We start from the raw sequence: 57,075 nt of genomic DNA, 5'->3' as shown, positions 1-57,075 counted from the left end.
CACAACGTATCTCCGCCATGTAAATCAAGCCCTCTTCATCGTCCATCACAAAATAATACCAATCTCCTGACGCCCTGTCGCTCGCATATATTGCCCAAAAGTAAAATGTCGTGCCTGATACGGTTGGATCGAGCATCGTCTCAAAATTGACGCTTTCAATCGCGAGGTCTTTCGCATTTTTAGGGAAACCCGGGAACGCCCCCTTATCACCCAGGTTATCGATCGCCCGGCGCGCCGCTTTTTTGGCTTCTTCCTGGTTCATTTTACTGTCCGCAGGTGCATAGCCCGGATTCTCCACCTTTACATTTTGATATCCGTAATCGCCATAGCCTGCGCTTTCAGCGCTCTCCTTGCCATACAACGTATCTATTTGCGGTTGAAAAACCCCGGCCTGAAGCATCGCTGTATACAGCACCCGCACCTTCTGGTATTTGGTCGCCTTGTATTCATAGGTCTCCGCCGTATGCGTATCCTTTTTCACGATACCCAAAAAGGATTTATCGCTGTTTTTTGCCAGCACCGGCGGGACGACCGCGCTTGCAACCACGACGCTAACAGCAATGATCACTGTCAGGATATACTTAACGATGGTTTTCATACCCGTTTTTGCCTCCTCGCCCTTCTGACGCGTACGCACACGATCGTTCCTGTTCCAACAATGCTGCGAAATTCCAGGCGCGAGCCGTGCATCCTTGCAATCTTATCTCCAAGCGCAAGCCCCAGCCCCGCGCCGTTCTGGGCGCGCGCGCGGCTTTTATCCACCATATAAAACGCTTCCGTAATCTTCCTGATTTCTTCCGGCGGAATTCCCCTGCCGTGATCCTTGACGCAAAAAACGTAATCCCTTCCGTCTATCTTTCCCAGAAGTTCGATTACTCCCCCCTCCTGCGAAGCCTTGCGGGCGTTGTCGATCAGGTTTACAAGCAGCGTTTTAAAAAGATCCGGCTCAATCAGCACGATGCTGTTTTGCGCCGCCGCCCGCAGCGTCATTTGGTTTTTCTCCATAACAGGCTGCATCAGCCCTGCAATTTCCTCGATCAGCAGCCGCGGGTTTACCCTGCGGCGCTCAAAATCCTGCCGGTTTAAAACCATAAGCTCCAACAGTTTTAAGGATAACGCCTCCAGGCGTTTTCCTTCGTTAAAAATGTAATTGGCAGAAACAAACATTTCCTCAGGTTCCATTTGCTTTGAACGCAGCATATCCGCGTATCCGATAATCGACGTAAGCGGCGTTTTCAGTTCGTGTGCAAAACTGGCGACAAAATCCTCACGCTGCCGCGCCGTATTTTCCAGCGCATAAATTTTGTCCTCAAGCGCGTCTGTCATCAAGTTGAAATCCCGCGTAAATTCACCGATTTCATCGTTGCCTGTAACCTTCATGCGCTCGTTATAATTTCCCTCCGCAATCCTGCGCGTCGTGGCTGAAAGCCTGCGCAGCGGGCGTGTGAGCAGCATGGAAACCACGAGCATCACAAGCGAGCTCACTACAAGGATGATGATATTAAGTCTCGTATAGATTTCAAATTGTTTTTCGCGTTCGGTAAAAATTTTTGAAATGTTTCTTGTCGTTTCGATGTATACGGTACGCCCCCCCGCGTCTGTGCGGCAGCTGACCGTGATGCGGTAATTTCCGCCTGATTCGCTGATGCGGTAGGCTCGCGCCCCGTCCGTATCTGTAATGAGCTCCTGATCCGGCTTCCGCCCCGCATTGCTAAAGATAATGTTCCCTTCTTCGCTTACAAGCGCAAGGCCCCGCCGGTCTCCGTCGCCAAGCTGCGCGGCAATATTGGTTACCGCCTCGTCCGTAAGCCGCGAGCCGCCGCTCACATAACTCGTGCTCGCGCTTTCGTAAGCGAGCTTCATCAGCAGGTTCTCCTCAAGCGCGCGGTCTGTTTCACGTTCCAGTGATGTTTCAAATGAAGACGTAATCAAAATATAACCGCCAACCGCAAATGCGACAGCAATCATAATGATCGTCGACAAAAACACCTTCCACGCAAATTTCATCCTATAGTTCCAACCTGTATCCTACCTTATAGACTGCAACGATGGTCTTTTCCCAGCCAAGCTTTTTACGCAGCCGCTGGACATGTAAATCCACCGTGCGCGTATCGCCAAGGTATTCGCTCTGCCATACCCGCTCAAAAATCGTCTCGCGGAAAAGCGCAATGTTCTTATTCCGCACAAACAAAAGAAGCAGCTCGTATTCCTTCATCGTCAAATCGACCTGCCTGCCGTTTTTCATCACACAGCGCGAACGCGTATCGATCTTCACGTCGCCTGCTTCAATATTGTTATCGCTTTTATGATACCGCCGTAGTACCGCCTCTACCCTCGCCAGAAGCTCCACGATTTCAAAGGGCTTTACAATGTAATCATCCGCGCCAAGATGCAGACCTTTTACCCTATCCGCAACGTCGTTTTTGGCTGTAATAAAAATAACCGGCGTTCCCGTCGGACGCACGTATTCCATCAGCTCATATCCGCTTACCTTTGGGAGCATGATATCGAGCAGTATCAGGTCGTAACGGTTTTGTTCGATCATATCCGCCGCTGTCATCCCGTCATTTGCGACATGGCAATGATAGCCGCTTTCCGTCAGATTTACAGAAATCAAATTAGAAATCGGAAGTTCATCTTCCACAATCAATATATTAATCATACGATACCCACCTTGTCATGCGCTTTCATATATTGCAAAAGAAAGCCTTTTCTCCGAATTTACAGCGTATTAATTTATGGCGTCGCATGGCTGCGCCGCCGTATGTTCACTGCATAGCAGTTTCTAACAAATGCTTGCTGCGCAACCATTTAGCAACCTGCAATATATTTTTACATTACATCTTTATTGTATCATATTTGCATCATTGTTGCCGTCATGGTTCATAATAAAGTTTGTATCTATCCAAAAAATGCGGACGGCAAATCCCTGAAAAGCATATCGGAGGGCTTTGGCCTGCATTCCTGATAATCCGTACAAAAAAGAAGACCTTACAGGTCTTCTTCCAAATAAGATTGATTCAATTCATTCAGCTCATTTTTGATCTCTTCCATCCTGCGGTGAATCTCGATACGCGTCAAGGGAGATGGGTTTTTTGTTTCCAAATCGTTTGTCATTCGCAGGTGAATCCATCCAAGCTTACGCCATGCGCTGCGCAGACCGGCCTTCACCTTCAGGAAATCTTCCGGCGTCAAATATTCCCCGGGCGCGGCCTTCCTTGTATTGGACCACCTGTCCTTATGAGGCTCTTCCATCTGCTTTCCTCACTGCTTCTCGCCGCAGTTTGAGCAATAATTATCGCCAACGTGGTTTTTCTGGCCGCAGCCTTTGCACTCTTTTGTAGACTGGGCGCAGTTGATTGCCACCTCAATCTGCTGGAGTTCGGTATAAATCTGCTTGATTTCCTTGCCGACCTCAGCCATGTCTCCCCTGAGCCGGCCTTTTGTATAGGCCATCTCCCCGAGCTTTTTATATGCGTCCTCCAGCTCTTTTTGTTTTGCCGTCTTTTGGTTGTTGAGCTTTGCAACCTCCATAAATTCCCTGGATTTGCTTGCAACCGTGCTGCCAAACGCCATCAGGCCTTCCTTTGCCTTTGACGCAGCTTTTACAGCCGCTTCGCCCACTGCCTGCCCTGCGTCCTTGGTCGCCTTTGCGGCCTTCTCGCTTGCAGCTTTTGCAGTTTTAGCCGCTTTCTCGCCTGCTTCCTTTACGGTTTTTGCAGCCGTTGTATCTTTTACCGTTTTCGTAGCCATTTTTACATCCCTCTCTTTTCATTTTGATCTGCCCCGCCGCACATGGAACGCTTTAAATCCGTGGAAACGATCAACAATGCCGCTTCAGATGCTTCGTTTGCTAATTGCGCAACTTCCCTCGCAACCTTTGCCGCCCCCCGCGCCGCCAAAACGACAGCGTTTCTGTTTTCTTCATTTTTATCCGCCTCGTATTCCATGAGCCTCTTTGCAATTTCATTCACAGCCTGCTGTGCCTGCTGTGCGCTTGATTGTGCGGAAAGCGCGGCGGCCTGCGCCCTTTTCAAGTAAAATTCCTTACTTTTTTCACGGGCCTGCTCCAAAAAATCATCCATACCCATTCTCTCGCTTATCTATGAGATCATCATGCTTTTAATATACACCGGAAACAAAAAAATAAACCGTATTCAGCGCGATCACGCTACCATTTCCAGCGCAGGTCTGCAAAGCAAAAACGCTTGTTGACTCATGTGATTCACGCGATTTGCAGTAGGCCTATGCCGCAATCAAAAAACGCAGCGCTTACGGCTGCGTTTTTTGATTGCATATTCTGTAAAACTATTTCATTTCTACTTCTGCGCCAGCTTCTTTGAGGGAAGCAACAAGCTTCTCTGCATCATCTTTGCCCATAGCTTCCTTGATTGTGGAAGGAGCGCCGTCAACCAGCTCTTTTGCTTCCTTGAGGCCAAGGCCCGTAGCTTCTCTTACAGCTTTGATTACTTTGATCTTCTCTGCGCCTGCAGCCTTCAGAACTACGTCGAATTCTGTTTTCTCTTCTGCAGCGGCAGCTTCGCCAGCCGGAGCGGCAGCAGCAACTGCAACCGGAGCGGCAGCGCTTACGCCAAATGTTTCTTCGATTTCCTTAACGAGCTCAGAAAGCTCAAGAACGTTCATTTCTTTGATTGCATCAAGAATCTGTTTGTTATCCATTATTATAATCCTCCGAATTTTTACTCATTATTCTGCGGCTCTATGCCGCGCTATTCATTATTCCTGCCTCAGGCTGTTTCAGCCCTGTTTTTGATCTACAACCGCTTTGAGCGCACATGCAAGCCCTCTCGGGATTGCCGAAAGCGCCATAGCAAAGTTTGTGATCGGCGCATTCAGGCTGCCCAGCATCTTTGCAATAAGCTCGTCCTTGGAAGGGAGCTTTGAAAGGTTCTGAATCTCGTCAGCGCCCATTGCCTTGCCATCCAGGATTCCGCCTTTGATCTCCGTCTTTTTAGCGTCCTTTACAAACTTGCAAAGGATCTTTGCCGGAGCAACCGGATCTTCGTAGCCAAACGCCACTGCCGTCGGCCCTTTGAAGTAATCGTCCACGCCTTCGATGTTCAGCTCTTCCGCAGCGCGCTTGAGCATATTGTTTTTGATGACCTTATACTCTACGCCCACTTCGCGGAATTTGCTCCGCAGATCGGAAACCTCAGCAACCGTAAGTCCTCTGTAATCCAGTACAACGACGCTCTGCGCACGCTTCATTTTATCCACAACGTCTGCAACCGCCGCCTGTTTTAACTGTAGCTTTGCTTCTTTCAAATCATTTCACCTCCGTCGCTGCGTCCTGATTGAAATAAAAAATGCCCTTATCCAAGCCATGAAGACCTAATAAGAGCAACAAAGTTCCTAAAAAATCAACCTCGTCAGGATTTCATACGATTAAGCGAAACGCTCCTGAGTCTATGGCTTTTGTGCATCATTCATTTTTACGCAAGAATTACTATACCATGTATCCTGTCCTCTGTCAACAGTTTGTTGCCCTAATTAAGCTCGTCGAGCGACAATGAATAGCCCGGTAAAAAGTGCTCCATAAAATATTCCACCTCAGGAAGCTCCATTCGAACCACAGCTTCCTCTGTGCGCGCACACGCCTTTTCAAACTCTTTGTTTCCGCTTTTCAGCTCTTCCATACACTTAATATATGCACTCAGCCTGTCGGCAGCCTTCACAAGCTGCCTTACCTCTTCATCTTCCTCCTGTAATACATAAGGAGCGATAGAAGGGCGCATTTCCTCTGGCAGCATGGAAACAAGCGTTTCTTCCGCATGGCGCTCGATTTTCTTGTAGGACTGCATGATGTTTTCATCAAAATATTTGATGGGAGTGGGCAGGTCGCCTGTAATTACCTCTCCGGCCTCATGATAAACCGCAGCGGCAAGCACATCCTTCTCGCTCACGTTTCCGTTGAAATACGCATTCCTGATCACGCACAGCGCGTGTGCAATCAGCGCCACCGTAAAGGTATGCTCCGCAACGTTTTCCTCCATATTATTACGCATGAGCCCCCACCGTTTGATGTGCTTCAGGCGCGACATATAAGCATAAAAACTCTTTTTCATACAAACACCTTGACTTTTCTTTTCGCTTAGTGCTACTATCATACCATAAAAGTACATACACTGCTAGGGGAGCTACGGCTGAGAAATTGAAACCCTCTGAACCGGTCACGGTAATTCGTGCGCAGGAAAGCGGAAATTGAACCAATTCGAATTTTAACTCCCGCAGCTGTGCGGGAGTTTTTCTTTTATGCGGTGTTTGCACTGACTTTACAATATGCGCGCATCCCTGAGCCGCAGGTTGTCCCCGGCCGCCCGGCGAACGCTATAGATTGATGCGGTGATGCGGTGCAAAAGAAACGATAATGTATGAGTCTGCCTCAAACGATATCATATATTTATCTGCTGTAAAACGAACGCTTCAAAGGAGAAAATTATGTTTGACGATTTTTCAGGCCTTACACTGCCGGCAATCATCATTGTATGTGTGATTATCGCCGCAGGCCTCATCGGGTATTTCCTGTACCGCAAGAAAACTGCGGGCGGCAAAGAGATTACAAAAAAATCGCAGTGGACCACAAAAGAGCTTACGACTGCGGCGCTGTGCATTGGCGCTTCTTTCCTGTTAAGCTTTATCAAGATTTTTTCCATGCCGAACGGCGGATCGATCACCCCTGCAAGTATGCTGCCAATGCTGGCGTTTTCGTATATTTACGGATTCAAAAAGGGATTTCTGGCAGGCCTGTGCTACGGCCTCCTGCAATTTGTTCAGGAACCTTTTTTCCTAGCATTTCCACAGTTTGCACTCGATTATCTGCTGTCCTTTTCGCTGCTCGCGCTCGCAGGGCTTGCGAAAAAAAGCATCATCCCGGGCATCCTTTACGGCTGCGGTGCGCGGTTTATCTGCCAGTTCCTTTCAGGCTGGATATTTTTTGGAATGTACGCGCCTGAGGGTATGCCTGCGTGGCTGTATTCGCTCGGCTACAACGGCGCTGTCGTAGGCGTGGAATGCGCTATCTGTATCGCGATTTCTGCAATCCCCGCGCTTTACAAGCTGTTCAACCGGCTGAAGGCCCAGACGATTTCACAGCGGAAAGCGTTTGCGCAGGCATAAAGCTNCGCAAAAAAAGCCTGTACTTTCTTATAATTCTCGAGAAGCTGGTCGTAGGATGCGTAATCGCTTGGATATACTTCGAGCATCATCAGACCGTCATAGTGCAGCCTGTCGAGACATTCTTTCATCCTCTGCCAATCCATTTCCCCATCGAAAGGAAGGCAGGGGATGGTTCCTTTTTCCGGATCTTTTTTATAATCGCAAACATGGATATGCGCGAGCTTTCCATCCATATCCTCAATGTAATCGAAAACATCATAGCCAGACTGGGCGGCCTGCTTGATATCCAGTGTAAAGAACAGATTATCGCTGTCCGTATGCGCTGCAAGCTCACGGGCAAAGCCCGGTTTTCCATACCAGCACCAGTGCACATTTTCGTAAGCAAGCTTTACGTTCTTCTTTTTTGCTTCTTCCGCAAGCACCGAAACCTTTTCTCCAGCCCACTCATAATCCACACGGAACGTCCTGGCACGCTTGATGTTCATCGCGCCGTGGAACACATAAACGCCCGCCGAGAGCTCTGCGGCAGCGTCCACCACCTGATGGAATACATTCATTGCTTCGTCGTACTGCCTCGGATGCTCTGAAAAAAGCTGCGGTTCAAATTGCGTGCACAGCGAATGCACGGAGCGCACCCGCATCCCCTCCCCGTCGCATATCCTTCTCAACTCATCTGTAAACGGCTTTTGGTACTCCATATTCGCCGAGAAAAAAATTTCAATATCCTTGACGCCCAAAGCGGCCATCTCCCGCACGGCGTCCTCATTATACAGCCTGCAAAAGAAACAAGCCGTAGACATTCCTGTTTTCATAAGTAAATCACTTCCCAATCCAGCTGTTTTTCAATTCTGTCCTACTTCATTTTATTTCTTTCCCCCTCTTTTGTCCAACTTATTTTTGTTATATAATAAGATGGTATCTGAATTTTTACAGAAGAAAGGTGATAGCTATGGAATTTACAATCGCAAAAATTTCCGGCGACGGAATCGGCCCGGAGATTTCCGTGGAAGCGGTACGTGTTCTGAACCGCATCGGAGAGCTCTATGGTCATACATTTCACTTCCGCGACGTGGACGCGGGAGGAATCGCAATCGATAAGCACGGAAATCCCCTTCCGGATTCGCAGCTTGAAATCTGCAGGCAGTGCGACGCAGTGCTCCTTGCCGCGGTGGGCGGAGAGAAATGGGATAACCTTCCCGTGGATAAACGCCCTGAAAAAGGCCTCCTGCGTTTGCGCGGGGAGCTTGGCCTGTTCGCAAACCTGCGGCCTGCCATCATTTATAACGAGCTCAAGGCCGCATGCCCTTTAAAGGATGAGATCGTTGGCGATAACCTCGACATTCTTATCCTGCGCGAGCTGACCGGCGACGTTTACTTTGGCGAGAAGAGCGGCGACGACATCACATATTCCCAGGACATCATGAATTACCACGATTATGAGGTGGAGCGCATCGCACGCCTTGCCTTCGAATCCGCACGCAAGCGGGATAAGCGCCTTACAAGCGTTGATAAGGCAAATGTCCTTTCCACCTCGCGGCTGTGGCGCAATACCGTTACGCGTGTCGCAAAGGATTATCCCGACGTGGAGCTTACCCACATGTATGTGGACAACGCCGCAATGCAGCTGGTACGCAATCCGCGTCAGTTTGACGTAGTGGTTACGGGCAACCTGTTTGGCGATATCCTGACGGACGAGGCCAGCATGATTACAGGCTCGATTGGAATGCTGCCCTCGGCAAGCCTTGGCTCCACCAAGCTTGGTATGTACGAGCCGATACACGGCAGCGCGCCGGATATTGCCGGTCAGGGAAAAGCCAACCCAATCGCAATGATACTTTCCTGTGCGTTGATGCTTCGCTATTCCTTCGATCTCGAAAAGGAAGCGCAGACAATCGAAGCCTCAGTAAAAAAAGTACTTGCGGCAGGCGCGCGCACAGCGGATATTGCCGCCGGCGGGGAGTACGTTTCAACCACGGAAATGAGCGACCTGATCCTCGCGCAGCTTGGCTGACCAAAAACTCTGGCACGAAATAAAGCAGCGTCCATAAATGGTGGGCGCTGCTTTTGCAACGTATTAACTTATGATGAGGCATGGATCGCCGCCGGAAAGGTTTGCCCACAGCAGTTTCTAACAAATGCCTGCTGCGCAGCCATTTGGCAAACTGCAATATGTTATCTCCATTCCGTTCCGCAGCGTGTGCAAACTGGATTGTGCACACACAGCAACGCCCCGCAACTTTTACAGTTCCATTTCTTTTCTTCGCTTTCAAGAAAAGACTTCATTCCATTTTTTTTGATATTGTCGAGATTTTCAAGCATACTCATGCCGTAATTTGCGCGGTATCTTTTGTCCAGATCCCTGAGCCGGCGGCACTTTTTGCCACACTCGTCGCAAAGCCCGGAGGCGCTCAGCCGAAGCGTCCCGCAGTTTTTGATGCTGCATTTTCTGCAATGCTGCGGCTTTGTGCCATCGTCTCCGTTACAGCCGCCGCATTTCTTTTTATTCCTTTGGCGCGCCATACACAGCGTGCAGTTCATACCGCAGGGCGCTATCATCTCCCTGTCCATAAAATTTTCCTTTCCGCCACCCTTTGACAATAATTGTAAAAAACGGCTTCGCTGCAAACGAAACCGTCTTATTTGTTTTATTGATCGATCCTACATCTTATGTCCGCGCCCTTTGGAGCCGCCTGGTTTTCCACCGGTACGCGCCCGCGCCGCGCCCTGCCTTTTTTGCGGCGGTGTGGCGCTTCTTGACATTCCGCCATTCGGGGGCTGCTTACGCTGTGGCTGCCGTACGGGAGTATCGTAATTCCTGCCCCGCCCCGTAGCATAACGCTTTTTCCTGCGTGATTTATTCACCGCGCGTATGATCAAGAGCGTCAGAATAAACGCAACCGGTATGATGATCCAAAGATACCATGTCTGAAATTCAAAATACGGAACGCCGTATTCTTCGCTTGCTAGGCTTTCCTCGCCCTTTTCAAAAACTTCCCTGCCCGCCACAAGGGGCGCGCTGTAAAGCTCCTTCCCGTTGAGAGAATAGGAAACCGTACCTACCTCATCGCCTTTCTTGATCGGCGCTTTCAACGGTTCGCTGATGTTTGTTGTTTCCTCCAGTTTTACGCTGCCGTCTTCAAGCCCCTTTGCCGTCGCCGCATCAATAAGCTGCGTATCGGAAGCAATCTTGCTCAGGTCCGCCGATACTTCCAGCGTCCCTTCCTGCGGATCGTTTCCGGAGGCGTTTTCAATCTGCTCAGTGAGCGCTACCGGCGAAGCATATTTCGCAAGGTCCACCTTAGCGAAATTCTCGAATCCATAGTCAAAAAGATATTTTGCAATATCCCAACGCGCATGGGAATCCGGCTGTGTGCTCGTATCCTCGCTCTTGGTGGTATCGCCGAAAATCACGGCAATCAGGTTTAATCCGTCAGAAGAGGCGGACGCTACGAGACAACCGTAAGACTTGATCGGTCTTTCCGCACCCGGCGGGATAATATTGTTGACCGTTCCCGTTTTCATACCGGTCGCTTTGTCGTACAAATACTGGGCATACTCCGGTTTTTCAACGGGCGTATGCAGCAGGTAGTTGGAATTCTGTACTCCGCCAACCGTCTCGTTATTGAGCTGCGGTACTGTTTCATACGTATAGGTTGGCGATTTTACAATCTCCATCAGCTCCGGATATTTGCTCGCAGCTACGGCAAGCTTTGCCATATCTGACGCTGTAGAATAATGGTCGTGGCCAATATTTGCAATATAAACGCCGTTGGTATTAATGAAATTTGTTCCTGTCATGCCAAGCTCCTGCGCTTTGGCATTCATCATCGCTACAAAGGCTTCCTCGCTTCCGGCAATGTGCAGGCCAAGCGCAAGCGCAGCGTCGTTTCCTGAGCACATCATCATTCCATAAAATAAATCCTTAACGGATATTTCCGTGCCCGGTTTTGTGCTTGTATAAAGCCCCATCAGGCTGCCCTTTTCGCCAAGCTTTCCGATCTCTGTGAGCATATCCGCAGTAAGCGTCACCGTATCCGTAAGCTCGCAGTTTTCCTCTGTAAGGATCGCCGTCATCAGCTTAGTCGTGCTCGCAGGAAAAATGCGCCAATCCGCATTCTTGGAAAACAAAACCTCTCCTGTATCCGCATCCACCAGCATCGCGGATTCCGCTTCAATTCGAGACAAATCAACTTCAGGCGCACCGGCGTAGCCCTGCATCGTTTGCTCGGGCGTTGGAGTAGGCTCCGGGGTTGGAACAGGCGTGGGCGTTGCCTCTGCCTCCGGCTGCGCCGCATCTGCCGGGGCATCCTCAACCGGCGCTGCCGTTTCTTCTGGTATTGTCGTAGCTGCCGCGTCATTATCATTTTCCGCGAACGCAACCACAGGTATTGTCAGGATTATTACAAGCGCAATAATCAACACAAATATCTTTTTCAAATTACTATCCTCACTGAAATCATATCTATAACGTTTCCCATTATATACCAAATAGACGATTTTGTATAGTTTTTGTATCACTTCTGTAGCCATTCTTAAACATTGTTCATACTTTTTTCATATCTTGTGACCGTAGATGTACATCCCCTGTTTTACAATAGGTTCATAGAAAGAAACGCATTGCCAAAATGCAGGCAATGCAACGAAACGCTTACCACAGGAGGTATTTTATTATGTTTGATATCATTTTGACAAAAGAATTTTTAAGCGCCCTGCTTCTCGCCGTATCTGTCATCGGGGCCATCTGCGCCTCTGCAATCCTGATGGAACGCAAGCCTGCCCGCAGAGATCGCCGTCCGGGTGGATATCACGAAAAATAAATGTTGTTTTTTAGCTTCATAAGTGTCCAGTCTCAACTTTCATCTTGAAAATGGCATCCGTATATCGGATAATATTAACGGTATATTTGATTTTTAAGAAATGGACGGTGTAGGTATATTATGAAGCATCAGATTATCACGGCAAAGGAAGCCGCAAACCTCATTCCGGACGGTGCGGCAATCGCAGCCAACGGATTTGTTATGGCAGCGGTAGCGGACGAGCTTTACTACGCATTAGAGCAACGTTTTCTGGAAACAGGCGCGCCCAAAGACCTTTCCCTTTTGAGCGTAACCTCTGTGGGTGACGGCGCGGACAGGGGGCTTAACCGCCTTGCGCATAAAGGACTTGTGAAACGGCTTGTGGCAGGGCACATCAACCTGATGCCAAAATTACAGCAGATGATTTTTTCCGAGGACATCGAGGCGTATAACCTTCCCCAGGGCGTGATCGCACAGCTTTTGAGGGATACGGCGGCAAAACGTCCGGGGCTTGTTACGCATATCGGCCTTGATACCTTTGTGGATCCCCGCCTTTCCGGCGGACGGCTCAACAGCCGCTCCACAGACGAGCTCAATGAGATCGTCAATATTGACGGAAAGGACTATATCCGCTATAAGCCGATCGAAAAAATGGATTTCGCATTCCTGCGTGGCACACGGGCAGACCGCAACGGAAACATCAGCATGGAAAAGGAAGCTGCTATCGTGGACGCGCTTGCAATGGCGCAGGCCTGTCACGCGCTTGGCGGAAAGGTTTTGGTTCAGGTGGAAGAGATTGTGGACGATATCCCGCCGCATGAGGTATTCGTGCCGGGAATACTCGTGGATTACGTGATCGTTACACAGGATATGCAGTATCACCCGCAGACAGCTGCCTGCGATTACAATCCCGCTTATTCAGGGCAGACGCGGGCGCCCGAAGGCGCAATGCCCATACTCCCGCCCGGGCCGCGCCGTATTATTGCACTGCGCTCCTTAAAGGAGCTGCAGGAAGGCGGCGTAATTAATCTTGGCATCGGTATGCCGGAAGGAATTGCGGCAGTAGCTGCGGAAAAAGGAATCAGCGATTTTACGCTTACAGTAGAAGCCGGCGGTATTGGCGGAACACCGCTTTCTGGTGTAGAATTTGGTTCTACGCTCAACCCGCATGCGATTATCTATCAGCACCAGCTGTTTGATTTTTATCATGGCGGCGGGCTTAACCAGGCGTTTCTTGGACTTGCGGAATCTGATCCGCAGGGTAACATTAACGTCAGCAAATTCGGCCCCCGTATCGCGGGCTGCGGAGGCTTTATCTGTATCACGCAGGCAACGCCCCTTCTCTATTTCATCGGTACCTTTACCGCTAAGGGCCTTGATGTGGAGGTGAAGGACGGCAAACTCCATATTATAAAGGAAGGCAGCATCAAAAAGTTCAAAAAGGACATCGAGCAGTTGACCTTCTCCGCCAAACGCGCACGCGAGCTTGGCCAGAAGGTCATGTTTATCACGGAGCGCTGCGTACTTGAAGTGACGGACGGCGGGCTTATGCTGACAGAGGTTGCTCCCGGAATTGATGTGGAAAAGGATATCATTGCCAATATGGAATTCCGCCCCCTTATTTCAGAAAATCTGAAGGAAATGGACGCGGATATTTTCGAATGACAATATATGAAAAAGACAGGCTGCGGCCTGTCTTTTTTTGATGCAATCTTTTATGCGGTTTGTGGCTTTGCCCTTAGGCCTAACCCTTCGTCACGAACGCCTCAGGTGCTTTTCCGCAAATTCGTCAATCGTATCCCAATAGGCTTTCGGATCCACCGTGACTGCTTCCCCATGCTGCGCGCCATGCACAACAAGTTTTTCCTTTTCGCATGCTGCCGGATTATACACCTCGTCCAGCATAAAAAACGGTACGAACGTATCCGCGTCCCCGTGGATAAAAAGCGTAGGGGTTTTCGATTTCTTCACCTGCTCCACAGACGGAGCTTCCTTGAAGGAATACCCCGCCCTGCGTTTTGCCATGCCGTTCGCAATGTGCATGATCGGAAACTGCGGAAGACCGTACACTTTTTTGAGCTGAATGGTGAATTCCTCCCATACCGACGTATATCCACAGTCCTCAACCGCCACACGCACATTTTGGGGAAGCGCTTCGCCGGTCGTCATCATCACGGTCGCCGCCCCCATGGAAACCCCATGCAGAATAATGTCTGCATCCGGCTGCTCTTCAAGGATTGTATCCTTGATCCAGGAAATGATATCAAACCGGTCGAGCCATCCCATCCCGTAATAATCCCCTTCGCTGTCCCCGCTGCCCCGCAAGTCCGGCAGAAACACATTATAGCCCTTTTCATGCCACCGTCTTGCGGCAATTCCAAGATTCAACCCGCAGCCGGAGAATCCGTGGATACAGACCACCCAAACATTGGAAGGATTTTTGGCGGGCAGTTCACGCGCCACAAGCCTGAGCCCGTCATACGATTCCTGCTCGTGCATGCGGAATTTCTGCGCCCTCAACCATTCATTATCGATTTCTTTTTTGGTTTTTTCAATCGATTTTTCCGATGTGTTCGCGTTGGTTTTTAAGACCTTTTCCTTTGTCTTTTTCGCGTTCACCGCAACGTCGAATATTTTATTTGCCGCCACAAGCACAACCACCGCAAAGATAATAATTACTGCAATAATAACGATCCACAACCACAGCATTTTGCCCTGTCCTCCGTTTCCAGCTCTTTGTCATCCAGCTTATAGCAATTTATCAAAAGGTTGATTACAAACTTTTGTATAAATTGCAGATGCAAGCGATTTACCGTAAGTTTTGCATAACCTGCATTCAGTTAATCGCTGTAACTATAACCATTCCGCCCCTCTGCTTATCATATTTCTCAAGTTTCTTCAATATGTTAGGATAGCATTTTCACAACGTTTGTTCAATGCTATAATAAGGATAAATACACAGGAAAAGAGATTATATTTTGCAGGAAAAAGCGTTCATCTCACAAGCATATTACCAGCACATCGGCGACATCAGTAAATTGTTTGCCACAAGCTGGCGCTTTGCCTATCAGGGAATTGTCGCGGAGGATTACCTGAGCCGCCTGCCGGACGACCATTGGGTTCCCTTTTTGCAAAACGGTTTTTTAACCGGCGAACTACTGTGTCTTATGGCACACCGGCCCGGGCTTGCGGGCGCTGCGATTGTACGTCCTTCACGTATCATCCAGTTCCCGGAAGACGGGGAGCTAACCGCCCTTTACCTCCTGCCCGGCGAAATAGGCATGGGCACCGGACGGCTTTTGCTGCGCGCCGCAGAAGAGGTATTCAGGCGCAAAGGGAAAACACACTGCGTACTGGATGTACTCGAAGGCAACGACCGCGCGATTGGTTTCTACCGCGCCCATGGCTTCGAGGATACTCCTTATGTTAACAAAACCATGCTCGATTCGCAGGAGGTCCTTTGCAGGATTATGCGAAAAAAGCTGTAGCCGGCGTTGTTCATACCGCATGGCGCCAAATCATAAAAATATAATGACTATCGTCCCTGAAATATGCTATAATAGCTTTCGTATAGCTTAGTATTTCATTATTAAGACAATCAATTTTTAAGGAGGTCAAAAATCCCATGCAATACTCAAAAGAAGTAGAAGAAATGGTATGCGTGAAAAAGGGCCCGCATCACGGTCCCGCTCCGATACCTGAAGAAGGCAAATGGGTAAAATCCAAACAAATCACCGACATCTCCGGCCTTACGCACGGCGTAGGCTGGTGCGCACCCCAGCAGGGCATGTGCAAGCTGACGCTGAACGTAAAAGACGGCATTATCGAAGAAGCCCTCATTGAAACGAGCGGCTGCTCGGGTATGACGCACTCCGCTGCAATGGCAGGCGAGGCAATCGTCGGCAAAACACTGCTTGAGGCGCTTAATACAGACCTTGTATGCGACGCTATCAACACCGCGATGCGCGAACTGTTTTTGCAGATCGCTTATGGCAGGACGCAGACGGCCTTCTCCGAAGGCGGCCTCCCCATTGGCGCAGGCCTTGAAGACCTTGGAAAAGGACTTCGTTCACAGGTTGGAACAATTTTTTCCACCAATGCAAAGGGCGTCCGTTATCTGGAGCTTGCGGAAGGATATATCCTCGAAATGGCGCTTGATAAAAACGATGAGGTGATCGGCTATAAGTTCGTACGCATGGGCAAGATGATGGAAGACATCAGGAACGGCGTAGATCCCAAGGAGGCGTATCAGAACAACATCGGCACTTATGGCAGATATGAAGACGCGGTCAAGTATATCGATCCGCGCAAAGAATAAAGGAGGGCGATAAACATGGTTACATTTGAAGGTTATGAAAGAAGAATTGCCCAAATTGAAAAGTGCATGAAAGAGTACGGCTTCTCTTCTCTCGAGGAAGTAAAACAATATACGGTCGATAAAGGCCTTGACGTGGATAGCATCGTTCGCGGTATTCAGCCGATTGCTTTTGAAAACGCAATCTGGGCTTACACGCTTGGCGCAGCTGTTGCGCTCAAAAAAGAATGCAAAAAGGCGTCCGAAGCCGCTGAGGCAATCGGCATCGGCCTGCAGGCATTCTGCATTCCGGGCTCCGTTGCAGAGCAGCGCCTTGTTGGCCTTGGCCATGGCAACCTCGCCGCTATGCTCCTCGAAGAGCAGACCAGATGCTTCTGTTTCCTCGCCGGCCACGAATCGTTTGCGGCTGCGGAGGGCGCAATCGGCATCGCAAAAACAGCGAACAAAGTCCGCAAGGAAAACCTGCAGGTTATCCTGAACGGCCTCGGCAAAGACGCCGCGCAGATTATCTCGCGTATCAACGGCTTTACCTATGTTGAGACGGATTATGACTATGCGACAGGGAAGCTCAACATCGTTTCCGAAACGAAATATTCGGACGGCGACCGTTCAAAAGTCCGCTGCTACGGCTGCGACGATGTAAACGAGGGCGTTGCCGTTATGCGTCATGAAAACGTTGACGTTTCCATCACCGGCAACTCCACAAACCCAACGCGTTTCCAGCATCCGGTTGCAGGCACGTACAAAAAATGGGCAATCGAAAACGGCAAAAAATACTTCTCAGTTGCTTCGGGCGGCGGCACGGGCAGAACGCTGCATCCTGACAACATGGCTGCCGGTCCGGCATCGTACGGTATGACCGATACAATGGGCCGTATGCACGGCGACGCACAGTTCGCGGGCAGCTCTTCCGTTCCGGCACACGTAGAAATGATGGGCCTCATCGGTATGGGCAACAACCCGATGGTCGGCGCTTCTGTTGCGGTGGCTGTTGCGGTGGAACAGGCGCAGGCATAGACACATATAAACAAAAATTTATCAAAATAAAGGCTCCTTGATACAAACGGTATCAGGAGCCTTCTTTTTTGGCAGACACACAGATCCTATCTGCCTGAATTATCTTACCTGTTGCCAGAATTACATTTTTTTACAAGCTTCTTCCTGATACACTTTCTATAAAACAGAATACAGAATTATAATCAAGGAACGTCCGTCTATCTATGAGCCTTAACGTATGCACTCGCGAACGCCCCGTCAATCTCTTGCATATCCGCATCGGACAGGTTAAATTCTAATCCCTTATCTGCGGCAAAACCTTTTAAAAAATCAGTACTGTATGTATCGACAACAGAAATATCAATATCTTTGAATCCGGCATCCAATAGGATTTGTTTATATTTGCCTATGGATAAGGCGCCGGAAATACAGCCCACCCATAATTGTGCGTTGCTCCTCAAATCTGCGCGTACAGGTTTTAGTTCGATCACATCAGCGATTGCCACACGGCCGCCATCCTTTAATATGCGGTATGCTTCTTTTAGCACTGCGCCCTTATTGTCACTCAGGTTTATCACGCAATTAGAGGTGACAACATCAACCGTGTTATCATCCAGAGGGATATCCTCTATATACCCCTTGATAAATTCAACATTCCCAAAGCCGCTTTTTTCCTTGTTGGCATTTGCCAGTTCCAGCATTTCATCCGTCATATCAAGGCCGTAAACTTTGCCTGTTTCTCCAGCATACTTTGCAGAAATGAAAACATCAATACCGCCGCCACTGCCCAGATCAAGTACAATTTCACCTTTTTGGATATTCGCAAGAAAAACAGGATTGGCACATCCCAGCGATGCTTTGAGCGCATCCTCCGGTAAATCTTTCAAATATTCCTCTGTATACAGCACCTGGCTCTTTTTTGGTGTACAACAGCAAGACGTTTGCTTTCCTTCCGCTACCTGCGTTGCTTTCCCGCCGTAAAATTTTTTTACTTCTTCTTTCATTTTGTCAGACATTTTTTATTCTCCTTTTCAGATACCATTTATTCAGTATTATTTACTGATCTATTGCCCATTTTCAAGCATAGATACATTGAAATTTATCTATGTATATCCAAAAAAAAATTATTCTCTGCATATGCACTTCTTATCAGTCACTGAAAACAGTTCCAGAAATCCTGCCAATTCTTTGACTGCATTTTGATTAACGGAATAGTACATCCATTTCCCATCTTTCCTGCCATGAACAAGCCCTGAATCGCATAATACCTTCATATGGTGGGAGAGTGTCGGCTGTGTAATATTAAACTTTTCCTGAATCACACAGGCGCATAGCTCACCACACGAAACCATATCCATGATTTGCAGGCGCGTAGGCTCCGCCAATGCCTTCAAGACTTTTGCATAGTCCGTATATGTCTTCTCCATATTAACCTCACATAGATATTCATCTATATATAGAATACCCTATTCTTTCCCACTTGTCAACGAGAAGTTATGTTCATTGAGATCGCGATTCAGATAAGGATTGTCTGATGGCTTGTGCATCCGTGGTTGTAGAACAGGCAAGCAAATAATCAACCGATAAAAAAACTGCCGTTTGGGGGACGGCAGTTTTTTATTGTTTTACAGGCTTATTTTTCGTAACGTTTTTTCTGGCGGTAAAGGACAACTGACAATACAGCCACAGTGATTCCAGCTGCCAGCACCAGCAGGATATACGGCGTCATATCTGCCGCATCTCCCGTCTTTGGCGCTGTTCCTCCTGTCGTGGTGTTCGACTGCGTCGTATCGCCTGTTGTTCCTGCCCCGGCCCCGCTGCCCGTTGTTCCCTTCTCGGCCAGCGCGTACAGGCTGAAGTGTTCTGTCTGTAGATATGCCATGCCCTCCTGTACCGCAACGCCGTATTCCGAGGTCGTCTTGTCGTCGTTGATCCGGTGCCCCGCCAGATTTTCCGTATCGTACTCTTCCGGCACCGGTATCCCGATGATCACTGTGCCTTCCGGCTGGATGGCATTCCCATCCGCATCCAGCAGAGTGATGTCGTACAGGACAAATCTTGCCGCCTTATCCTTCAGCAGTTCTTTCGCGTTTGCATAGGCCGTGTCTGTTTCCGCAATCGGCTTGACGCCCAGGTAAGCTCCCTCCGGCACAGTTCCAGGCTCTGCATACAGCGTCACTCCGGTCGCAGGATCCGTATAGGTAATCTTCTTTGTTCCAGGCTCGGCAGGGCCGACATATTCCTTGCCTGGTTCCACTGTCTGCCCGTTTATCGTAATCGCTCCGTCGGTATCATTGATGACGGTAACGCCCTCAGGTACGTCCAGCGCGAGACCGTCCCACTGCAATATGTCGATCACATCGCCCGCTTTCGCCCCTGCCAGTTTTTCTTTGACTTCTTCTTCCGTGCCGACATAATAGACGCCGTCCGCGCCTTGCGCCATATATTTCACGAATACCGCGTCCGGGCTGATATACGAGTCGTCCGGCTTCACTGCAAACGTTCCGGCGCTGATTCCGATCCTGCCCGTATCTTCCGTGCCGATCGTTCCGTTAAAGATACCATTTTCAACGGTCAGGTCTCCTTTATCCCCAACAAGAACGTCTCCGCTTATGTTTCCGCCCTGAATCGTTACAAAAGGCTGTTCGGTTGACGCCGGATAATCTTCGTCCGCTTTGATTAAGATACCGCCGTTTATCTGCGCGCCATCCAGAATGACCGTATTGGATTGGTAGCGTTCATCCCATGCCGAAGCGTAAATCGCCCGCGCGCCGTCCACCGCGTTCAATACGCCGCCCGACACCGTAAGGTCGCCCCAGTTCTGGATCGCGCTGCCGCCCGCCGCTGTGGTGGAGACGGTGCCGCCCGTCACATTCATGATCCCGTTATCGTCGTTCTTGAGGGCGATAAAGGTATTTTCAAGTTCACCGCCCGCCATATTGAACGTTGCATTGTTTATGTTGCGGATCAGCGAACTGTATCCGGAGGTGTTCACGACCGAGCCGCCCTTCATGGTCATCGTACCGCCGTTGTTGTCTACGACATACCATGAATTTCCGCCGTTGCTTCCCTGCACGCCCGCTTCTTTTGAACGGGTAAGCCTGCCGCTTTCCATGATAAGCGTGCCGTTATTTACCAGCGCGCCTCTGGCGTGCGATACGTTATCCACGGTGCCACTGCCGCTAATCGTCAGCGTACCCTTGTTTGTAATCGTATGTTGATTTGCTTCGTTGGTCAGCGTAAAGGTCGCGAGGTCTAGCGTTACCGTCGTTCCTTCGGGAACCGTAATGCTTTCCGTCGTATTTTTGAGCAGGATAACGGTTCCGCCGTTTGCGGCGTTCACCGCATCCTGCACCGATACATACTTCTGTCCGCCCGCTTCCGCAGCATATTCCGCTACAATAAAACCGTCCCCGTCCGGATTCGGCACCAAACCGCCCGCGCTTTCATCGACATAATCGCTTACGTCGCTGCTGAAAGTGCCGCCCGTGACCTCGACATTCGCGTTGGCGGGAGCAAAAATCGCTTCGCTCCTGCTGTGCCCCGTCAGCGTACCGCCGCTGACGTTTGCAGCCGCATCCGTTCCTTCTACCCAAAGCGCTACGGCATTACTTGCTCCCGTCGCCGTGAGCGTCCCCCCGGTGACTGTGCAGTTTGCTTTCTGGTCAACTTTGACAGCCGATCCCCTGTTCCCACTGCTGTTATAGGTACAGGTGATTTCGCCTCCCGAAATAAGGGCAGTCGAGTTGCCCTTCAACGAAACGGCAGGGTAACCGCTGTATGTTATATTACCGCCCGATATTTCAAGATGGGCGTCTCCAAGCATGCTGATACCGCCGACCAGCTTCACGTTATCCTGTACTTTCACGGAAGCGCCCTGCGGCTTGAGCGTAGAATCTCCGCCAGATATCGCCTGGCGCTGTGCTTCTATCTTTGCGTTTCCGCCAATCGTGCCTTCATAGGCCCTGCCGGTTATGCCGTTGCCCTGCGACACGATTTCCCCGCCGGTCATATCAAACGTCATAAACGTTGTGGTACTGTAGGATGAAGGCATCAAAAGGAATCCCGCTCCGCCTCCGGTACTTTCTACGCGCCCTCCTGTCATATTCACGGCGCTGCTGTCTTCCATGCGGAGGATGATCGCTCCATTTGAACTGCCGGAACGAACCGTTCCGCCCTCGATGTTCAACTTAACATCTGTATTCTTCTGATACGAGTCGGTATCAATCGCCGCGTTTTTCACTGCCTCCAGCGTTCCGGATGCCACAGTGAGCGATGAATTGTTAAATAGCTTAATTCCATAATTGCCCGCTTTGAGCACGCCATTTTCCCCTGAATCCCTGAGAGTGAACGAAGCGTCTTTCACGTCGATCAGGCTGAAATTGGCTCCGCTGTAAGCAGACTCGAGCGTGTACCCATTGAGGTCTAAAACGGTATCTTTGGTAATCGTGAATTTGGTGCTGTCCGCAATAGCGATATCCCCGCCCAAAACAATCTCGCCGCCAGCTTGCAGCGCGGCCTTCAGGTCCTCGACGGTCGTAATGGCATTTTCATTCGCCGGCACAGGAACTTGCGCTCCTTCGGCAAGCCCAAAAGCAGTTGCCTCCCGGGTTGCCGCGCTTTCCACCGCAGGTTGCTGCGACGCGCCTGCGGGCTGCTGCGATTGGCTGGGTAAAGGTTCCGTCACCAGTCCCGTGGAAGCCTGCGCAGTCGGCTCCGGGGTTTTCCCTTCCGTACCAACGTCCTCTTCTGCCCCGGCCACGCAGTCCCCCCTATGGCCCGTTTCCAACACACATCCCTCGTTGCATACGTTCTGCACCGGTTCTGCCGTTTCCTGTGCAAATGCGACGCCGCCAGCTACCGTCAGCCCAAACGCAACACACAAAACAATGCAAAACCATTTTTTAAGATGCTTGTGCCTGTTCATTATAATACTCCTTTCATTGCCCCGTTTCTTTCAAACGTTTTTTATTTGAATTATCTGTAGATTCAAATTGATCTACGATTACAATGGCAGTTGTCAGTGCATTATTTTTTTTCATGAAATATCCCAATATACCAGCCGCATAAATTGTAGTGGTCTTTATTTCATTTACCGCTTTGCAAGCACAGTGCCATTCTTCCATTTGCCGTTTCTTACTTATTCACGCATCTTGGCTGATTCATTTTTCATCTCTTACAATTTCATTGCAAATTATATTTTCCACATTATAATACCTGATTAATAAAGTATTATATTTTATTGTATTTCTGCGCAATTAACATAGCACGATCATTGATATAAAAAAACTTATACTTTTTCGCTCATAGAAAAAAAGCACAAAAAAACGCCCCAACGGGCGCTGTGAGCGTAAAAATAAGACGAACGAAAAGGTATACTATTCAATCACACTATATCATTTTTCTTTCAAAACTGTCAAGATTTCGATACAAAAATCAGTTATCGCAAAAATTCTTTTCAAATGGCAAATACATATTAAAAAAGCCGGACGGATTTTATGGCCTGACCGCAATAAAAAACTGCCGTTATCTTAACGGCAGTTTTTATTACCTGCTTCAGTCTATATAATTCCTGTAGTTTTTAACGTATCGATCAAATTCATCGATAGGCATGGGTTTTGCATATACGTAACCCTGCACAAGATCGCAGCCCGCCATACGAAGAAAATCCACCTGATACACGGATTCTACACCTTCGGCGACAATCTTCATGGAAAGCGCTTTAGCCATATTAATAATCGCGCGCACCAGCTCATGATCCCTGCGCGTGTTTTCTCCTTCACGGAAAAACAGCATATCCAGCTTAAGTACATCCATCGGAAGATTTTTGATGATATTAAGCGACGAATGGCCTGCCCCAAAGTCATCAATCGAACACAGGAATCCATTTTTCTGGAATTCTATCACCACCCTGCGAAACAGATCGTAATTATGGAAAACCATGCTTTCCGTAAATTCAAGCTCAATACAGCCGTCCGGTATCGCATATTTGTTTTTTATTTCCAGATAGGTACGTACAAAATCCGGCTGCACCATGCACAGCCTGGATACATTGACAGATATTACCATATGCGTTTGCCATGTGTCCATCCGCTCCCTGTAATACCTGCAAACCGCCTCAAACATATACCGATCCAATTTTATAATAAAACCGTTACGCTCAAAAAGCGGAATAAAATCTGCCGGCGGCACCATTCCCTTGCCGGGAACGTCCCACCGGACGAGCGCTTCTGCCCCGGCAATCGTATTGCCGTTCTGGATATTGATTTTAGGCTGCAAATAAACCTTGAATTCCTTTTTTTCGAGCGCTGCCTCCATTCTGGCTTCCATATCCGCCTCGCGCACAATTTTGTCGCGCATTTCATTGGTATAAAACGCGCACCTGCTTCCGTTCAGCTCTTTCACTGATTTTTGCGCTACGTTCGCCCTGTCAAGCATATCATTTACGGAAAGGCTGCCGTCACGCTCGTCGATCACATAAATACCGGAACACAATTCTATTTTATAGCCATGCTCCGCCGTTTCGTTGTATTGCTCCAACAGCTTTGCCACATTATAAAATCTCTCGCGTGATTCCTCCTGGGACACAAACTGCCGCAGGCTTACAAAATTATCTCCCGATACCCGGCAAAAAACCTCGCCCGCGCGCACATCCCCCTGCACGATATCCGCCCAATATTTCAGGACACGGTCTCCCACTTCATATCCAAAAAAATCATTGACATATTTAAAGCCTTTGAGGTCGCAGTACCACAGGGAATATTTCATCCCGCCCCTCTCCTCAAGAAGTTCTTTTGCGTCTTCCAAAAATTTCCTGTAATTCCGGTAGCCCGTAAGCTGGTCTGAATACGCAATTTTTTGAAGTGCCAAAACGCCGCGATCATTGGTCCGCTTGATCAGCAGCATCAAGAATATAAATACGAGGATCGCTCCTGCAATGATCGCAATGATGCCCTTTGACATCATGGAAAAGCTTGTGTTAATTTCCGATTCCGGCACGACGTTGAACACATACCAGTCATTGATGCCAAGCGGCGTATATGCCGCCTGTCTGGTTTCACCCTCAAAAGGGTATTCCACAAATCCGCTCGTTCCGCTTTTCAGGTCTTTTTCAAGCTGGGTACGATCCTCTTCGGAAAAAGGATAATAGTCAAAAATATTGAGCGCATCCTTACTGATCGTAGGATGATTGGAACGTATCACGTAATTCCCGTCGCTATCGAGAATGCTCGCAAATCCCTTTCCTCCAAAAATCGAAGTATCAATAATATTTCCAAGCACCTCTGCGCTGTTCACGGCAGTGAGAACCTTAATTACCTCGCCGTTGTGCCAGATGGGAACAGAATAATAATTGACGTAAAAATCCCCTACTTCCGCCTTTTGCGTACTGCTGATCACATTTTCCCCGGCGAAGGCGCTTTCCACAAATTCCTTATCTGATAAATCCACGTCATAAAAATATTCGCCGCTCAGGTCGACGCCTGTGGTATTTCCGTCACGGTCCGTGAAACCCATACGGATAAAAACATTTTTGTTGTTAATTTTTTCAAACACAGGTAATAATGCGTCAAAATCAGGATCATCCATTGCGCCTATCATCTCTGCAACGCCGTCCAAAGTCTGAAAATCGCCTTCTATCTGCTTTACGATAGCGAGCTTGCTTTGCTCGGCAACCTCGCTCATATATTCGCGTACTTCACCCTGGTTTCCCTTCACTGCATAGTTCATAAAAACAATACTCAGCAACAAAAAAGCAGCACAAATCACAAGTGCGGCGATGTAAATCTTTTTTTGCCTGAACATTCTCTTTTGATCCAAATTTTCTGTCACGTAGCTGATTCCTTTTATCGTGGTGGTGTAACGCCAAAGACCTGCCCTTACTATTTTACGATATATTCCTTTCTTTGTCATGTTTTTTTACAACATCAACAAAATGCAAAAAGCAAGAGCAGCTCTCCGTTTCGCTTCTACAGCGATTAATTGAATGCAGGTGCTGCAAAACTTACGATAAATTGCCTGCATCTGCAATTTATTCCGAAAGCCTGTAACCAACCTTTTGGCAAATTACTATCAAAAGGGCAAACGGTTTTTGACATCAAAAAAGACGGTATTCCGCATGGCAGGATACCGTCTTTTGCATATCATTTTATTTTCGCTTTTTGCCGGATTTCACCATCGATATGACAAGCCCCAAAACGATCACAATGGAAATCAGCAGGCCCACAACGATTGCAAAGGTGCTCAGGCTGTAAATCGTAGGATCATTTTTGCCCATGTTGGAGTAACCTGCGCTGATAATAACGCCTGCCATGACAATGCAGACTGCAAGCAACACAACAGCGAAGGATATCCTGTTAAACATCCTCTCGATGTTTTTCTCCATGCGCTCCATATCCTTTACCTTTAGCTCTAAGGAATAATCGTTCTTTTTCAGCTTGTGCATAAACGTCACGAGCGAAGAAGGAATTCCCTTCATAAAATCGATCCAGTCGAGCGCATATGTCTGGACCTCGTTTTTAAATTCCTCCGTCTTGTAACGGTTTTTCAGCAAATTCCTGACCGTTTTTTCCGCGATTTCCAAAATGTTGATCGACGGATCGAGCTCTTCCACCACGCCCTGCGCGGTTCCAAGGCATTTTGCTACCAATGTAAACTCACGTGGAATTTTCATTTTATATTTTGCCGCAAGCGTAAACACGCTTGTAAAAACCTTTGCAATCTTTACTTCGCCAAGCGGCACATACAAATATTCATCCAGCAGCTCATCGAGCGAACGTTCAAACGCATCCATATTGACGTCCGAATCCGCCGTATCCATTTCAGAAATGCTCTGCGCAATTTTAAGGGTGTTGCGCGATGCAATTCCCAAAACGAGGTCGTTAAGCTGCCGCCGGAAACGGCTGTTAATCGAGCCCACCATGCCAAGATCGATAAATTCTACAATTTTGCCGTCCACAATCAGTACATTGCCCGGATGCGGATCTGCATGAAAAACACCGTTTTCCAATATTTGCGTAATCAGCGAATCTGTAAACGTGTAGGCGATCTGCGACGTATCCGCGTTCTCGGCGGTAAGCGCCGCAATGTCGTTGATCTTTACGCCGTTCACATAATCCATCGTAAGAACCTTTGGCGTGGTATATACCCACTTGATTCTGGGCACGCGTATGTCCTTCTGGTTAGCGACGCTCTCCCGGAAATAATCCGTGTTTTCGCCCTCTTTGGTGAAATCGGTCTCCTGCTCCATCACGCGCCGAAATTCGGCGACCATCCCTGAGAAATCATATAATTGTCCGTACTTGGAATATTTATCCACCAGACGCGCAAGCTTTTCCAGAATGCCAAGGTCTACGTCAATCGATTCCCTGATGTTCGGGCGTTGCACCTTTACCACCACGTCCGCGCCGGAATACAGTTTCGCACGGTACACCTGCGAAACGGAAGCCGATGCAAGCGGCACCGGATCAAACTGAGCAAACAGCTTATCCACCGTATCTCCAAGCTCTGTCTCAATTACGCCGAGCGCCTCCTCATAGGAAAAAGGCGCAACAGAATCCTGCAACTTTTGAAGCTGCTTCGCCACGTTTTCCGTGACGATATCTGTGCGCGTTGAAAGAATCTGCCCCAGTTTTACAAAGGTTGGGCCAAGCTCCTCGCACATTTTGCGGATTCGCTCGCCCACCGAGGGCAAATTATGCTTTTGCTCCTGCTCAAAAATCTTCTGCGGATTTTTGCTCAGAGTGGATTTTACAAAAAGGAAACCCAAATTATTCCTGTTGAAAGCGGACAGGATTTCCCGATAACGTTGCAGATTTTTTGACGCGATGACAGTTCACCCCCAGGATGTAAACCCGTATTATTTATCCTGCACCTTTGCTGCTGCGATCTCTTCACGGATAATCTCGCGGATGTCGTCCTTTGTGACGCGCGTATCTGCGGTAAGGCCGATATCCTGAAGCGTTTCTCGCACTTCACCCTTCACCATCCTGCTCAGCTCCTCGCGCTGTGCCTCGCCCTTCTTGATCAGGTCGTTTGCAAAGCTCTGTGCATCTTTGCGCTGCACCTCGCCCTTTGCGACCATTTTCTCTACCATTTCTTCGATTTTTTCACGGGAATAAGCAAATAAACCCATGCCGAAGTTGATTCCATCTTCAATAATATTAGACATATCAAATGCCTCCTTTATCTTTTAATCTTATTATAATACAATTTGAAAATAAGTAAACCGTCAATCGGCACGGCGGACGGTTTATAGAATAAGCAAATCAAGGCTTTTCTTTGCGGCGCGGAGCCTTTATAATAAGAGTATCGGCAAACCCTCAGGCTGTGTTTTCCATACAGCCGGCGGATGCTTATGGAATAAAAGGAGAAAATGATGGCTACATTAACGGAATTACGTGCAAAAAAAGGATTTATATGCGATATGGACGGTGTAATCTACCACGGTAACAAGCTTCTTCCCGGTGTGAAGGAATTTGTGAACTGGCTGTACGCTGAAAAAAAACCATTTTTGTTTTTAACCAATTCGAGCGAGCGTTCTCCCCGCGAGCTGCAGCAGAAGCTCGAGCGTATGGGGCTTGAAATCGACGAAAGCCATTTTTATACCAGCGCGCTTGCAACAGCCAAATTCCTGAAAAAACAATCCAAGAAAAACAGTGTATACGTAATTGGAGATGCAGGCCTTACCAACGCGCTTTATGAGGCGGGAATGACGATCAACGACGTGGATCCGGAATATGTTGTGGTGGGTGAAACGCATAACTACAATTTCAATAACATCTCGCGTGCAGTGCAGCTTGTGCTGCGCGGCGCAAAGCTGATTGGTACCAATCCGGATCTTACAGGCCCGGGCGAGAACGGTATTTTTCCGGCTTGCGGCGCAATGATTTCCCCAATCGAAGTTGCCACGGGAAAAAAGGCGTACTTTATCGGCAAGCCAAATCCGTTGATGATGCGCACAGGGCTAAAGATGCTCGGGCTGCACGCGCAGGAATCGGCAATCATTGGCGACCGTATGGATACGGATATGGTAGCGGGTATTGAATCCGGGCTCGATACGGTTCTGGTATTGTCCGGCGTGAGCACTATGAGTACGCTTGAAGAGTTCCCTTACCGTCCCAATTATGTACTGAACGGCGTTGGAGAGATTGTGCCGGAATAAAAAACGGCCTCATGAAAGCATGAAACAGTTAAAATGGATTTTAATATGCGCAGCGTGCGGAGTTTTCTGCGCGCTGTGTTTTGACATTACGGCGGTTGCGCCTTTTATTTGGGTTGCGCTTGCGCCGGCATTTTTTGTATTCCTGCGCGGGGAAAAAACCTTGCGTCAAACGATATTAAGAACCTCTGCATTTTCGTTTGCGCTTTGCCTTCTGTATTATGTACAGATTTTTTCGCTGGACATCACGTCGCGTACAGGCGCGTCTTCCGGCCCCATACTCTTTTTGGGATGGATTGCGCTGTCGTTTCTTCACGGCGCGGTCTTTACCGCTGTCCTCACCATTGGCGTACGCGTGCGATGCCCTGATTTCCTGCGCGCCCCGCTTGTTTCGGTGCTTTGGGCAGGTGCGGAATGGCTGCTTGGAGCGGGCGTACTCGGTTTGCCCTGCATCCGCCTCGGCCTCACGCAATGGCAGCTTTTACCTGTAACGCAGTCTTCGTCCATTTTTGGCGTGATCTTCATCGGTATGCTCATCGTTCTTGTGAACGTATTGCTCGCGCAAAGCGTACTGCTCAAAAAAAAGGCAGGCAAAACGGCCCGGTTTGCGGGCGCGGCTGCGCTTGTTTTCTTTTTGAACGCAACGCTGGGCATGATTATACTCTCCGGCGGGAAAAATCCGGAGCAGCCGGTAAGCGTCGCCGCGGTACAATTCAACGTCCCTTTCACGCAAAACGAGGGAGAGGGGCGTTTTGAAAAAGCTGCTACGATGGCGCTTACCGCGGCCCAGGAAAAGCCTCAGCTCATCTTCCTGCCTGAAAACACGGTCTACGGTTCCCTTGCTGAGGACGAACAGCTGCAGGAGCGTTTTGCCGCAGTCACGAGGGAAAGCGGCGGCTACCTTTTCACAGGAGTATACGGATTGCACGGCTATAAGCTGCGCAACTCCGTTTTTATGGTCGATCCCTCCGGGCAAATCGGCGGCGTTTATAACAAACAGCACCTTGTTCCTTTTTTTGAGAACGGCTTTGAAAACGAATTTACATTTGAGACCGGTTCGCAGCGCGGGCTTTTTGATACGGCGTATGGAACCGTGGGCGCAGTGATTTGCTTTGAAAGCCTTTTTCCATCGATTACCGCAGAAACGGTACGGGAGGGAGCCGGTCTTCTTTTCGTTGCAACCAACGACTCCTGGTTTACCTCGCAGATCCCTTTGCGCAGGCATTTTGCCGCATCCACGCTGCGCGCACAGGAAACGCGCAGATGGCTTATACAGGCCGGTAACAATGGCATTACCGCGCTTGTTGATCTTTATGGTCAGGCGTCTGCCGGGCTGCCTGCAGATGAAGAAGGCGTTTTGACAGGCGAAATTGAATTTCGTTCCGCGCTGACTCCATACACAATATGGGGAGAGCTATGGATTGTGATTTACGGCGGCGGTATACTTGCGCTGATAATCCTCTTTCGTAAAAAACGGATTTGAAAATACAGCCTGTTTGCACTATACTATAATATTAAGCGAGGTTTTGAATGGACAGCAATAAAGATTTTGTAATACTGACCGCAAACGCGGGTGTCTTGATACAATACCATGGCAAAAAAATATTGGTGGATGCAATGCACAACCGTTATACGCAATATTTTTCCAGCGTGCCGGACGATCTGCTGTTCGACATTGCGCATGGCAAAGACGAGTTTGCACAGATCGACCTGCTGGTGTACACACACGACCATCCTGACCACTACAGCCGCGAATGGACGCAGGAGTTCCTGCGAAACCACCCGGATGCGCAAATGGTCTCCCCCATCTCTGATTTTGAGGGCATGGAAAACGTCTGTATTCTCAGGGACGAATGTGAGGAGTTTTCCCTTCACGGTATCGGCATCCAGGCGCGCCAGCTGACACATGACGGGCTTGAATACGAAGACGTGACCAATTACGGGTATGTTTTTACCATTGACGGCACGCGCATGTCCGTACTTGGCGACAGTGGCTTTGACGCGGACGCAATCTGCGCGCTAACCGGCGCGGGCACAATCGATCTTGCATTTTTCAATTTTCCTTATGTAACGCTTGCGCGCGGCAGGAAAATAATCCATGAGGTCGTGATGCCAAAGCGAATGATCGTATACCATCTCCCTTATGCGGAAAAGGACACGCACGGTTATAAAGAAAGCACGCTCCGTACGCTTGCGCGCTACGATTTACCGCCGGCAGCGGTGTTATATGAAAAAGGCCAAAAAGAATTGATTTAAAAAGGAAACAGTGAGGTTATAAATATGATAGAAGCCAGATGTGGAAGACTATGTTCAAACTGCGGTTATTTTGAAAAATGCGGCGGCTGCGTAAGCCGTGAAAAGCCCGTATGGGCAAGCCGCTGCCCCATCAAAAGCTGCTGCGAGGACAAAAAACTCGCGCACTGTGGTTTGTGCAACGGTTTTCCCTGCAAAAAACTGGTGAAATTTGCCAAGGATAAAGACTATGGCGACGGCGGCCTGAGGATCGGGCAGTGCCGTGCCTGGAAGGAAATTGGCGAGGACGCAGTATACGAGGAGTAATCATATGAAAATGAAACTGGAAGAAGCGATTGAAGGGCGCCGGTCGATTCGCACGCTCGAAAAGGGCGAGCATATCGGCAGGAAAAAGATTGAAGAGATTTTGAAGGTAGCCCGCCATGCCCCCAATTCCTACAACATGCAGGGCAGCAGAGTCGTCGTATTGTTTGATGGCGAAAGCGATCAATTTTGGGATATCACGCGGGATGAATTACGCAAGGTAACGCCGCCGGACGGGTTTGCGCGGACGGAGAAAAAGCTCGACGGCTTTCGCAGCGGCAACGGCACCCTCCTTTTTTACGAGGATATGGACCTTGTGGAGCAAATGAAGGAAAATTTCCCATTGTATGCGGATAAGTTCGACCACTGGGCGCAGCAAAACAATGCAATTTTCCAATATGCCGTATGGCTTGAGCTGTATGCAAACGATATCGCCGCATCGCTCCAGCATTATAATCCCCTGGTAGACGACGCCGTTGCAAAACGCTGGGACATACCGGACGAATGGCTTATGATCGCGCAGATGCCGTTTGGTAAGGCTGCTGAAGAGCCCGCCCCCCGTTCCTTTAAACCCCTGGACGAAATCGTACGATTTTACGAATAATAAAAAACCGTTGCAGCAGTGCAACGGTTTTCTTTTGTCAATTATAAATAATTGCTTGTCTGTCGTTTCCGCCGATAGGCATTTGCTTTTTGAAAAAAGCCCCCGTATGTAAAATCATGGTGTTAGGCGAAGGCTCCCTTACGTTAGGCAAAGCTTCGGCGGAATGACAGTAATTAATCACCAAGATCATATGTAAATTTTATTTTTTGATTTAATAGTTTATCAATTTTGTTTATCTGGCAGTTTGTTCTATGCAAGCATCGCAGCGCCTCCCTTCGTTTGATTGTTTTTAGTATAAACCACATATGTGAACGTATTATGAATGGAAGATGAAGATTAAAGAAAGATTTTAATTTTTCTTCCATTGCCTCAATCGTACAATATGGAGGTTGTCCTGTATCTTTTCTGGTATTTCCGCACAATTTGCGACAGCGTGAAGCAGACCGCAAAATATAAGAGCGCCATCACACCGAATATCGCAAAAATCTGCGTGGTGGAATTATACTGGTTCATCAGTATCATTCCGCGCCCCATCAGCTCCTGGATGGCCATAGCTCCCCACAGGTAGGACGTATCCTTGATGGTGGTCACCATCTGGGACAGCAGTGCGGGAATCATGCTGCGCACCGCCTGGGGGATGATGATGTAAAAATACGCGCCTGCCTTGGAAAACCCCTGGGATTGCGCGGCCTCCCACTGCCCGTTTGGAATTGCATTGATTCCCCCGCGCAGTATTTCTGCAAGTCCGGCGGCAGTAAACAGCGTGAAGGCCAGGATCGCGGAACCCATCGGCGGGATGCGCGCCACAAAAAAAATCAGCATAATCCAAAGCAGCAGCGGAGTATTTTTAAAAATTTCGATATAAACGCCCGCAATGTTTTTCAGCACTTTGTTTTTCGAATTTCTCCCAATCGCAATCACCATGCCAAGTACAATGGCGAGCGCGATTGAAATAGCGGAAATGACCAGGGTGGTAAGCAGCCCCTGAAGAAGGAAACGGATATTTATCCATGTAAATAATACTGACATGTACGTTCCTCCTCTTCCAGTTTAACGTCTTTGCGTTTCTTTTCTTCCAGCCGTTTGGCGAGCCGTGAAATCGGGAAGCACAGGATAAAATACAATATGCCTGCCACAACGTAGGCCGGTCCGTAAAAGCTCGTGCTGTAGGCAAATGAATTGGAAAAATACATCAGTTCCCCGCCCGCGATCAGGGCGAGCACAGATGTGTTTTTAATGAGATTTGCCGCCTGCACGGCAAGCGGTGGCAGCATCGTACGGATTGCCTGAGGCAATATAATATTACGCATGGTTTCCCAGTAGGTAAACCCCTGTGATTTTGCCGCCTCAAACTGTCCTTTCGGTACGGATGCAAGCCCTGAATTCACAACCTCCGACATATATGCCCCATGATAAATCCCAATGCCCACGACGCCGATAAGGAATGTCCCCAGCATAAGGCCAAAAAGGGGCAACACTGCATACAGCACGAATATCTGCAACAGCAAGGGAATGTTCTGTACAATTTCAACATATACGCGGTTGACGCCACGCGGTACCTTATGCTTTGCATAAGACATCATCCCAAATAAAAAACCAAGCGCAAGCGCGATTACCAGGGCCAGCGCAGAAATAATGATCGTATTCAAAAAAGCCTGCAGCAGCGCGTCCCGCTGCTCAAAAAGCGCTTCCCATTTGAATGGTGCAAAAACGTCGTTCATGCTATAACCCCCAGTCGTAAATTTTTTTACTCAACGCGGCTTCGATGCTTCGCGTGCGGGCCCTTCGTTTCCCCCGCGCTTTGCCTTTGTAATGACTGTTTTGCCTGCACACGCCCGTGCTTCGCAAAATAATTTCCAGCCGGTTTATCATCCTATAGTCCCCACTTCTGTTGCAGGGCGGCCATGCGCCCGTCGGCATTCATCTCGCCGATCACGCGGTCTATTTCGGCTGCGAGCTCGTCGTTGCCAAGAGCGCTCGCCACGCCGTATTCCTGCGGCGAGAACTGTTCGTCCAAAAGCTCTGTGGTGCTATCCACATATCCCGCCAATATAGACTCGTCCACAGAAAACGCGTCTATCCTGCCCGCCACAAGGGCAATCTTGATTTCCGGATACGTCGCATATTCGTTGAATTTGAGCGTAATCCCCTCTTCGTCTGCCGCGGCCTGCAGCTTTTCCTTGGTAGTCGCGCTTTGTGCAACTCCAATGGTCTTCCCGTCAAGATCCTTAAAACTTTTGATTCCTGAATCCTTTTTCACCAATACACCGATATGATCTGTATAATATGGCTGGCTGAAATGATAGCTCTTTTTCCGTGAATCCGTAATGGTAAAGGTGGAAAGCGCCGCGTCAAGCGAACCGTTATCAAGCATTGCCCCGCGCGTCGTAACGTTTACGCCCGTAAGGCGCAGGTTATCCTCAGAGCCGGTAATTTCCTTTGCAAGCTCCTTTGCCACATCCACCTCAAAGCCTTCTATCTGCCCTGTTTCCGGGCTTTGGTAGCCAAAGCGCGGTACGTCTATCTTAACGCCCACGCGAAAAACATCGCTCTCCTGCGAACACGCAGTAAACGCAAACAGGCACATGATTCCCAATAAAACGGCAATGATTTTCTTCATAATAGCTTCGCCCCGTTACAGTATCTTACTCAAAAAAGCCTGGATACGCGGATTTTTCGTTTCATCAAACAGCTCCCTGGGCGTGCCGGTATCTACGATCTCCCCTGCCTCCATAAAAACGACTCTGTCTGCCGCTTCCCTGGCAAGGCCCATTTCATGCGTTACGATCACCATTGTGATTTTACTCTTTGCAAGGTCTTTTATTACCTCAAGCACTTCCTGGATCATCTCCGGATCAAGCGCGGAGGTCGGCTCGTCAAATAGTATGATCTGCGGGTGCATATTCAGTGCGCGCGCAATCGCCACACGCTGCTTCTGCCCTCCTGAAAGCTTGGTCGGGTACTGGTCGACTTTGTCGCACAATCCCACTCTTTCGAGATATTCCGCGCCTGTACGTTCCGCCTCTTTCTTTGGTACGTGCTGGATGTGGATGGGCGCGATCGTCACGTTTTCAAGCACGGTTTTATGCGGATACAGGTTGAAATCCTGAAATACCATTGCAACGTCGGCATAGAGCTTGCGCGTATCCACTTTTTTGGCGGTCACGTCGATTCCGTCAACAACAATCGTGCCTTCCGTGGGATGCTCAAGGCCATTGATAGACCGGATGAGCGTACTCTTCCCCGAGCCGGACGGGCCGATAATCACAATTTTTTCTCCTGTCTCGATCTGCAGGTTGACATTTTTAAGCGCGTATACATTTCCAAATTTTTTGGATACGTTTTGAATGGAAATCACAGCTTTTCCCCCTGTTTCATGAAAATTAACCGCCTTATTTATCAGCAGCTTTTCATGAACTTAAACATTTGCATAAAAAAACAGGCGCTGTTTCAAAAAACGCCTGTTTCTGGTTCGCTGTTTTCAATAATGCGTCTGCAAACCGCCGCTGAAAATGCCTGTGGAAATCGCCTGTTACGCCTCCGCGCCTATGGCGTTTACCAGTTCTCCCACGCCGTCCACCACAATCTTAATCTCATCGCCCGGCTGCATCGGCCCGATGCCGCCCGGCGTGCCCGTTGTGATTACATCGCCCGGATAAAGCGTTTTAAAAGCGCTGATATATTCAAGGAGCGTTGGAACATCAAATATAAAATCCTTCGTATTGCCATCCTGCACGGTTTTGCCGTTGAGTACAGCGCGCACGCGCACGGCAGACGGATCGAGCTCTGTCTCTACCCACGGACCAAAGGGGCAGAATGTGTCAAAGCCCTTGCAGCGCTCCCATTGCCCGCCTGTTTCCTGCAGGTCGCGCGCCGTCACGTCGTTCAGGCAGGTATACCCGAAAATATAGTCTGCCGCATCCTCTTTTTTGATATTCCTGCACTTTTTCCCAATCACAAACGCAAGCTCCGCCTCATAATCCAGCCGCTGCGACACCTTTGGCTTTACGATTGTTTCACCCGGATTCAAAACCGAGCTTAAGAGCTTGGAAAACAAAAGCGGTTCCTGTTTGAGGCCCATATCGATCTCCTCCGCATGCTTTCTGTAATTGAGGCCCACCGCGATGATATCCCGGGGCGTACTTGGCGCAAGAAGCCTGCATTCGCTTAATGGAATGCTTTTCCCTGTTCTTGCGATCTCTTCAAACGGTTCCTTTTCCAGCAGGCGCGCCGTATCGTCTGAAAATTCCGCATAAAATATTCCTTCTTTTGTTTCTACCCTTCCAACTCTCATCCCGTTGCTCCCTTCAGTTTCTCCCTATCTTATAGAACGCAAAGAGCGATTCTGCCAGCAACCGCAAATCCTCCCTGCTGCTCAGCCTGGCAACCTCAAAGGGAACCGCGGCCTTATTCGTCGAAAAAATGGCCGTCACGCCTTCCCCATATGCCCTTTCGTAGTTCTTGCCAATATCCCCGACAAACGCCACCACGGGCACGCCGCACTTTTTCGCCCTGCGTGCGATGCCTATTACCGCTTTGCCTTTCAGGCTTTGCCCGTCCAGCATTCCTTCGCCCGTAATAACCATATCCGCGCCTTCAAGCTTTTGCTCGAATCCGGCGGTGTCCAGCATCAGGTCTATGCCCGACTCCAACTGCGCGCCAAAAAAAGCAAGCAAGGGCAGGGCTAACCCTCCCGCCGCGCCTGTTCCCGGCACCCGCGCCAAATCGTTTCCCGTCTTTTCACATATGATATGCGCGAGCTTTCCAAGCACGTAGTCTATCTGCACGATCTGCCCGCCGTCCGCGCCCTTTTGCTTTCCAAATACATTTGCAGCGCCATGCTCCCCGCACAAAACGTTCTGCACGTCGCTTGCGATCAGGAATTCTGTTTCTCCAAGTTCATTTGGAATACCGTTTGCATCGATTGAGCTCAGGCTTTCAAGGCCCCGCGGGGTAAGGGGAACCTCTTTTCCGTCCTTGTCCATAAACCTTATGCCCATCGCTCCCGCCATGCCGGCGCCGCCATCCATCGTGGCGCTTCCCCCAATCCCAAGGATAACCTTCCGGCAGCCTCGATTTACAGCGTCCATAATGAGCTCGCCCGTGCCGTAAGAGGTTGCGTTCATCGGATCCATTGGCTGGCTTGCGAGCATCAACCCGCTCGCTTCCGCCATTTCGATGACCGCAGTGGTTTGATCCGGAAGAATTCCGTAAGAAGCGCAAACCTTTGCAAAATTAGGCCCGGTAACCTCAAGGCTTACCTTATCGCCGCCATTGCTTTGCAGGTATGCGTCCACCATGCCCTCGCCGCCGTCGGCAATGGGTATCCTCACCACCTGCGTATCCGGCAGGCTTTTCAGAATACTCTGCTCCACGATTGCACAGAACTCCATAGAGCTGATCGTTCCTTTGAAGGAATCAGGCGCGATGACAATCTTCATATCAAAAATCCCCTTATTTTTACTTTTCGCTTTTTTGCTCCGCCTGTTTGAGGAGCTTCATCAGGGAAACGCTCTCCGATACATTATCCGTCCGGTTGCAGTTTTCCCACTGAGTCCATGTATACTCCACGCCAATAAAACCTTTGTACTGCGTTCTTTGCATCTCCCTTATGACCGCGTCATAATCGATCGTGTTTTCCTCGAGTACGGTCTGAAGCTTACCTTTTGCCGCAGAGCGTGCGTGGAAGTGCGACGCATACGCAATGAGCGGCCGTACCCGTTCGTCCGGAATGCCCACCTTGGTGAAATGCGTATAATCGAGCGTAAGCGTCAGGCCGTCCGTATCGCGCACCAGCTGCGCCGCCTGCTCCGGCGTCTCGGCAATCGAACCGAGGTGCGCCTCCACGCTGAACACGAGGCCCGCGTCCTTAGCGCGGCTTACTCTCCAAAGCAGTTCTTCCACCGCCCGCTCATAGGAGCGTTCGTAAGCTTCTCCTTCAAAATGCACACCCGGCAGGCATGTAATGTGTCTGCTGCCCGCCGCAAGGGCATACTCAACCAGCTTTTCAAACTGCCCGCGTTCCCCGCTGCGTATATGCGCATCCGGATGATTGACCGCTTTTACAGAAAAATCAAGATCGCTTTGCAGGAAGACGTCCGCAACCGCGATTTGTGCGCGGCTGACGCTTTCAGCAAGCGCCTCTCCGCCCCTTTGTGGATTTTTAAAAACATCCGAAGGCTGCAGGTGCGACCTGTCCTCAAACAAGCCGATATCCACTCCGTCAAAGCCCATCAGATGAATTAATTCTAAAGCATTTTGATGCGGAAGTAAAGGAAATGTGAAATCCGCACACGCATATCTGTAACCCATACGTTTTCCTCCCTTATTGATCCTCTTGTTCCTTTTTACATTGATCGCATTTATATCCACAGTATTCCGCCGGGCAATAGCATACGCCCTCCTCGAATGCCAGCTTGAGCCCGCAGATGGGGCAAACGTCGCTGCATTCCGGTTTCCTTTTCAGCATTTCAAATCTCCTTTTTGTATTCAGATAGCGTGATGCCGCTGTCCTAATCCGGACAGCGGCACAATCATCAGGTTTCTTTTATCAGATGTGGATCGGCTGTCCGTCCGCGATGTGCGCGGCTTCCATAATGGCCTCGCTTACCGTTGGATGAGGATGCACCACGCGCGCCATCTCCTCTACAGTCATCTCCATTTGAAGGTATGCGGCGGCTCCCCAAACCATTTCCGTCACATGGATGCCCGTCATATGCACGCCCAGGAGCTGCCCGTATTTTTGATCGTACACAAGCTTTACAAAGCCCGTATCGTCCCCATAGGAAATCGCTTTTCCGTTGGCCGACAGTGGAAATACCGCCGTTTTTACGTCATAGCCTTTTTCCTTTGCTTTTTCTTCCGTAAGCCCCGCGCTTGCCGCTTCAGGAAGCGCATAGGTGCATTTGGGAATGCTGTCGTAATCGAGCGGAGCTGAATGCTTACCGCAAATATCCTCCACCGCGCGCATTCCCTGCGCGCTGGCAGTATGCGCGAGCGCAAGCTTACCCGTTACGTCTCCAATCGCGTATACGCCCGGAACGTTCGTACGCATTGCATCGTCAATTTCGAGATAACCGCGTCTGTCCAGCCTGAAACCAGCCTGCTCGAGATTCAAGCCTTCCGTATTCGGACGCACGCCGGTCGCTGCAAGTATCATTTCGCTCTCGATATGGAACGTTTTTCCGTCCTTTTCAAATTCCGCTTTCACGGTTTTTCCGTCGTTTTGGACGCTTACAAGCTTTGTGCCCGTGTGTACGTCAAAGCCCCGTTTACAAAATTCCTTTTCCACCAGCGCGGAAACCTCCGCATCCTCGTTTGGCAGGACGCGCGGCAGCATTTCTACGATGTGTACCCGGGCTCCGTAGGAGCGGAACACGGTCGCAAACTCCATGCCGATGGCGCCCGCCCCAATAATCATAATGCTCTGCGGAGCTTTTTCAAGCTGCAGCGCCTTTTTGGAGTCAAGCACGTTTGGTTTTCCATAGTCGAGGATTGGCAGCGCAAACGGTTTGCTGCCCGTCGCAATGATGATATTTTTTGCTGTCAGCCTTTCCTTTGACTTTTCAAGCAAAAGCTCTTTTTTCCCTGCAAAGGACGCGGTATCTTTATAAACAGTGATCTTATTTTTTTTCATCAGGTATTCGATGCCCTTCACAAGCCTTGCGCTTACCTGCCTGCTGCGTTCGTATGCCTTCCCGTAATCCGCCCTGACGTCCTTAACCGAAAAACCGAATCTTTCCCCCTCGCCAAGATCCCGCACAAGCTCCGCGTTTCGCAGGAGGGATTTTGTGGGAATACAGCCCCAGTTGAGGCATACTCCTCCAAGGTTATCCTTTTCTACGACTGCCGTCTTTTTCCCTGCGAGAGCGGCTTTAATTGCCGCCACATACCCGCCCGGGCCGCCGCCAATCACAATTACATCATAATTCGTCATTTTTCCCACTCCATTATATCAGCAATTCAGGCATTTCCACAAATTCCCTGAAATCCCTCAGAAATTTTGCCGCGGGCGCGCCGTCCACTATCCGATGGTCGAACACCAGCGTCATCTGGAACGTCGTCGTGAGCTTTGGCTGCCCGTTTTCGTCCGGCACAAATACTTTCTTAAGCGCGCCGATCCCCATAATGCAGCATTCCGGCGGATTGATGATGGGCGCAAATTCCTCGACGCCAAACATCCCAAGGTTTGTAATCGTAAATGTTCCGCCCGTCATTGCGTCTGCGGCAAGCCTTGACTGCTGCGCGTCTTCCACCATGCCCGCGAGGTTTTCCGATACCTCCAGCAGGCTTTTTTTGTCCGCGTTTTTAATGACCGGAACCATAAGGCCCTTTTCCGTATCCACTGCCACACCGACGTTAATATCGCGTTTTACAAGGAAGTTATCCCCTTCCAATATCGTATTGATATTGCGGTGCTTTTGGAGGGCTTTTGCAGCAATTTTTGCAAGGATTGCATCCATGCTGATCTTAATGCCCTTTTCTTTGTATTTTGCCCGCAGGCGGAGAAGGGCGGTTGCATCCGCCGTAGTATTAAGCCCGACGCAAGGCTTTTCAAGCGTGCTCTGCGTCATTCTCGCGGCAATCGTCCTGCGGATTGGGCTCATTGGAATCACTTCAAGGTTCCCACCCGCAGCAGGCGCGCACGCCGCTCCGCTTTCTAAAAACCGCAGCACATCGTTTTTCACGATGCGCCCGCCCTGAACCGACGGAGGGATTATATGAAAATCGATTCCGTTTTCCTGCGCGATTTTTTTTGCGAGCGGGGATACGCGCACGCGCGCGCCGCTGCTTCCAATCCTTGCGGGTGCGGGAGCCACCGGCGTGTGGGCTTCCTTTTCCGTCTCTTCCTGCGCCGGCTCTTCCTTTAATACCGGTGTTTCTTCTTTTTGTGGATCGTATTCTTCCCCTTCATCTACCAGAACCATGATGTCGCTGTTGCATTCCACTGTTTCCCCTTCGGAAACGAGCAGCTGCGCGACAATTCCGGATTCCGTCGCATAGATTTCCTGCGTTGATTTATCTGTCTCCGCCTCGATGATCGCATCTCCGTCGGCTACCTTGTCGCCGACCTTCACCAGCCATTTCGCAATCACGGCTTCGGTCATGTTTACGCCTATTTTAGGCAAAGCCATTTTTCTAGCCATAATCCTACCCTCTCACTATTTGTCGCTTAAAACCGTATAAACGGCGTCTTTAATTTTCTGTTCATTTGGAATACACAGGTCCTCAAGCCCTTTATTGTAAGGCATGGGAACATTAAGCGCGCCTACGCGCACCGGCGGTGCATCCAAAAGGTCGAATCCGCGGTCTATGATCTCAGAGACAATATCCCCGGCAAGTCCGCCGCGCAGGTTTGCCTCCTGGCAAACCACCACGCGGTTTGTTTTGGCAATGGAGTTCATTACTGTTTCATAATCAAGCGGAAGCAGGGAAATAAGGTCGATCACCTCGCAGGAGATCCCCTCTTTTTCCAGTTCCTCAGCCGCTTTTTTGGCCTTGCGCGCCATCATGGAATATGCGACGATCGTAACGTCGCTGCCCTCGCGCCTGATAGCTGCCTTGCCAAACGGAACCGTAAAGGTTTCGCCCTCGTCGCCTTCAGGCACCTCGCCCTTGATTTGATAGCTTCTCTTATGTTCAAAGAATATGACAGGATTATCGTCGCGCAGCGCAGTTTTCATAATTCCCTTAACGTCATAGGGCTCGATGGGGGCCACTACTTTAAAGCCCGGCACATGGTTAAACCATGCCTCAAAGGACTGGGAATGCTGTGCGGCGATACCGCCGCCTGCGCCAAACGGCGCGCGTATCACGAGCGGCATATGTACTTTGCCGCCAAACATATAACGCATCTTTGCCGCCATATTCACAAGCTGATCCATCCCGAGCGTAATCCAGTCGGAATACAGCACCTCGATCACCGGGCGCAGGCCCGTTGCCGCAGCTCCCACGCCTGCGCCTACAAACGCAGGTTCCGAGATCGGCGTATCGATCACACGATCTTTTCCATATAAGTTCATCAGGTCCAGCGTAATGCCAAACGGGCCGCCGCGAACGCCGATATCGCATCCCATCATGATGATCGTGGGATCTATTTTCATTTCTTCCTTAAAGGCCTCGTTGAGCGCCTGTCTTACAGTTATAACAGCCATTTCTATTTCCTCCAAACTCTCTTTAGTAGATGATCTCGCCATCCGCATAGATATCGTCATATAACGTATCCGCAGGCGGCTCGGTGCATTCGTTCTGTGCGTAATTGATTGCGTCCGCAATTTCATCGATAGCAGACTGCTGTATCTCATCCACCTGTTTTTCCGTAAGGAGGCCTTCCGCAATAAAGTATTCCCTCATGCGTTTTACCGGCTCGTATTCCCAGAACACCTGCGCCGCATCAAGGTCGCGGTACCACTGGTCATCTGCCACAAAATGTCCCAGCAGGCGGATGAAACGCGCTTCGATCAGTGTTGGGCCGCCGCCGTTCTTTGCTTTTTCAACAGCTTTTTTGACCGCCTTATATACCTCAAATACGTTAAATCCGTCAATCTGGACGCCTTCGATACCATATCCGACCGCGCGTTTGTAAAGATCCGTTTCCTTTGCAACCCAGCCGATTTCTGTTGCAATCGCATACTGGTTGTTCTCGATCAGGAAAATTGCCGGCAGGTTCCATGCCGCCGCCATATTGAGAGATTCATGCCAAACGCCCTGGTTGGTTCCGCCATCTCCGTGGAAGCAGATCGTAACGCGTCCGTTTTTAAGCACGTTGGCTGAAATCGCGCTGCCCAGTGCAATAGGCATTCCGCTCCCGACGATTCCCGTTGCGCCAAGCATTCCGATATCAACGTCCGCGATGTGCATCGAGCCGCCTTTCCCGCGGTTCAGCCCCTCGTATTTCCCGTGGAGTTCCGCCATCATGGCGCGTACATCCCCGCCTTTTGCGATGGTATGCCCATGCCCCCTGTGCGTGGACGTAATAAAATCTTCCTTGCTGAGGTTCGCGCACGCACCCACTGCAATCGCTTCCGCTCCTACATAAGAATGCGCCAGCCCGTAAATCTCATTTTTCATCCATAAAGTGCGTACCTGCGTATCAAATTCGCGAATCAGGCACATGGTACGGAACATCTTTTTCTGTTCTTCCAGTGAAAATCCTTCAGGCGCCTTCAAATCTGTTAAAGCAGGAAGCGCCTTCTTTACAAAGTCTTTTGTCTTCTTATCCATCATCTCATACCTCTTCTGTTCTGATTTAGTCTTCCCGCCTTACCTGCACGCCCGCAAGCGTTTCGTAATGGCGGATGATTGCATCGTGGTCGTTTGCCTGCATTCCTGCTGCCCTGAGCCCCTGCATGATCTCCATAACCTCCGCTGTCAGCGGAATGGGAGAATTGACCGAATGTGCACAGTCAAGCGCGTTCTGCAGGTCTTTGATGTGCAGCTCGATACGGAACCCCGGATTGAAATTTCCGTCAAGCACCATGGGCATTTTTGCATCGAGTACCGTGGAACCGGCAAGTCCGCCGCGGATTGCGTGATAGACCTTTTCCGGATCTACGCCGCTTTTTTTCGCAAGCACCATAGCCTCGCTCATCGCAGCGATATTGAGCGCAACGATAATCTGGTTTGCAAGCTTTGTAACGTTTCCACTTCCGACCTCTCCTACGAGCACGGCTGAGCTTCCCATCTTAAGCAGGATATCATGGACTTTTTCAAACGCGTCCGCATCGCCGCCCACCATGATGGCAAGCGTTCCTTCAACTGCTTTCGGTTCTCCGCCGGACACCGGCGCGTCCAGAAATGCGATCTTCTTCTTTGTGCATTCCTGCGCAACCTCTTTGGAAGCAATCGGCGAAATGGAGCTCATATCTACGACAATCGTTCCTTCCTTTGCATGCGCGAGCACGCCTTCCTCCGAAAGCATGACCGTTTTGACATGTGGCGAATTGGGCAGCATCGTAATCACGACCTGCGCATCCTTCACCGCGTCTGCGATGGAGTCCGCTGCACGGGCGCCGCACTTTGCAACCTCTTGCACCGCGCTTTCCGCCACGTCGTACACCGCAAGCCCATAGCCCGCTTTGAGGAGATTTTTTGCCATTGGTTTTCCCATAATTCCAAGTCCGATAAAACCTATCTGTGTCATAATTCCGCTCCTTTTCCGTTTATTTCTTTGCCGAATAGGTGAAGGTTTCACCCGGATCCATAATCACCGGCGTAGGCGATCCACTTCCATTCCTGTCCTTCATCAGGTTCAGAAGTTCTTCAAATTCTTTTACATCCCTGTTGTCCTTATTGGTATAGTGGCAGGCCACCGCGTATTCCAGTCCCAGCCATTGGCTTGCCAGCGCCGCCTCGTATGGCGTCATTTCGCCCGTGAGGAACTCCGGCAGGAAATCAAAACAGTTTTCAATCGTTACATTCATCAGGCCAACGTGCGGCTGGTGAAGCTCTCCAATCAGTTTCATGTCCGAAAACAGCGCTGTATCGCTCGCGTTATAAACCTTTGTGCCATCCGGCAGATAGATGATAAAGCCAAGCGCAAATCCGTCCATTGCCGTACCGTCGGATAGCCGTACGGAGGAACGGTGCATACTCACCACCGGACGCACCTTAATGCCGCACTGCTGCACGGTAAGCCCCCAAACGCTGTTTGTGATCTGTTTTGGATCCACTCCCTGGTCGATGAGCAGATTCATGGTTTCGCCGCCGCAAATAATTTTGCTGCCATCCCGTTTGGCGATCTTTTCCGTATCCTTCATATGGTCGAACGCACCGTGGCTGGCGAGGATAAGGTCTATCTTCGGCAGGTCCTTTGTTTTCATTGGCGCCGTACTGTTATCGTCGATGTACGGATCGATCAAAATCGTAGTGCCATCCGACGCTGTGATCAAAAATGTGGAAAATCCAAAAAACTGAAATTTGTTCATACGCTGCTCCTTTTTATAGACTTGCTTAATTTATCGTTAAACTGAATGTTTAAAAAAAAATCAATTTCTCTTTTTTCACAATTTTACATTAAAATGTGGCTTACAGGAGTTTAATCAGGAGTTTTAATTTTCTTTAACGGAATCAATTTAGTTTATCGATAAATCAATTTTAATACCAAACGAAAACAAAGTCAATACAATTTACGATTTTTATTGAAAAAAATATCAGGTAGACTCGCGAAGCACCAGTTCGGGCTTCAAAACAACATCGATATGAAGGTCTTTATCCTTTGTGATCATTTCGATCAGCATCTGCGCTCCAAGCTCGCCAATCCTGTACTTTGGCTGGCGCACCGTGGTAAGCGGTACGCGCAGGTATTTGGCAAACTCAATATCGTCGTATGAAGCAAGGCGGATATCCTCAGGGATTCTGTAGCCTTTTTCAATAATGCTGTTCATAGCGCCGACCGCGATCATATCGCAACCACAGAATACGGTTTCCACAGGCTCGCCTGCGTCAAGGATATGCGACATCTGGTGGTAGCCCTCGTCAAAGCTTGGGTTTACGTTATAAACAATGCTCTTGTCAAACGCAATGCCGTTCGCCTCAAGCGCCTCGCGGTAGCCGCGCTCACGTTCTGCGGCGGTGGTGATGCTTTTTGCGATATTGATGAAGTGGATCCGTTTGCTGTTGGTTTTGATCAGATGATTGATCATCTGGCAGGTGCCGTAAACATTATCGTTGATTACGTAATTGCCCGATTCGTATTCGCATTTTCTGAGCAAAAACAGATAAGGGATGCCAAAGGAATCGAGAAAACTTTTGTGTTCTTCTCCTGTCAGCATGGAGGTTGCAAGCATAAAGCCGTCAATCCGGTGGCTCACAAGCGTACGCACCGCTTCTTTTTCCTTCTCTACGTTGGAATGCGCGTCGGCGAGGATAATGCTATAGCCCTTTTCAGACGCCACTTTTTCGACGCCCTCGATCACCGGCGCGAACAATGACAGCGTAGAATCTGAAATGACGAGGCCAAGTGTCTTTGTCTCGTTGGTACGCAGGCTTTTCGCGATGGAATTCGGCCTGTAGTTAAGCTCTTCAACGAGCTTCTTCACCTTCCGCGTCGTTTCCTCGCTGATGCTGCGGTCTCCCCGCAGGGCTTTAGACACTGCAGTTGCGGATATATTCAGTTTCTCGCCTATTGTTTTGAGCGTAACCGGCTTCTTTCCTGCCAAGTTTCCTTCCTCCATGTCTTTTTTCTGCTTTTTCTTACTTGAATCATATCATTGAATCGAGGGCAAGTCAACAAAACAAGCAAAATTTACTTAAACGTAAAACTAGTTTCTGTTATCGCATTTATCGCCCTTTATAAAGAGTTGGATTACTTTATGCGTTCCTTTTGTTCAATCTCTTCCGGACGGATATTTTCCGTTTGTCCATAAATGAAGATAATTTCAACGAACCCGCCTTCTCCATATTCGAAAACATGCCACTCCAGCTCATCAAAGTGAAGCGTCATCCCCTTTTCCAGTTCCATTTTATGCAGAAGGCAGCCCGGTTCTCCACCGTAGCGCACCCAGCCGTTTTTAGCGTCTACAATATACACCGTTTCTTCCGCATGGTTATGAGGCTGCATCGGGCCGGCCTCGTCGCAGTATTTTCCAAAGCCGACCGTCATTTTTTCGCTTAAAATCGGCGAATCCTTACCGACCACTTTTGTGATAATCCTTCCCGGCAGCTTTTCTCCGCACAGTTCGTTTTTCTTTTTCGATTCCATATCAAAACTCCTTTTGTACGTTTTGCTTTAGGCGTATTATACCTCAAAAGCCTTTTCCCACACAACTTGATCAAAACCATCGCCTTACTATTGGCAACGGTTGCCTGCCCAATCAAATCCAGCGCTTTTTTTACATATCGCCTGGGATACCCTCACAGCCTGCCGGCTGCCTTTCATCCTGCTACCGGTAAAAAAAAGGCGCCATCCAGGGCGCCGGCAAAAAACTATGCGAACGAAAAAGTGCACCTTTCAGATCATTATTTCATCCGAAATACATCCCACCGTTCACATCGAGTACCGCTCCTGTGATAAAGGAAGCGTCGTCCGAGCACAGAAAGGCGACTGCAGATGCAACCTCATGCACCGTGCCATACCTTCCCAATGGTATTTTCGCAACAAGCTCCGCTGTTTCCTGCGCGCTGAGCCCGCCAAGAATACCGGTATCCGTAGAGCCCGGGGCAATCGCATTGACATTGATGCCATGCTGTGCAAACCGCGCCGCAAACCCCCGCGTCAGGCCAATAATCCCCGCTTTGGCCGCAGAATAACCAAGTCCGTTTACAATCCCGCCATTCCTGCCTGCCAGTGACGAGAGGTTGAGTATTTTCCCGCAGTGCTTTTTCTTCATATAAGGCAATACCTTTTGTGTAGCAAAAAAAACGCTTTTCAGGTTGATTGCCATTATATTATCCCATTCCTCCTCCGTGACGTCCTCAACCGGCGTGGAATGGAAAATCCCCGCATTGTTCACAAGGATATCGACCGTTCCAAAGGATTCCACGGCTGTATTCACCATCTTTTCGATATCGCTTACTTGCTTTACATTGACTTTCACCGCTTTGACCTGAAGTCCGCGCCCCTTTAGCTCCTGTTCTACCTCAGTTGCCATATCACAGTTCATATCGGCGAGTACGACATTTGCCCCGTTTTCAGCGAAAAGCTCAACACAGCCCCTGCCTATTCCTTTCGCGCCGCCCGTGACGATTGCCGTTTTTCCTGTAAAATCCATTGCTTTCTCCTTTACCGGCGGCCATGGAGGCCGCCGAAGGTTTTTCTTTGTCGAATTTTATTCATACTTGGATGCGTCCCATTCCGCGCAGCCAAGGTAACCGCCATCAATGATGAGAGACGTAGCCGTCACGCCGGAGGAATCCTCACACGAGAAAAACAGGCATGTTTTTGCCACATCTTCCGGAAAAAGCGGCTTGTTAATCGGCACGCGTGTCAGGCGCTTTTTGTAATGTGCCTGCGGATCTGCCTCTGCGTCCATATGCGTATGCAGCATCGGCGTATCCGTAATGCCCGGGCAAACGCAGTTGCAGCGAATCCCATATCTTGCGTAATCAAGCCCGATTGACTTTGAAAGGTTGAGCGCCGCACCCTTCGATGTCGTATAAACAGGCGTGCTGTCCTGCCCCACAAAGCTCGAAATAGAGCCGACGTTTACCACATAGCTGTGCTCATGCTCCTTTAAATACGGAAACGCGTATTTAAAGGACAGGAACATGGACTTCACGTTGACGTCCATTACAAAATCCCAGTCCTCCGACGTATATTCGTGAAGCATCTTTACGTCGATCATTCCCGCATTGTTGATCAGAATATCAATGGTGCCATAACGTTTTGCGGTCTCCTCGATGGACGCTTTGATATCCGCTTCCTCAGACACGTCACAACGGAAGAAAAAAGCTTCGCCTCCCGCCTGCCTGATTTCCTGCGCAATCGCTTCGCCCTCGGCGGGCGTCCTGCCGATCATCGCCACCTTTGCGCCTTCCGCCGCAAACAGGCGGGCAACGCCGGCGCCGATCCCTTTGTTTGCGCCGCTAACCCACGCGACTTTATTTTCCAGTTTTAATGCCATAACAATCCACTCCTCTTTTTCCGCTTACCGGAAAATGATGCTGCTGATCAAATCTATATTTTTGCTGAAACGGTAATCCTCCATATTTGCCTGGAGAACGTCCTTGTTTTCCACCAGCCTACCGGCCATTTCATAGTACTTCTCAATCAGGCGCACACAGGCTCGGAAAGAATCCTCCCTGTTTTCACGGTTTGCAATGATATCCACAGAGCACCAACCGTCAAAATCCGTCTGGATGAGGTAATACATAAATTCCAGGTTTTCCCAGAAATTGACCGTTCCGAAAATCATATCCGGATCTGCATTTTTATAGTTATCGTTAAGATGCACCTGGAACAGTTTTTTATGCCTGTCCATAACAACGCACGATTCCGCGGGATTTTCTGCCGCCGCAAACGAATGCCCTACGTCAAGCGCAAGCCCTACGTTATCCTTTGCGATATCCTGCACCAGCATCATCGCCTTGCCTGTGCTGTTTACAAGCATTTTCTGACGGGGATCCTGCGGCTTTGGTTCGATTGCAAGCTTCATGTCGCCCGCGTATTCCGCGATCTCAATGAAGTTATCCACCATACGTTCCCATGTCGCCCGGTAATCCACCGAAAATGGATAATCCATGCCGTCGTGCGCGGGCCATAATAAAACGCTGTGTACGCCAAGCGCTTTTGCAAAATCGATCCCTTCCTTGCAAAGCTTCATGTTTTCCTTCTGTACATCTTTTTGAGAAGTTGAAAACGCTCCATGGCGATATTTCCTGTCTCCGAAATTATCAATCAGCACCAACGAGGGCACCAGGCCGTATTCCGCGAGAAATTTTTTGTTTGTTTCCGGATCATCCGGCAAAAGCCCGGGCTTCCATGTATTCATAAAGCCCTTAACCGATGTGGATGCAATCGTTTCAAATGCCTTTTTTACATCTACGCTGTCAAAATACCCCTCCGGGACATACCGTTCGCTGAACGTGCCAAAGCAGAACAAATGACAATCCAGGTTAAATTTCATATTTCTTACTCCTCTTGCTCCTGAGTTCGGTAGATTGCCCCGCCCCGGAGAAATCTCCGGGGCGGAACCTTACCTTTTTTTAGAAATCGTAGTCGTTTACGTTCTCTTTTGTGAATTTAAGCGGCGGAGCATAAGTAATGCTCTTTCCATCTTCAGATACCGTCACCTTCTGTCCGATGTTGGGAATCTCCATCTGATCTGTGATCTCGTTGCCCAGGCTCTTCTGCCATGCGAGATATGTCGTCGCATACATAAAGCCCGTCGGATCGTACAGATAACCGCTGTCCAGCGATCCGTCCTCCAGGAACGGCTTCGCGTCGTTAGGAACGACCGTACCTACAACCGCGATCTTATCCTGCAGTCCTTTTTCCTGTACTGCCTGCGCGGCACCGATCGGAGCCGGCGTACTGATTCCTACGATACCTTTGAGGTCTGGATAGGATTTGATCAGTTCAAGCGCCTTTGTATAAGCCGTCTGCTGTTTTTCGTCGCACGGGATGATATCCGTAACGAGATTCAGGTTGGGATATTTTTCTTTTGCATAGTCCATGCCTGCGTTGATCCAGCTGTTGAGGTTCTCTGCGGAAAGGCCGCCCGTGATGATCGCATAGTCGCCTTCCGTCCCCATTGCTTCTGCAAGGCCGTCCCAGATTGCTTTCCCAAATTCTTCGTCGTCAAGCTGCCTGCACGAAAGGTCTGCAAGCCCCGCCTCTGCGTAGCTGTCCCAATCGACGATTGTTACGCCCGCTTCGCGCGCTTTTTTGAGTACCGGCGAGAATGCCGCCGGATCGTTCGGCGCTACCGCAACGCAGTCAATTCCTTTATTGATGTAATCCTCAAGGATTTTGACCTGCTCTACCGCGTCTGCCGCCGTCGGGCCGGTATAGATCACGTTGATTCCAAAGTCTTCGCCCGCCTTGACCGCGCCTGCTTCAAACGCGTCAAAAATCGGAATACCAATCATCTTTGGAAGAACGAGCACCGTGAAGTCGTCCCCGGACTTGTCAGACGAATTTTCCGCCGCCGGAGCTGCGGAAGCCGCCTCCTGGCTTTGCGTTGCCTCTCCTGCCGCGGAACTTTCCGCAGCCGGTGTCTGCGCCGGTGCGCAGCTTGCAAATACAAGCGCCGCTACCAGAATGACCGCTGCCACTACCAACAATTTCTTTTTCATTTTTTTCCTCCCTTTTTTTATTTCCAGAGTTTTGTTAAGCCGGATTTCCCTTTTTAGAGAAACTTATTTTCTTTTTGGATGCGCCTTTCAGTGTGTTTGCCGCAAGCACCGCGATCAAAACCACTCCAACGCAAATATCTGTATAAAGCTTGTTTACGCCCAGTATGTTAAAGCCGGTGGTGATAAGCTGGATGATGAGTACCGCAACGACCGTGCCAGCCACCTTACCATACCCGCCGGAAATGCTTGTGCCGCCGAGTACGACTGCCGCAACCGTCTGGAGCAGGTAAGAGGCGCCGTAATCCACCTTTGCCGAATTGTACCTTGAGATCATGATGATCGCCGCAAGCCCGCACAGCAGGCCGGACAGAATATAGACGCCAAACAAAACCGCTTTGTTGTTGATGCCGGAATACCTTGTCACCTTGGGGTTGCTGCCCACCATGTAAACCTTCTCGCCCCACACCGTTTTTTCAAGCAGGAAGAACAGCGCTACCGCAACGATCACAAAGAAGAGCAGCGGGACCGGAATCCCCAGAACGCTTCCCGTGCCGATTGTAAAGAACTCCTCCGGAAACCCGGAGATTGCGCCGCCCTCTGTGAGGTTCAGGCTGATTCCTTCAAACAGCGTCATGGTTCCAATCGTAACGAGCATAGGCGGTACGTTCAAAAAGGAAATGATCGCCCCGTTAAGCGCGCCCATGGCAGCCGCGCTGACCATGCACACCACGATGCCAAGCGTAATTGCCTGCGCTGGTTCCAAAGCGGGATTTGACAGCACCATCGCTCCCAATATCCCTGAAAGAGCCGCCGTTGAGACCAGCGACATATTGATGCCTCCTGTCAGGATCGCAATCATCATGCCCAGCGTCAGAAGTCCAAATTCCGGAAACTGGAACGCAAATGTCTGGATCACCCCGCCGTCAAATAATGCGCCGCCCGATAAAATTGCAAATACTGCGATGATCAGGCCCAAAACGCCCAGCAGGATGTATACTTCGTTGGTTTTTTTCATAACGTCCTCCTATTACTCCTTGATATCCACTTTGACCATCCTGCGTTCCTTCATCGTTTGCTGGACGACGTCGATTGAGATCGCAATCAGGATTACAAGGCCTATCGCAATTTTTTGATAGAACGTAGGAATGTGCATCAAAACCATTCCGTTGTTGATCACCGCCATAAATAATACGCCGATCGTCGTGCCAAGAACGGTCCCATATCCACCGAGGATATTCGCGCCGCCTACGACCACCGCAGCGATTACCTGCATTTCAAAGCCCTTGAATGCCAGCGGATCTACCTGTCTCATGATTCCCGTATGCACCACTGCCGCAAGGCCCGCCATGATTCCTCCGTACGTATAGGCAAATGTCAATACGCGTTTTGGCCGGTAGCCCACACGCTGTGCGGATTCTTCATTGCCGCCTACCGCATAAATTCCCCTGCCGATTACCGTATGACGCAGGATAAACCATGTGAGTATGATTGCTCCTGCCCAAAAAAGCCAAATTGCCGGAACCCCCCAGAACCCGCCGTCCGGAAGGTCCATTTTAAAGAGGTATTGCTGGCCCAGGCCGGAAATATAGTCCGGAAGGTTCCTGATATACTTTCCGTTTGTCACCAGGAGCACAAGCCCGTTGATAATGCTCATCGTGCCAAGCGTGGCAACAATGGCCGGAAGCTTGAGCCTTGCCACCAGCAATCCGTTCATCAGTCCCAGCACCGCGCCTGAAGCGCAGGCAATCAGCACCAGTATAAATAGATTTCCGCCGACCTTCGTGGAAAACTCCCCAATCACTACGGTAACGGCCGTAATAACCGCGCCGACTGATACGTCGATACCGCCGGTAATAATGATCAGGAGCATGCCAAGCGCCGAGATACCCATTACAATATTGGACGTCAGGATATCCATAATGTTGTCGGGGCGGATAAAGACGGTGTTCCCAATCGTAATGATGATCATTGTGATGATCAGGATGAACAGAATGCCCATCTCTTTCTTTTTGAATAGTTGTCTTACCTTTTCCATCTGTTTTTCCCCCGCTATAGAACCGCTTTGTTCAGGATCATTTCCTGTGTTGCGCCCTCGCCCATTTCCGCTACGATTTTACCGTTTTTCATAACAAGGATACGGTCGCAGATCGATATGACCTCAGGCAGCTCGGAGCTTACGACAATAATGCTCATGCCATCCCCTGCAAGCTGGCGCAGCAGCCTGTGTATTTCCTCTTTTGCGCCGACGTCAATGCCATTTGTCGGTTCGTCAACAATCAGTATTTCCGGATGTGTCGCCAGCCATTTCGCGATAACAACGCGCTGCTGGTTTCCGCCGGAAAGCTTGCCGACCAGCATATCCGGTATCACCGGCTTGATCGCCAGTTTTTCCATCCACTTTTCCGCCGATTTATTCTTTGCAGTATTGCTCAGGAATATGCCCTGCTTGAGCTCTTTAAGGATCGCAACGTTCAGGTTCCTCTTGATACTTTGCGTCTGGATGAGCCCTTCTGTCAGCCGGTTTTCCGGAACATAACCAAGCTTGTTTTTGATCGCGTCCACCGGGGAATCGATGCTGACTTTTTTACCGTGCAGGTAAATCTGCCCGCTGTCCGGCTTATTAAGGCCAAACAACGCCTGAATGACCTCCGTGCGCCCTGCGCCTACAAGCCCTGTGAAGCCAAGTATTTCTCCCTTGTTAAGTTCAAAACTGATGTCCTTGAAATTTGATTTTTTGCAAAGGTTCTCAACCTTCAGGATTGGTTCGTGAAATTTACGTTTTTCATAGTTTTCGTAGGTGATCTTCCTGCCCACCATCAACTCGATGAGCTGTTCCACCGTGATATCCTCCTTACGGAAGGTTCCTTTATACTGTCCGTCGCGCAGAACAGAGATCATATCCCCGACCTCAAATATTTCTTCCATTTTGTGGCTGACAAATATAATCGTAATACCGTCCGCTTTCAATTCGCGTATGATCTCAAAAAGCTGCTCTACCTCGCCCTGTGAAAGGCATGATGTCGGCTCGTCCATGATGAGCACCTTCACATCGTAAACGAGGGCGCGCGCGATAGCCACAAGCTGCTTTTTTGCAACCGAGATGTTTGCGACAAGCTCCTCAGGGTTGGCCTCAAGACGGACTTTTTTCATTGCCTCTGCCGCACGCTTTTTCATGTGCTTCCAGTCCACGATTTTTTTCCCATTGGCGATTTGAAGTCCCAACGCAATATTTTCCACAACCGTCAGGTTATCAAACAGCGAAAAATCCTGATAAATCGCTACAATACCCTGATTAAGCGCATCCACCGGCGAAGTGATATCCACTTTTTTGTCGTCGATCCATATCTCGCTTCCCTCGTCGGGCTTGTTCACGCCTGTCAGAATTTTGATCAAGGTCGACTTTCCCGCGCCATTTTCCCCAATAAGCACGTGCACGTCCCCTTTTTCGACCGAAAAGCTGATACCGCTCAACGCTTTTACGCCAGGAAATGATTTTGATACGTTTTTAAACTCTAAAACACTCATCTTTTCCTCCACTACTGCACTATTGCTCTGCCCTTTCATTATTACTTTATCGTTAAACTATTTAGTCCTTATGTTACCTGTACACACATTTTTAGTCTCTTTGCAGCCTGCAAACACATCCTTTCAACCAACCAATGTATGATTTTTAATTTTAGGTAAATAAAACCACGATTAAGCGGCTAACCTTTTCCTTTGGATAAAATTTTGTTTACTATTTTTTATACTGTCGTTTGGATAAAACCGACGCCTCACGGCATCCAGAAATTTGTTACTGTTTTGACTGTCTGTGTGTATTTTTAGTTTAACGTTAAATTTAAACTTTGTCAATACTCAATTTCAATTTTTTTATACTTTTTTTTGCTTCAATTTTATTTTGTTAACAAAACTTCTTTTTATACTGCCTGTTTTTAATCTTTCTTATTTCCGTATTTATTTTTGCCGCTTAGTATCTGCACAACAAATAAGCGCCTTGCATAGCTGATTTTAGTTTAACGTTAATCTATCCTTAGCCGGATAATTCCTCTTTTTATATCGTGGATGTTATATTAGATATTCTGAATGAAAATAAAAACTTTAAGTTTAAGAGCCGGGCTAGCCTTTACAGGCGTTATGAAACATGCCCCTGTTAAGTCGTGCAGGTTTTAAAATAGCGGTCAATGCGCGTGCGCACATTGGTTTCAAGGTTTTTATAAAACAGCGCGATGTCCAGCATGTGCAGGGATCCACGGTTCATCAGGAACTTTTTGAAGAACCAGCGCGCCTTATATAAATTGTAAGCGGCTTCGTCGTCGATTACAAGCACACCGCGCTTTTTGTCCACGCGGGCGCCTGTATAGTGCGGCGCGATAAAACGGAATTTTTTACCAAAATCAAAAAGAACCGCGCCTTCATTCATGCGTTTATCCGCATAGGCATAATCAAGCTTCCAGCTTAACGGGTTGACGCATACGGAATCCGGACGGATAAAGCGCATCAGCGGCAAATCCATTGCAGTCGTATTATAGCTTATGATCACGCCAAGGTCGTCAGCCGCTTTTGCAAGCTTTAAATGCGGATGAATGATAAAATCATCACGTACCAGCGAAAAGCCAATGAGGTATGCGGCCACCAGTTTCTTTTGCAGCGTACTGTCGCCAAATTCACGGCGCATCAGCTCAAGAAGCATTGCGCTGCCCTGGCTGTGTCCCGCGAGAATGAAGGGCCTTCCCTCATTATAATGCTCCAGATAATAATAAAAAGCATCCTTCACATCCTGATAGGGTTTCCTGCTCGCCTCCAAAAAATCAGCCAGAGGCATTTTAAAGCTTTCCAGTCCTACCTGGCGGTAATAGGGCGCATAAAAATTACACTGGCGCGCAAACAGCTGCCCCTGCCATGCGCTGATTCCTTTTGCAATCCCGCGATAAATTGGATTATACATTCCCATATTATGATTTTTCTTTTGGAACGGGTGTGCATAAATAGTCGGATATACAAAAAAAACGTCGACCGGCTTCGGCGCGTCTTTTTTTCGTGGCAAAAATGCCCAGAATCTTTTGCGCGAATAATCCATAGCTCCCTCACTTCACCTTATACTCTATATTATCACACGAAAGCGGGGCTGACAAACGCGATGGATTGAATCTGCTCCGGATTCAGTCAAAATTCCCCATAAAGCTGGCGAACGGGCTGATAATCTTTTGAAGCTCCTCAATGCTTTGGCTGAGAACGTCGAAACGAATGGAGGATATTCCCTTGATCGTCTCGTTAAGCGCTTCAATATCGAGCTCTTCCAATTTTCCGATTTCCCTTGTGGCAGTATCCGCAAGCTCTGTTGCAGAACGCATCATGGCCGGCAGCTCCTGCGTCGCAGTGGAAAACGTGGCATTCAGCGCAAATAGTCCAATCGCAAACACGACCACAAAAATGATGAGTATGACCGTATGCGTATGGGAAGAACGCAGCATTTTCCTGTTGTGTTCCTGTTGCTCCCGGAGTAGCGTTTCTATTTTATCCAGCTTCCCGGAATCGCCATCTGCTTTGTTATCTACCGTTTTCAATTCTTTTTCTTCCATTTTCGTCTCCTCCGGGTTCACAGGTTCTTCCCGATCCAATTCAGGATATCCCGCGCTACCTCCTGCCGGTTTATCTCATTTAAAAGTTCGTGGCGCGCGCCCTCGTAAAGCTTGAGCTCTGTTTCAAGCCCCGCCTCCCGCATCCATTCAAAGACTTCCTTTACGCCTTCTCCATAATTACCTACCGGATCCATGCCCCCGGAAATCAGAAGGTATGGTTTTTCCACCGGCATTCTCCGTGCCCACTGCATTCCTGAAACCTCGTCCACAAGATTTGCAAAATCATACGCCGCGCAGTCTGTGAAAAGGAAGGTGCACTGCGGATCGGCATTATAACGGTCGACGCGCTCCCTGTCGCGTGTGATCCAGTCGTTTTTCGTCCGGACTTCCTCATACCTGTCGTTGTACTTGGAAAACGCCAGGTGCGAAAGCAGCTTTGCCGATTTTTTCGCACGTCCAAAAAGCATTCCGACATTTGCAAGGAAACGAATCAGCCCTGTCAGGTTATTCGCGCCGGACGTCCCCATAAAAATAGCGCATTTTGCTTCATCGCCGTATTTCGTCATATAACTGCGGGCGACCATGCTCCCCATGCTGTGGCCGATCAGCACAAGCGGAATCCCGGGATACTGTTCCTTTATTTGTTTCGTAAGGGAATGTACATCCTCTACAACAAGCTTTTCCCCGTTTTTATCTGAAAAATAGCCATAATAGCTCCCTTCGTTTGCCTGCTTTGTATTCCCATGCCCAAGATGGTCGTTACCGCATACGATTCCCCCATGCGCGCAGATAAATTCCGCAAATTCCTCATACCGGTCTATGTATTCGCACATTCCATGGCAAATTTGCAAAATGAATTTGGGCCGGGCCCCGTCATCCTGCCAAATACGCGCGAATACGCTGCTTCTCCCATCCGCCGACGGAAAAGATAATTCCTGTTTTTGAAATGCCATAACGTTCCCCCCAATTACTTTTTTCTTTATTTTACTCCGATTCGCGCTTAAAAAACAGCCCGGTTTTGGTATCGGATTCATAAAAGAATGAGAAGCTGCCCCGCCAGGAGACGCATCCACTGCGCTAAGGTAACAATATCATTTCATTGAAATAAAAATTCAAATCGTTATTCTGCCGGTCAGCCAATCGGTTTTCCCGGGCTTTCCGGAGCATCGTCATACGAGTATTGGTTTTCTGCTCCCGGC

General features: G+C 49.3%; 59 protein-coding genes and 1 other annotated feature (2 of these 60 running past the window's edge). Of the genes, 13 read left to right on the top strand and 46 right to left on the bottom strand.

Annotated features, from left to right (window positions below; genetic code table 11):
- The 9 genes from CHK_RS11680 to yfbR all read right to left on the bottom strand — a co-directional run.
- Positions 1-598: the 5' portion of a hypothetical protein gene (locus CHK_RS11680; protein WP_046444214.1), read on the bottom strand. Its footprint begins 242 nt before the window's first position; only the first 598 of its 840 coding nucleotides appear in the window; it begins with the start codon at positions 596-598; its stop codon lies beyond the left edge, outside the window.
- Complete coding sequence (locus CHK_RS11675) at positions 595-2,007, bottom strand: sensor histidine kinase (protein WP_046444213.1); 1,413 nt, start codon at positions 2,005-2,007, stop codon at positions 595-597. Before CHK_RS11675 ends, CHK_RS11680 begins: the two co-directional genes overlap by 4 nt.
- A 1-nt stretch (position 2,008) precedes the next feature.
- Positions 2,009-2,662 carry a response regulator transcription factor gene (locus tag CHK_RS11670; RefSeq protein WP_046444212.1) on the bottom strand — a complete coding sequence of 218 codons (654 nt, stop codon included), beginning with the start codon at positions 2,660-2,662 and terminating at the stop codon, positions 2,009-2,011.
- Between the two features lie 329 nt (positions 2,663-2,991).
- Entirely contained in the window at positions 2,992-3,255 is a 264-nt protein-coding gene (locus tag CHK_RS11665) for a hypothetical protein (RefSeq protein ID WP_046444211.1), read from the bottom strand.
- A 9-nt stretch (positions 3,256-3,264) separates the two neighbouring features.
- Positions 3,265-3,753, bottom strand: a complete 489-nt coding sequence (locus CHK_RS11660; RefSeq protein ID WP_046444210.1) for a hypothetical protein — start codon at positions 3,751-3,753, stop codon at positions 3,265-3,267.
- Between the two features lie 2 nt (positions 3,754-3,755).
- Positions 3,756-4,085 carry a hypothetical protein gene (locus tag CHK_RS11655; RefSeq protein ID WP_046444209.1) on the bottom strand — a complete coding sequence of 110 codons (330 nt, stop codon included), beginning with the start codon at positions 4,083-4,085 and terminating at the stop codon, positions 3,756-3,758.
- 223 nt (positions 4,086-4,308) lie between these two features.
- The gene (gene rplL / locus CHK_RS11650) at positions 4,309-4,680 is read right to left on the bottom strand and encodes a 50S ribosomal protein L7/L12 (protein ID WP_046444208.1); all 372 of its coding nucleotides are present in this window, start codon (positions 4,678-4,680) and stop codon (positions 4,309-4,311) included.
- Between the two features lie 78 nt (positions 4,681-4,758).
- On the bottom strand, positions 4,759-5,286 hold the full coding sequence (rplJ, locus tag CHK_RS11645; protein ID WP_046444207.1) for a 50S ribosomal protein L10: 528 nt from the start codon (positions 5,284-5,286) through the stop codon (positions 4,759-4,761).
- A gap of 28 nt (positions 5,287-5,314) precedes the next feature.
- Positions 5,315-5,451, bottom strand: a sequence feature (ribosomal protein L10 leader region).
- Positions 5,452-5,507: 56 nt separating this feature from the next.
- Positions 5,508-6,086, bottom strand: a complete 579-nt coding sequence (gene yfbR / locus CHK_RS11640) for a 5'-deoxynucleotidase (RefSeq protein ID WP_046444206.1) — start codon at positions 6,084-6,086, stop codon at positions 5,508-5,510.
- Positions 6,087-6,459: 373 nt separating this feature from the next.
- Here yfbR and thiT point away from each other — a divergent pair, with 373 nt between their 5' ends.
- The gene (thiT, locus tag CHK_RS11635; RefSeq protein WP_046444205.1) at positions 6,460-7,137 is read left to right on the top strand and encodes an energy-coupled thiamine transporter ThiT; all 678 of its coding nucleotides are present in this window, start codon (positions 6,460-6,462) and stop codon (positions 7,135-7,137) included.
- Here thiT and CHK_RS11630 read toward each other — a convergent pair.
- Positions 7,071-7,883, bottom strand: coding sequence for a sugar phosphate isomerase/epimerase family protein (locus CHK_RS11630; RefSeq protein ID WP_461949958.1), 813 nt, complete (start codon positions 7,881-7,883; stop codon positions 7,071-7,073). The two genes, thiT and CHK_RS11630, sit on opposite strands and share 67 nt — an antisense overlap.
- A 203-nt stretch (positions 7,884-8,086) precedes the next feature.
- Here CHK_RS11630 and leuB point away from each other — a divergent pair, with 203 nt between their 5' ends.
- Positions 8,087-9,148, top strand: a complete 1,062-nt coding sequence (gene leuB, locus CHK_RS11625; protein ID WP_046444203.1) for a 3-isopropylmalate dehydrogenase — start codon at positions 8,087-8,089, stop codon at positions 9,146-9,148.
- Between the two features lie 80 nt (positions 9,149-9,228).
- On the top strand, positions 9,229-9,732 hold the full coding sequence (locus tag CHK_RS16675; protein WP_160295652.1) for a hypothetical protein: 504 nt from the start codon (positions 9,229-9,231) through the stop codon (positions 9,730-9,732).
- A 63-nt stretch (positions 9,733-9,795) separates the two neighbouring features.
- On the opposite strand, the gene CHK_RS11615 is transcribed toward CHK_RS16675, so the two are convergent.
- Positions 9,796-11,574 (bottom strand): D-alanyl-D-alanine carboxypeptidase family protein, encoded by a 1,779-nt coding sequence (locus tag CHK_RS11615; protein WP_046444201.1) that lies wholly within the window; start codon positions 11,572-11,574, stop codon positions 9,796-9,798.
- Positions 11,575-11,807: 233 nt separating this feature from the next.
- Between CHK_RS11615 and CHK_RS16670 the strand changes: the two genes are divergently transcribed.
- Positions 11,808-11,954: a hypothetical protein gene (locus tag CHK_RS16670; protein WP_156415079.1), complete on the top strand. Its 147-nt coding sequence runs from the start codon at positions 11,808-11,810 to the stop codon at positions 11,952-11,954.
- Positions 11,955-12,074: 120 nt separating this feature from the next.
- Positions 12,075-13,598: an acyl CoA:acetate/3-ketoacid CoA transferase gene (locus CHK_RS11610; protein WP_046444200.1), complete on the top strand. Its 1,524-nt coding sequence runs from the start codon at positions 12,075-12,077 to the stop codon at positions 13,596-13,598.
- A gap of 90 nt (positions 13,599-13,688) precedes the next feature.
- On the opposite strand, the gene CHK_RS11605 is transcribed toward CHK_RS11610, so the two are convergent.
- Positions 13,689-14,642 (bottom strand): alpha/beta hydrolase, encoded by a 954-nt coding sequence (locus tag CHK_RS11605; RefSeq protein ID WP_046444199.1) that lies wholly within the window; start codon positions 14,640-14,642, stop codon positions 13,689-13,691.
- 269 nt (positions 14,643-14,911) lie between these two features.
- Between CHK_RS11605 and CHK_RS11600 the strand changes: the two genes are divergently transcribed.
- The 3 genes from CHK_RS11600 to CHK_RS11590 all read left to right on the top strand — a co-directional run bounded on the left by CHK_RS11600 (position 14,912) and on the right by CHK_RS11590 (position 17,265).
- Positions 14,912-15,421, top strand: a complete 510-nt coding sequence (locus CHK_RS11600) for a GNAT family N-acetyltransferase (protein ID WP_046444198.1) — start codon at positions 14,912-14,914, stop codon at positions 15,419-15,421.
- Between the two features lie 137 nt (positions 15,422-15,558).
- Positions 15,559-16,251, top strand: a complete 693-nt coding sequence (locus CHK_RS11595) for an iron-sulfur cluster assembly scaffold protein (RefSeq protein WP_046444197.1) — start codon at positions 15,559-15,561, stop codon at positions 16,249-16,251.
- Positions 16,252-16,266: 15 nt separating this feature from the next.
- Entirely contained in the window at positions 16,267-17,265 is a 999-nt protein-coding gene (locus tag CHK_RS11590) for a GGGtGRT protein (protein ID WP_046444196.1), read from the top strand.
- 197 nt (positions 17,266-17,462) lie between these two features.
- Here the strand turns inward: CHK_RS11590 and arsM are convergent, their stop codons facing one another.
- The 7 genes from arsM to CHK_RS11555 form a co-directional block, all read right to left on the bottom strand.
- Entirely contained in the window at positions 17,463-18,248 is a 786-nt protein-coding gene (gene arsM, locus CHK_RS11585; RefSeq protein WP_330379268.1) for an arsenite methyltransferase, read from the bottom strand.
- Positions 18,249-18,368: 120 nt separating this feature from the next.
- On the bottom strand, positions 18,369-18,671 hold the full coding sequence (locus CHK_RS11580) for an ArsR/SmtB family transcription factor (RefSeq protein WP_046444194.1): 303 nt from the start codon (positions 18,669-18,671) through the stop codon (positions 18,369-18,371).
- Positions 18,672-18,877: 206 nt separating this feature from the next.
- Positions 18,878-22,171 (bottom strand): hypothetical protein, encoded by a 3,294-nt coding sequence (locus CHK_RS11575; protein ID WP_046444193.1) that lies wholly within the window; start codon positions 22,169-22,171, stop codon positions 18,878-18,880.
- A gap of 13 nt (positions 22,172-22,184) precedes the next feature.
- Positions 22,185-22,370 (bottom strand): hypothetical protein, encoded by a 186-nt coding sequence (locus CHK_RS11570; RefSeq protein ID WP_046444192.1) that lies wholly within the window; start codon positions 22,368-22,370, stop codon positions 22,185-22,187.
- A gap of 430 nt (positions 22,371-22,800) precedes the next feature.
- On the bottom strand, positions 22,801-24,972 hold the full coding sequence (locus CHK_RS11565; protein ID WP_160295650.1) for a bifunctional diguanylate cyclase/phosphodiesterase: 2,172 nt from the start codon (positions 24,970-24,972) through the stop codon (positions 22,801-22,803).
- A 418-nt stretch (positions 24,973-25,390) separates the two neighbouring features.
- Positions 25,391-26,926, bottom strand: a complete 1,536-nt coding sequence (locus CHK_RS11560; protein ID WP_160295649.1) for an ABC1 kinase family protein — start codon at positions 26,924-26,926, stop codon at positions 25,391-25,393.
- 174 nt (positions 26,927-27,100) lie between these two features.
- Positions 27,101-27,412 (bottom strand): phasin family protein, encoded by a 312-nt coding sequence (locus tag CHK_RS11555; protein ID WP_046444190.1) that lies wholly within the window; start codon positions 27,410-27,412, stop codon positions 27,101-27,103.
- Positions 27,413-27,619: 207 nt separating this feature from the next.
- Between CHK_RS11555 and CHK_RS11550 the strand changes: the two genes are divergently transcribed.
- The 5 genes from CHK_RS11550 to CHK_RS11530 are packed head-to-tail and all read left to right on the top strand — an operon-like array spanning position 27,620 to position 31,562.
- Positions 27,620-28,405, top strand: coding sequence for an HAD-IIA family hydrolase (locus tag CHK_RS11550; RefSeq protein ID WP_330379265.1), 786 nt, complete (start codon positions 27,620-27,622; stop codon positions 28,403-28,405).
- A gap of 19 nt (positions 28,406-28,424) precedes the next feature.
- Positions 28,425-29,885 carry an apolipoprotein N-acyltransferase gene (gene lnt / locus CHK_RS11545; RefSeq protein WP_131924675.1) on the top strand — a complete coding sequence of 487 codons (1,461 nt, stop codon included), beginning with the start codon at positions 28,425-28,427 and terminating at the stop codon, positions 29,883-29,885.
- A 47-nt stretch (positions 29,886-29,932) separates the two neighbouring features.
- Positions 29,933-30,658: an MBL fold metallo-hydrolase gene (locus CHK_RS11540; RefSeq protein WP_046444187.1), complete on the top strand. Its 726-nt coding sequence runs from the start codon at positions 29,933-29,935 to the stop codon at positions 30,656-30,658.
- 24 nt (positions 30,659-30,682) lie between these two features.
- Complete coding sequence (locus CHK_RS11535) at positions 30,683-30,961, top strand: DUF3795 domain-containing protein (RefSeq protein WP_046444186.1); 279 nt, start codon at positions 30,683-30,685, stop codon at positions 30,959-30,961.
- 4 nt (positions 30,962-30,965) lie between these two features.
- Positions 30,966-31,562: a nitroreductase family protein gene (locus CHK_RS11530; RefSeq protein WP_046444185.1), complete on the top strand. Its 597-nt coding sequence runs from the start codon at positions 30,966-30,968 to the stop codon at positions 31,560-31,562.
- Positions 31,563-31,931: 369 nt separating this feature from the next.
- On the opposite strand, the gene CHK_RS11525 is transcribed toward CHK_RS11530, so the two are convergent.
- From CHK_RS11525 to CHK_RS11400, 27 genes are all read right to left on the bottom strand, one after another.
- Positions 31,932-32,591 (bottom strand): amino acid ABC transporter permease, encoded by a 660-nt coding sequence (locus tag CHK_RS11525; protein ID WP_046444184.1) that lies wholly within the window; start codon positions 32,589-32,591, stop codon positions 31,932-31,934.
- Entirely contained in the window at positions 32,567-33,283 is a 717-nt protein-coding gene (locus tag CHK_RS11520) for an amino acid ABC transporter permease (RefSeq protein ID WP_046444183.1), read from the bottom strand. The genes CHK_RS11525 and CHK_RS11520 overlap by 25 nt, the downstream gene beginning before the upstream one ends.
- A gap of 152 nt (positions 33,284-33,435) precedes the next feature.
- On the bottom strand, positions 33,436-34,182 hold the full coding sequence (locus tag CHK_RS11515; protein ID WP_046444182.1) for a transporter substrate-binding domain-containing protein: 747 nt from the start codon (positions 34,180-34,182) through the stop codon (positions 33,436-33,438).
- Positions 34,183-34,197: 15 nt separating this feature from the next.
- Complete coding sequence (locus CHK_RS11510; protein WP_046444181.1) at positions 34,198-34,920, bottom strand: amino acid ABC transporter ATP-binding protein; 723 nt, start codon at positions 34,918-34,920, stop codon at positions 34,198-34,200.
- 174 nt (positions 34,921-35,094) lie between these two features.
- On the bottom strand, positions 35,095-35,856 hold the full coding sequence (locus CHK_RS11505; RefSeq protein ID WP_046444180.1) for a fumarylacetoacetate hydrolase family protein: 762 nt from the start codon (positions 35,854-35,856) through the stop codon (positions 35,095-35,097).
- 13 nt (positions 35,857-35,869) lie between these two features.
- A complete protein-coding gene (locus tag CHK_RS11500; protein ID WP_046444179.1) occupies positions 35,870-37,003 on the bottom strand; it encodes a glycerate kinase in 1,134 nt (377 codons plus the stop codon).
- Positions 37,004-37,022: 19 nt separating this feature from the next.
- Positions 37,023-37,874 (bottom strand): sugar phosphate isomerase/epimerase family protein, encoded by an 852-nt coding sequence (locus CHK_RS11495; protein WP_046444178.1) that lies wholly within the window; start codon positions 37,872-37,874, stop codon positions 37,023-37,025.
- 13 nt (positions 37,875-37,887) lie between these two features.
- Positions 37,888-38,031, bottom strand: coding sequence for a hypothetical protein (locus tag CHK_RS16665; RefSeq protein WP_156415075.1), 144 nt, complete (start codon positions 38,029-38,031; stop codon positions 37,888-37,890).
- 81 nt (positions 38,032-38,112) lie between these two features.
- Positions 38,113-39,498 carry a dihydrolipoyl dehydrogenase gene (lpdA, locus tag CHK_RS11490; protein WP_046444177.1) on the bottom strand — a complete coding sequence of 462 codons (1,386 nt, stop codon included), beginning with the start codon at positions 39,496-39,498 and terminating at the stop codon, positions 38,113-38,115.
- 13 nt (positions 39,499-39,511) lie between these two features.
- A complete protein-coding gene (locus tag CHK_RS11485; protein ID WP_046444176.1) occupies positions 39,512-40,708 on the bottom strand; it encodes a dihydrolipoamide acetyltransferase family protein in 1,197 nt (398 codons plus the stop codon).
- A gap of 15 nt (positions 40,709-40,723) precedes the next feature.
- Positions 40,724-41,716: an alpha-ketoacid dehydrogenase subunit beta gene (locus tag CHK_RS11480; RefSeq protein WP_046444175.1), complete on the bottom strand. Its 993-nt coding sequence runs from the start codon at positions 41,714-41,716 to the stop codon at positions 40,724-40,726.
- A 22-nt stretch (positions 41,717-41,738) separates the two neighbouring features.
- Positions 41,739-42,785, bottom strand: coding sequence for a thiamine pyrophosphate-dependent dehydrogenase E1 component subunit alpha (locus CHK_RS11475; protein WP_242844871.1), 1,047 nt, complete (start codon positions 42,783-42,785; stop codon positions 41,739-41,741).
- 25 nt (positions 42,786-42,810) lie between these two features.
- Positions 42,811-43,704, bottom strand: a complete 894-nt coding sequence (gene garR, locus CHK_RS11470; protein ID WP_046444174.1) for a 2-hydroxy-3-oxopropionate reductase — start codon at positions 43,702-43,704, stop codon at positions 42,811-42,813.
- Between the two features lie 19 nt (positions 43,705-43,723).
- The gene (locus tag CHK_RS11465) at positions 43,724-44,488 is read right to left on the bottom strand and encodes an MBL fold metallo-hydrolase (RefSeq protein WP_052740545.1); all 765 of its coding nucleotides are present in this window, start codon (positions 44,486-44,488) and stop codon (positions 43,724-43,726) included.
- A gap of 225 nt (positions 44,489-44,713) precedes the next feature.
- Positions 44,714-45,721 carry a LacI family DNA-binding transcriptional regulator gene (locus CHK_RS11460; RefSeq protein WP_160295647.1) on the bottom strand — a complete coding sequence of 336 codons (1,008 nt, stop codon included), beginning with the start codon at positions 45,719-45,721 and terminating at the stop codon, positions 44,714-44,716.
- Positions 45,722-45,867: 146 nt separating this feature from the next.
- Complete coding sequence (locus tag CHK_RS11455) at positions 45,868-46,263, bottom strand: hypothetical protein (protein WP_046444172.1); 396 nt, start codon at positions 46,261-46,263, stop codon at positions 45,868-45,870.
- A gap of 262 nt (positions 46,264-46,525) precedes the next feature.
- Positions 46,526-47,272 (bottom strand): SDR family NAD(P)-dependent oxidoreductase, encoded by a 747-nt coding sequence (locus CHK_RS11450; protein ID WP_046444171.1) that lies wholly within the window; start codon positions 47,270-47,272, stop codon positions 46,526-46,528.
- A gap of 57 nt (positions 47,273-47,329) precedes the next feature.
- On the bottom strand, positions 47,330-48,124 hold the full coding sequence (locus tag CHK_RS11445; protein ID WP_046444170.1) for an SDR family NAD(P)-dependent oxidoreductase: 795 nt from the start codon (positions 48,122-48,124) through the stop codon (positions 47,330-47,332).
- Positions 48,125-48,148: 24 nt separating this feature from the next.
- Entirely contained in the window at positions 48,149-49,126 is a 978-nt protein-coding gene (locus CHK_RS11440) for a sugar phosphate isomerase/epimerase family protein (RefSeq protein WP_046444169.1), read from the bottom strand.
- A 79-nt stretch (positions 49,127-49,205) separates the two neighbouring features.
- On the bottom strand, positions 49,206-50,297 hold the full coding sequence (locus tag CHK_RS11435) for an autoinducer 2 ABC transporter substrate-binding protein (protein ID WP_052740544.1): 1,092 nt from the start codon (positions 50,295-50,297) through the stop codon (positions 49,206-49,208).
- A gap of 34 nt (positions 50,298-50,331) precedes the next feature.
- Positions 50,332-51,312, bottom strand: coding sequence for an ABC transporter permease (locus CHK_RS11430; protein WP_046444168.1), 981 nt, complete (start codon positions 51,310-51,312; stop codon positions 50,332-50,334).
- 12 nt (positions 51,313-51,324) lie between these two features.
- Positions 51,325-52,332 (bottom strand): ABC transporter permease, encoded by a 1,008-nt coding sequence (locus CHK_RS11425; RefSeq protein WP_046444167.1) that lies wholly within the window; start codon positions 52,330-52,332, stop codon positions 51,325-51,327.
- A gap of 14 nt (positions 52,333-52,346) precedes the next feature.
- Positions 52,347-53,822: a sugar ABC transporter ATP-binding protein gene (locus CHK_RS11420; RefSeq protein WP_046444166.1), complete on the bottom strand. Its 1,476-nt coding sequence runs from the start codon at positions 53,820-53,822 to the stop codon at positions 52,347-52,349.
- Between the two features lie 625 nt (positions 53,823-54,447).
- A complete protein-coding gene (locus CHK_RS11415; protein WP_052740543.1) occupies positions 54,448-55,374 on the bottom strand; it encodes a DUF3089 domain-containing protein in 927 nt (308 codons plus the stop codon).
- Between the two features lie 82 nt (positions 55,375-55,456).
- Positions 55,457-55,876 carry an AI-2E family transporter gene (locus CHK_RS11410; protein WP_046444165.1) on the bottom strand — a complete coding sequence of 140 codons (420 nt, stop codon included), beginning with the start codon at positions 55,874-55,876 and terminating at the stop codon, positions 55,457-55,459.
- 17 nt (positions 55,877-55,893) lie between these two features.
- The gene (locus tag CHK_RS11405; RefSeq protein ID WP_046444164.1) at positions 55,894-56,829 is read right to left on the bottom strand and encodes an alpha/beta fold hydrolase; all 936 of its coding nucleotides are present in this window, start codon (positions 56,827-56,829) and stop codon (positions 55,894-55,896) included.
- 179 nt (positions 56,830-57,008) lie between these two features.
- Positions 57,009-57,075, bottom strand: partial view of an amino acid permease gene (locus CHK_RS11400; RefSeq protein WP_046444163.1) — the final stretch only. It continues 1,445 nt past the right edge of the window; only the last 67 of its 1,512 coding nucleotides appear in the window; its start codon lies beyond the right edge, outside the window — the gene reads right to left on this strand; it ends in the stop codon at positions 57,009-57,011.

The organism is Christensenella hongkongensis (assembly GCF_000981035.1).
Classification (GTDB): Bacteria; Bacillota; Clostridia; order Christensenellales; family Christensenellaceae; genus Christensenella; species Christensenella hongkongensis.
This window is presented reverse-complemented; position numbering and strand designations above follow the sequence as displayed.

What these genes read in the sequence shown, in the direction of transcription:
- CHK_RS11675 (WP_046444213.1), bottom strand. Translation starts at nt 2,007, where the DNA reads ATGAAATTTGCGTGGAAGGTGTTTTTGTCGACGATCATTATGATTGCT.
- CHK_RS11670 (WP_046444212.1), bottom strand. Translation starts at nt 2,662, where the DNA reads ATGATTAATATATTGATTGTGGAAGATGAACTTCCGATTTCTAATTTG.
- CHK_RS11665 (WP_046444211.1), bottom strand. Translation starts at nt 3,255, where the DNA reads ATGGAAGAGCCTCATAAGGACAGGTGGTCCAATACAAGGAAGGCCGCG.
- CHK_RS11660 (WP_046444210.1), bottom strand. Translation starts at nt 3,753, where the DNA reads ATGGCTACGAAAACGGTAAAAGATACAACGGCTGCAAAAACCGTAAAG.
- CHK_RS11655 (WP_046444209.1), bottom strand. Translation starts at nt 4,085, where the DNA reads ATGGATGATTTTTTGGAGCAGGCCCGTGAAAAAAGTAAGGAATTTTAC.
- rplL (WP_046444208.1), bottom strand. Translation starts at nt 4,680, where the DNA reads ATGGATAACAAACAGATTCTTGATGCAATCAAAGAAATGAACGTTCTT.
- yfbR (WP_046444206.1), bottom strand. Translation starts at nt 6,086, where the DNA reads ATGAAAAAGAGTTTTTATGCTTATATGTCGCGCCTGAAGCACATCAAA.
- thiT (WP_046444205.1), top strand. Translation starts at nt 6,460, where the DNA reads ATGTTTGACGATTTTTCAGGCCTTACACTGCCGGCAATCATCATTGTA.
- leuB (WP_046444203.1), top strand. Translation starts at nt 8,087, where the DNA reads ATGGAATTTACAATCGCAAAAATTTCCGGCGACGGAATCGGCCCGGAG.
- CHK_RS16675 (WP_160295652.1), top strand. Translation starts at nt 9,229, where the DNA reads ATGGATCGCCGCCGGAAAGGTTTGCCCACAGCAGTTTCTAACAAATGC.
- CHK_RS16670 (WP_156415079.1), top strand. Translation starts at nt 11,808, where the DNA reads ATGTTTGATATCATTTTGACAAAAGAATTTTTAAGCGCCCTGCTTCTC.
- CHK_RS11610 (WP_046444200.1), top strand. Translation starts at nt 12,075, where the DNA reads ATGAAGCATCAGATTATCACGGCAAAGGAAGCCGCAAACCTCATTCCG.
- CHK_RS11605 (WP_046444199.1), bottom strand. Translation starts at nt 14,642, where the DNA reads ATGCTGTGGTTGTGGATCGTTATTATTGCAGTAATTATTATCTTTGCG.
- CHK_RS11595 (WP_046444197.1), top strand. Translation starts at nt 15,559, where the DNA reads ATGCAATACTCAAAAGAAGTAGAAGAAATGGTATGCGTGAAAAAGGGC.
- CHK_RS11590 (WP_046444196.1), top strand. Translation starts at nt 16,267, where the DNA reads ATGGTTACATTTGAAGGTTATGAAAGAAGAATTGCCCAAATTGAAAAG.
- arsM (WP_330379268.1), bottom strand. Translation starts at nt 18,248, where the DNA reads ATGAAAGAAGAAGTAAAAAAATTTTACGGCGGGAAAGCAACGCAGGTA.
- CHK_RS11580 (WP_046444194.1), bottom strand. Translation starts at nt 18,671, where the DNA reads ATGGAGAAGACATATACGGACTATGCAAAAGTCTTGAAGGCATTGGCG.
- CHK_RS11575 (WP_046444193.1), bottom strand. Translation starts at nt 22,171, where the DNA reads ATGAACAGGCACAAGCATCTTAAAAAATGGTTTTGCATTGTTTTGTGT.
- CHK_RS11570 (WP_046444192.1), bottom strand. Translation starts at nt 22,370, where the DNA reads ATGGAAGAATGGCACTGTGCTTGCAAAGCGGTAAATGAAATAAAGACC.
- CHK_RS11565 (WP_160295650.1), bottom strand. Translation starts at nt 24,972, where the DNA reads ATGAACTATGCAGTGAAGGGAAACCAGGGTGAAGTACGCGAATATATG.
- CHK_RS11555 (WP_046444190.1), bottom strand. Translation starts at nt 27,412, where the DNA reads ATGTCTAATATTATTGAAGATGGAATCAACTTCGGCATGGGTTTATTT.
- CHK_RS11550 (WP_330379265.1), top strand. Translation starts at nt 27,620, where the DNA reads ATGGCTACATTAACGGAATTACGTGCAAAAAAAGGATTTATATGCGAT.
- lnt (WP_131924675.1), top strand. Translation starts at nt 28,425, where the DNA reads ATGAAACAGTTAAAATGGATTTTAATATGCGCAGCGTGCGGAGTTTTC.
- CHK_RS11540 (WP_046444187.1), top strand. Translation starts at nt 29,933, where the DNA reads ATGGACAGCAATAAAGATTTTGTAATACTGACCGCAAACGCGGGTGTC.
- CHK_RS11535 (WP_046444186.1), top strand. Translation starts at nt 30,683, where the DNA reads ATGATAGAAGCCAGATGTGGAAGACTATGTTCAAACTGCGGTTATTTT.
- CHK_RS11530 (WP_046444185.1), top strand. Translation starts at nt 30,966, where the DNA reads ATGAAAATGAAACTGGAAGAAGCGATTGAAGGGCGCCGGTCGATTCGC.
- CHK_RS11525 (WP_046444184.1), bottom strand. Translation starts at nt 32,591, where the DNA reads ATGTCAGTATTATTTACATGGATAAATATCCGTTTCCTTCTTCAGGGG.
- CHK_RS11520 (WP_046444183.1), bottom strand. Translation starts at nt 33,283, where the DNA reads ATGAACGACGTTTTTGCACCATTCAAATGGGAAGCGCTTTTTGAGCAG.
- CHK_RS11515 (WP_046444182.1), bottom strand. Translation starts at nt 34,182, where the DNA reads ATGAAGAAAATCATTGCCGTTTTATTGGGAATCATGTGCCTGTTTGCG.
- CHK_RS11505 (WP_046444180.1), bottom strand. Translation starts at nt 35,856, where the DNA reads ATGAGAGTTGGAAGGGTAGAAACAAAAGAAGGAATATTTTATGCGGAA.
- CHK_RS11500 (WP_046444179.1), bottom strand. Translation starts at nt 37,003, where the DNA reads ATGAAGATTGTCATCGCGCCTGATTCCTTCAAAGGAACGATCAGCTCT.
- CHK_RS11495 (WP_046444178.1), bottom strand. Translation starts at nt 37,874, where the DNA reads ATGGGTTACAGATATGCGTGTGCGGATTTCACATTTCCTTTACTTCCG.
- CHK_RS16665 (WP_156415075.1), bottom strand. Translation starts at nt 38,031, where the DNA reads ATGCTGAAAAGGAAACCGGAATGCAGCGACGTTTGCCCCATCTGCGGG.
- lpdA (WP_046444177.1), bottom strand. Translation starts at nt 39,498, where the DNA reads ATGACGAATTATGATGTAATTGTGATTGGCGGCGGCCCGGGCGGGTAT.
- CHK_RS11485 (WP_046444176.1), bottom strand. Translation starts at nt 40,708, where the DNA reads ATGGCTAGAAAAATGGCTTTGCCTAAAATAGGCGTAAACATGACCGAA.
- CHK_RS11480 (WP_046444175.1), bottom strand. Translation starts at nt 41,716, where the DNA reads ATGGCTGTTATAACTGTAAGACAGGCGCTCAACGAGGCCTTTAAGGAA.
- CHK_RS11475 (WP_242844871.1), bottom strand. Translation starts at nt 42,785, where the DNA reads ATGGATAAGAAGACAAAAGACTTTGTAAAGAAGGCGCTTCCTGCTTTA.
- garR (WP_046444174.1), bottom strand. Translation starts at nt 43,704, where the DNA reads ATGACACAGATAGGTTTTATCGGACTTGGAATTATGGGAAAACCAATG.
- CHK_RS11465 (WP_052740545.1), bottom strand. Translation starts at nt 44,488, where the DNA reads ATGAACAAATTTCAGTTTTTTGGATTTTCCACATTTTTGATCACAGCG.
- CHK_RS11455 (WP_046444172.1), bottom strand. Translation starts at nt 46,263, where the DNA reads ATGGAATCGAAAAAGAAAAACGAACTGTGCGGAGAAAAGCTGCCGGGA.
- CHK_RS11450 (WP_046444171.1), bottom strand. Translation starts at nt 47,272, where the DNA reads ATGGATTTTACAGGAAAAACGGCAATCGTCACGGGCGGCGCGAAAGGA.
- CHK_RS11445 (WP_046444170.1), bottom strand. Translation starts at nt 48,124, where the DNA reads ATGGCATTAAAACTGGAAAATAAAGTCGCGTGGGTTAGCGGCGCAAAC.
- CHK_RS11440 (WP_046444169.1), bottom strand. Translation starts at nt 49,126, where the DNA reads ATGAAATTTAACCTGGATTGTCATTTGTTCTGCTTTGGCACGTTCAGC.
- CHK_RS11435 (WP_052740544.1), bottom strand. Translation starts at nt 50,297, where the DNA reads ATGAAAAAGAAATTGTTGGTAGTGGCAGCGGTCATTCTGGTAGCGGCG.
- CHK_RS11430 (WP_046444168.1), bottom strand. Translation starts at nt 51,312, where the DNA reads ATGAAAAAAACCAACGAAGTATACATCCTGCTGGGCGTTTTGGGCCTG.
- CHK_RS11425 (WP_046444167.1), bottom strand. Translation starts at nt 52,332, where the DNA reads ATGGAAAAGGTAAGACAACTATTCAAAAAGAAAGAGATGGGCATTCTG.
- CHK_RS11420 (WP_046444166.1), bottom strand. Translation starts at nt 53,822, where the DNA reads ATGAGTGTTTTAGAGTTTAAAAACGTATCAAAATCATTTCCTGGCGTA.
- CHK_RS11415 (WP_052740543.1), bottom strand. Translation starts at nt 55,374, where the DNA reads ATGGATTATTCGCGCAAAAGATTCTGGGCATTTTTGCCACGAAAAAAA.
- CHK_RS11410 (WP_046444165.1), bottom strand. Translation starts at nt 55,876, where the DNA reads ATGGAAGAAAAAGAATTGAAAACGGTAGATAACAAAGCAGATGGCGAT.
- CHK_RS11405 (WP_046444164.1), bottom strand. Translation starts at nt 56,829, where the DNA reads ATGGCATTTCAAAAACAGGAATTATCTTTTCCGTCGGCGGATGGGAGA.